This window comes from Solirubrobacter ginsenosidimutans (assembly GCF_027587205.1).
In genome coordinates this window covers 1-57,671 of the sequence record NZ_JAPDOD010000007.1, presented here as the reverse complement: position 1 = coordinate 57,671, position 57,671 = coordinate 1, and the positions used below count along the sequence as shown (strand labels likewise).

General features: G+C 71.0%; 42 protein-coding genes and 1 tRNA gene (1 of these 43 running past the window's edge). 30 read left to right on the top strand and 13 right to left on the bottom strand.

Translation table 11 applies throughout. The features are described from left to right. Positions 1–646 carry the 5' portion of an MFS transporter gene (locus OM076_RS10855; protein ID WP_270039821.1) on the bottom strand. The gene continues 515 nt to the left of window position 1, outside the view, so only the first 646 of its 1,161 coding nucleotides appear in the window; its start codon is at positions 644–646; its stop codon lies off the left edge, out of view. Between the two features lie 55 nt (positions 647–701). Beyond that, on the bottom strand, positions 702–2,084 hold the full coding sequence (locus OM076_RS10850; protein ID WP_270039820.1) for a sigma-70 family RNA polymerase sigma factor: 1,383 nt from the start codon (positions 2,082–2,084) through the stop codon (positions 702–704). Positions 2,085–2,323: 239 nt separating this feature from the next. Here OM076_RS10850 and OM076_RS10845 point away from each other — a divergent pair, with 239 nt between their 5' ends. Continuing rightward, positions 2,324–2,806 carry a hypothetical protein gene (locus tag OM076_RS10845; protein ID WP_270039819.1) on the top strand — a complete coding sequence of 161 codons (483 nt, stop codon included), beginning with the start codon at positions 2,324–2,326 and terminating at the stop codon, positions 2,804–2,806. Positions 2,807–2,853: 47 nt separating this feature from the next. On the opposite strand, the gene OM076_RS10840 is transcribed toward OM076_RS10845, so the two are convergent. Beyond that, entirely contained in the window at positions 2,854–3,279 is a 426-nt protein-coding gene (locus OM076_RS10840) for a PPOX class F420-dependent oxidoreductase (protein WP_372518025.1), read from the bottom strand. A gap of 4 nt (positions 3,280–3,283) precedes the next feature. Next, positions 3,284–4,051, bottom strand: a complete 768-nt coding sequence (locus OM076_RS10835; RefSeq protein ID WP_270039817.1) for a hypothetical protein — start codon at positions 4,049–4,051, stop codon at positions 3,284–3,286. 191 nt (positions 4,052–4,242) lie between these two features. Between OM076_RS10835 and OM076_RS10830 the strand changes: the two genes are divergently transcribed. After that, entirely contained in the window at positions 4,243–5,868 is a 1,626-nt protein-coding gene (locus tag OM076_RS10830) for a ferritin-like domain-containing protein (RefSeq protein WP_270039814.1), read from the top strand. Between the two features lie 10 nt (positions 5,869–5,878). On the opposite strand, the gene OM076_RS10825 is transcribed toward OM076_RS10830, so the two are convergent. Further along, positions 5,879–6,475, bottom strand: coding sequence for a TetR/AcrR family transcriptional regulator (locus OM076_RS10825; protein WP_270039812.1), 597 nt, complete (start codon positions 6,473–6,475; stop codon positions 5,879–5,881). A 223-nt stretch (positions 6,476–6,698) separates the two neighbouring features. Here OM076_RS10825 and OM076_RS10820 point away from each other — a divergent pair, with 223 nt between their 5' ends. After that, positions 6,699–7,220 carry a hypothetical protein gene (locus tag OM076_RS10820; protein WP_270039810.1) on the top strand — a complete coding sequence of 174 codons (522 nt, stop codon included), beginning with the start codon at positions 6,699–6,701 and terminating at the stop codon, positions 7,218–7,220. Between the two features lie 102 nt (positions 7,221–7,322). Here OM076_RS10820 and OM076_RS10815 read toward each other — a convergent pair whose 3' ends face one another. After that, positions 7,323–8,051 carry an alpha/beta fold hydrolase gene (locus OM076_RS10815; protein WP_270039808.1) on the bottom strand — a complete coding sequence of 243 codons (729 nt, stop codon included), beginning with the start codon at positions 8,049–8,051 and terminating at the stop codon, positions 7,323–7,325. Between the two features lie 77 nt (positions 8,052–8,128). On the opposite strand from OM076_RS10815, the gene OM076_RS10810 reads away from it, so the two are divergent. Next, on the top strand, positions 8,129–8,944 hold the full coding sequence (locus OM076_RS10810) for an AraC family transcriptional regulator (RefSeq protein WP_270039807.1): 816 nt from the start codon (positions 8,129–8,131) through the stop codon (positions 8,942–8,944). 130 nt (positions 8,945–9,074) lie between these two features. On the opposite strand, the gene OM076_RS10805 is transcribed toward OM076_RS10810, so the two are convergent. After that, a complete protein-coding gene (locus tag OM076_RS10805; protein ID WP_308214338.1) occupies positions 9,075–10,613 on the bottom strand; it encodes an MFS transporter in 1,539 nt (512 codons plus the stop codon). Between the two features lie 169 nt (positions 10,614–10,782). Between OM076_RS10805 and OM076_RS10800 the strand changes: the two genes are divergently transcribed. The 3 genes from OM076_RS10800 (at position 10,783) to OM076_RS10790 (ending at position 15,831) form a co-directional block, all read left to right on the top strand. After that, positions 10,783–13,542, top strand: coding sequence for a helix-turn-helix transcriptional regulator (locus tag OM076_RS10800; protein WP_270039803.1), 2,760 nt, complete (start codon positions 10,783–10,785; stop codon positions 13,540–13,542). A gap of 141 nt (positions 13,543–13,683) precedes the next feature. Beyond that, on the top strand, positions 13,684–14,625 hold the full coding sequence (locus OM076_RS10795) for an HAD family hydrolase (RefSeq protein WP_270039800.1): 942 nt from the start codon (positions 13,684–13,686) through the stop codon (positions 14,623–14,625). A gap of 69 nt (positions 14,626–14,694) precedes the next feature. After that, positions 14,695–15,831, top strand: a complete 1,137-nt coding sequence (locus tag OM076_RS10790) for a response regulator (protein ID WP_270039798.1) — start codon at positions 14,695–14,697, stop codon at positions 15,829–15,831. On the opposite strand, the gene OM076_RS10785 is transcribed toward OM076_RS10790, so the two are convergent. Beyond that, a complete protein-coding gene (locus tag OM076_RS10785; RefSeq protein WP_270039796.1) occupies positions 15,828–17,735 on the bottom strand; it encodes an alpha/beta fold hydrolase in 1,908 nt (635 codons plus the stop codon). The genes OM076_RS10790 and OM076_RS10785 overlap by 4 nt on opposite strands. Before the next feature lie 88 nt (positions 17,736–17,823). Beyond that, the gene (locus OM076_RS10780; protein ID WP_270039794.1) at positions 17,824–19,485 is read right to left on the bottom strand and encodes a histidine kinase; all 1,662 of its coding nucleotides are present in this window, start codon (positions 19,483–19,485) and stop codon (positions 17,824–17,826) included. A 124-nt stretch (positions 19,486–19,609) separates the two neighbouring features. Between OM076_RS10780 and OM076_RS10775 the strand changes: the two genes are divergently transcribed. From OM076_RS10775 to OM076_RS10715, 14 genes are all read left to right on the top strand, one after another. Continuing rightward, the gene (locus tag OM076_RS10775) at positions 19,610–21,061 is read left to right on the top strand and encodes a TRAP transporter substrate-binding protein (RefSeq protein WP_270039791.1); all 1,452 of its coding nucleotides are present in this window, start codon (positions 19,610–19,612) and stop codon (positions 21,059–21,061) included. Further along, positions 21,043–22,614, top strand: coding sequence for a sensor histidine kinase (locus tag OM076_RS10770; RefSeq protein ID WP_270039788.1), 1,572 nt, complete (start codon positions 21,043–21,045; stop codon positions 22,612–22,614). The genes OM076_RS10775 and OM076_RS10770 overlap by 19 nt, the downstream gene beginning before the upstream one ends. 63 nt (positions 22,615–22,677) lie before the next feature. Next, on the top strand, positions 22,678–24,156 hold the full coding sequence (locus tag OM076_RS10765; RefSeq protein WP_270039785.1) for an AfsR/SARP family transcriptional regulator: 1,479 nt from the start codon (positions 22,678–22,680) through the stop codon (positions 24,154–24,156). Next, positions 24,129–27,161 carry a protein kinase domain-containing protein gene (locus OM076_RS45980; RefSeq protein ID WP_270039783.1) on the top strand — a complete coding sequence of 1,011 codons (3,033 nt, stop codon included), beginning with the start codon at positions 24,129–24,131 and terminating at the stop codon, positions 27,159–27,161. The genes OM076_RS10765 and OM076_RS45980 overlap by 28 nt, the downstream gene beginning before the upstream one ends. Positions 27,162–27,256: 95 nt before the next feature. Further along, entirely contained in the window at positions 27,257–28,216 is a 960-nt protein-coding gene (locus tag OM076_RS10755; RefSeq protein ID WP_270039780.1) for a TolB family protein, read from the top strand. 124 nt (positions 28,217–28,340) lie between these two features. Continuing rightward, a complete protein-coding gene (locus OM076_RS10750) occupies positions 28,341–28,808 on the top strand; it encodes a DUF1269 domain-containing protein (RefSeq protein ID WP_270039777.1) in 468 nt (155 codons plus the stop codon). 43 nt (positions 28,809–28,851) lie between these two features. Further along, positions 28,852–29,097 carry a hypothetical protein gene (locus OM076_RS46825; protein WP_372518024.1) on the top strand — a complete coding sequence of 82 codons (246 nt, stop codon included), beginning with the start codon at positions 28,852–28,854 and terminating at the stop codon, positions 29,095–29,097. After that, on the top strand, positions 29,081–29,353 hold the full coding sequence (locus OM076_RS46820) for a histidine kinase (protein ID WP_372518023.1): 273 nt from the start codon (positions 29,081–29,083) through the stop codon (positions 29,351–29,353). The genes OM076_RS46825 and OM076_RS46820 overlap by 17 nt, the downstream gene beginning before the upstream one ends. Positions 29,354–29,768: 415 nt before the next feature. Then, positions 29,769–31,994, top strand: coding sequence for a helix-turn-helix transcriptional regulator (locus tag OM076_RS10740; protein WP_270039773.1), 2,226 nt, complete (start codon positions 29,769–29,771; stop codon positions 31,992–31,994). A gap of 144 nt (positions 31,995–32,138) precedes the next feature. After that, a complete protein-coding gene (locus tag OM076_RS10735) occupies positions 32,139–34,514 on the top strand; it encodes an arylsulfatase (protein WP_270039771.1) in 2,376 nt (791 codons plus the stop codon). A gap of 90 nt (positions 34,515–34,604) precedes the next feature. Next, positions 34,605–34,967 (top strand): hypothetical protein, encoded by a 363-nt coding sequence (locus tag OM076_RS10730; protein ID WP_270039768.1) that lies wholly within the window; start codon positions 34,605–34,607, stop codon positions 34,965–34,967. Positions 34,968–35,227: 260 nt separating this feature from the next. Further along, positions 35,228–35,770 carry a hypothetical protein gene (locus OM076_RS10725; protein ID WP_270039766.1) on the top strand — a complete coding sequence of 181 codons (543 nt, stop codon included), beginning with the start codon at positions 35,228–35,230 and terminating at the stop codon, positions 35,768–35,770. Between the two features lie 416 nt (positions 35,771–36,186). Next, positions 36,187–37,017, top strand: coding sequence for a bestrophin-like domain (locus OM076_RS10720; protein ID WP_270039763.1), 831 nt, complete (start codon positions 36,187–36,189; stop codon positions 37,015–37,017). Then, positions 37,017–37,658: a hypothetical protein gene (locus tag OM076_RS10715; RefSeq protein ID WP_270039762.1), complete on the top strand. Its 642-nt coding sequence runs from the start codon at positions 37,017–37,019 to the stop codon at positions 37,656–37,658. The genes OM076_RS10720 and OM076_RS10715 overlap by 1 nt, the downstream gene beginning before the upstream one ends. Positions 37,659–37,683: 25 nt before the next feature. Here OM076_RS10715 and OM076_RS10710 read toward each other — a convergent pair whose 3' ends face one another. Next, a complete protein-coding gene (locus tag OM076_RS10710) occupies positions 37,684–38,412 on the bottom strand; it encodes a hypothetical protein (RefSeq protein ID WP_270039761.1) in 729 nt (242 codons plus the stop codon). Between the two features lie 216 nt (positions 38,413–38,628). Between OM076_RS10710 and OM076_RS10705 the strand changes: the two genes are divergently transcribed. Next, positions 38,629–40,689, top strand: a complete 2,061-nt coding sequence (locus OM076_RS10705) for an Ig-like domain-containing protein (RefSeq protein WP_270039759.1) — start codon at positions 38,629–38,631, stop codon at positions 40,687–40,689. A gap of 11 nt (positions 40,690–40,700) precedes the next feature. Beyond that, positions 40,701–43,718: a M14 family zinc carboxypeptidase gene (locus tag OM076_RS10700; RefSeq protein WP_270039757.1), complete on the top strand. Its 3,018-nt coding sequence runs from the start codon at positions 40,701–40,703 to the stop codon at positions 43,716–43,718. 249 nt (positions 43,719–43,967) lie between these two features. Here OM076_RS10700 and OM076_RS10695 read toward each other — a convergent pair whose 3' ends face one another. Both OM076_RS10695 and OM076_RS10690 read right to left on the bottom strand, forming a co-directional pair. Next, complete coding sequence (locus OM076_RS10695; RefSeq protein ID WP_270039756.1) at positions 43,968–44,612, bottom strand: hypothetical protein; 645 nt, start codon at positions 44,610–44,612, stop codon at positions 43,968–43,970. Next, on the bottom strand, positions 44,609–44,794 hold the full coding sequence (locus OM076_RS10690; RefSeq protein WP_270039755.1) for a hypothetical protein: 186 nt from the start codon (positions 44,792–44,794) through the stop codon (positions 44,609–44,611). The genes OM076_RS10695 and OM076_RS10690 overlap by 4 nt, the downstream gene beginning before the upstream one ends. A gap of 189 nt (positions 44,795–44,983) precedes the next feature. On the opposite strand from OM076_RS10690, the gene OM076_RS10685 reads away from it, so the two are divergent. The 5 genes from OM076_RS10685 to OM076_RS10665 all read left to right on the top strand — a co-directional run bounded on the left by OM076_RS10685 (position 44,984) and on the right by OM076_RS10665 (position 54,694). Next, entirely contained in the window at positions 44,984–47,776 is a 2,793-nt protein-coding gene (locus OM076_RS10685) for a helix-turn-helix transcriptional regulator (protein WP_270039754.1), read from the top strand. Between the two features lie 270 nt (positions 47,777–48,046). Next, complete coding sequence (locus OM076_RS10680; protein WP_270039751.1) at positions 48,047–48,328, top strand: hypothetical protein; 282 nt, start codon at positions 48,047–48,049, stop codon at positions 48,326–48,328. A gap of 38 nt (positions 48,329–48,366) precedes the next feature. Then, complete coding sequence (locus OM076_RS10675) at positions 48,367–48,852, top strand: hypothetical protein (RefSeq protein ID WP_270039748.1); 486 nt, start codon at positions 48,367–48,369, stop codon at positions 48,850–48,852. An 84-nt stretch (positions 48,853–48,936) separates the two neighbouring features. Beyond that, positions 48,937–49,245 carry a hypothetical protein gene (locus tag OM076_RS10670; protein ID WP_270039747.1) on the top strand — a complete coding sequence of 103 codons (309 nt, stop codon included), beginning with the start codon at positions 48,937–48,939 and terminating at the stop codon, positions 49,243–49,245. Positions 49,246–49,762: 517 nt separating this feature from the next. Continuing rightward, a complete protein-coding gene (locus tag OM076_RS10665; protein WP_270039745.1) occupies positions 49,763–54,694 on the top strand; it encodes an nSTAND1 domain-containing NTPase in 4,932 nt (1,643 codons plus the stop codon). 149 nt (positions 54,695–54,843) lie between these two features. Here OM076_RS10665 and OM076_RS10660 read toward each other — a convergent pair. Then, a tRNA-Tyr gene (locus OM076_RS10660) sits at positions 54,844–54,925 on the bottom strand. Positions 54,926–55,008: 83 nt separating this feature from the next. On the opposite strand from OM076_RS10660, the gene OM076_RS10655 reads away from it, so the two are divergent. Together OM076_RS10655 and OM076_RS10650 are read left to right on the top strand one after the other, a co-directional pair. Further along, a complete protein-coding gene (locus tag OM076_RS10655) occupies positions 55,009–56,670 on the top strand; it encodes an NAD-binding protein (RefSeq protein ID WP_270039743.1) in 1,662 nt (553 codons plus the stop codon). A 63-nt stretch (positions 56,671–56,733) separates the two neighbouring features. Further along, on the top strand, positions 56,734–57,612 hold the full coding sequence (locus tag OM076_RS10650; protein WP_270039741.1) for a glycoside hydrolase family 6 protein: 879 nt from the start codon (positions 56,734–56,736) through the stop codon (positions 57,610–57,612). Positions 57,613–57,671: the final 59 nt, after the last annotated feature.

Below are 57,671 nucleotides of genomic sequence, written 5' to 3'. Positions count from 1 at the left end.
CCACGGACAGCGCCGCGGTGGCCGCGGCGAGCGCGGCGGTCGGGACGAGGAAGGACCGGTGCGACAGCCGGTGGGCGAGGTCAAGCAGCGTCTGGCGCCTGCGCGGCAGCGGCGGAACCGCCGGCACGACCAACGCCGCCGACACGGCGACCGCGGCGGCGCAGATGGCCATCACCGTGAACAGCAGGCGGAAGCCGCCCGCCCACACGAACACGCCGCCCAGCAGCGGACCGAGCGTGTAGCCGATCGACTTGTAGAAGCCGTAGCTGCCGAATGCTCGCCCGCGACCGGCGGCCGGATTGAGACGAGCGACCATCGAAGAGGCCGACGGCGAGAAAGCGGATGCCGCCGCGCCCTGGCCGAGCCGGGCCGCCCACAACCAGCCTGGGCGGTCCGCCACCGCGTACAGCGCCGACGCACCGGCGAACGCGATCAGTCCTCCGAGGAGAACCGGCTTCGCGCCGACGCGGTCGGCGAGGGTGCCGAAAACGGGCTTGAGGACCACTTCGGCCCCGTCATAGAGCGCGAGCAGCCCGCCGAGGACGAGCAGTGAGGTGACCGTGTCCTCGGAAAGGCCGCCGAGGTTGGCGGCGATCCCGTGCGCGCCGAACGCGGTGGTGAACCCGGCCGCGTACAACGGCCACATCGGCCTCCGCAAACTGTCACCCCGCACGCCGCACGCCGCCATCCGGCGGCAGAGCCTAATCGGCGTCTTCGGCCTCGCCATGTTCAGCGTCCGAATCGGCGGACTTCTTCTGCTGGCCGGGCGGGACCTTGGCTTTCTCCTCCTGCCCGGGGGAAGCGTTGGCCCTGTCCTGCTGCCCGGGCGGAGCCTTCGTCGCTTCGGATTCGTCGTGCTGCTCGGACGCCTTGCGCTCTTCCTTCGCGGCGTCCTTCTGGTCGTCGTCACGGTCAGCTTGGACGTGATTCTCGGGGGCCGGCGTCACCTGTTCGTCATCGTCGCGTGGCTCGAGGGGCTGGGTCTCGGGCTTCGTCGGCGCCGGCGCCGGCGTTTGAACCGCGACCTGCCGTGGCCTGGATCGGCGCGGCGTGCGTGTCGTCGACCGCGCGCTGGCCGGCGTTGCCTTGGCCTTCGCCGGTTTCGCGTCGGGCCCGCGGGTCGCCGTCGGCGTTGCGTTCGCCGGCTGTGGGGTGCTCGCCACGACCGGGAGGACCGCAGTCGGCCGGTGGGGCGGCTTGGCCTTCGCCGGCGCGAGCGTCTCGGCGGTCGGCGTCCGCACGGGTTCGCGCGCGTGCTGCATCTCGACGGCGAGCGTCGTTCCGCTGCCCGCGATCGCGATGCACGCGAGGAGCTTGGCCGCCGTGGCGCCGCCGCCGAGGATCTGGGCGAGCAGCGCCGCGGCGCCGCCGACCGGCAGCGGCGGAGCGAGCGCGCGCAGCGCCTTCGGGCGCGTCTCGACGTCGGCCTTGAAGCGCCGGCAGTCCGTGCATTCGCGCAAGTGACCGCGGACGCCGCGCCCGCGCAGGACGCGGCCATCGCCGTCGGAGAGCATGCTGCGGATGTCGTGGCAGGCCATCTCGCGCCCCTCGCGGAAGCTGAAGAGCGCGGAGCGCGCTTCGAAGATCGCTTGCTTGACCGCGCCGGGCGAGAGCTCGAGCACGACGCCGATCTCGGCGTGGCTGAGGCCATTGAGCTCGCGCAGTATCAGTGCCGCGCGCTGGCGCTCGGGTAGGTCGGCGAGGTCGAGCTGCAGCAGCCGCAGCTCCTCGCGGTCCGCTACACGGTCCTCCAGGTCGCCGGGCGCCGGCTGCTCGTCGAGCTCGTCGGTCTCGCGCCGCCTGCGCAGGATCGTGATCGCCTCGTTGTGGGCGATCCGGAATAGCCACGGGCGCAGCTCGAAGTCCCTCTGCTCGTCCTGAAGCGCCGCGAACGCGCGCATCATGGTGCTCTGCAGCGCGTCCTGGGCGTCCTCGTCGTGGCGCAGGATCGAGCGGCAGTAGCGATACAACGCCTGGTGATGGCGCGCGTAGATCGCGGCGAAAGCGGGCCCGTCCCCACGCGCCGCGCGCAAGCGCAGAGTGCCCTCGCGTCTGATCCGGAGCGTGGCCGGGACCGCAGTCATCTCACACCGCTACGCAACGCGCGACCTCTCACAAGGTGGGTAGTACCCCACGTTCGCTGCTTACGAGCACACAGCCGCTCGCTCGACTCGTCGACCCGTAAGGTCTCGGCGCCGTCGCGTGGGTATCTGCGTCCGTAGAAGAGGGACAGGATTCCCGATCCGCGCGCTCATCCGGGTGGGCAGACTCTCGTGTCGACGTGATTGGTGCGAGTGTTCAGCGACGACGAGCAGGCAGTGTGGTGATCGTCGACCTGCCGCGTGGAGGCAGCGTCCTGCAGCGAGTAACCCTCGGGGCGCGGGTCAGCGCGCGTCTGCGCGTCGCCGCGCTCGACCGGGCGCTGGCCGGGGGCGCCGTCCCGGAGTCCGATGTCGCGCTGACGCTGCACGCGCGCCGGCTCATCTCGCCGACCGCGCGCCGGCAGCTCGCGCGCACGCTGCGGGGCATCGTCGAAAGCGCACGACGGCCGTCCCAGCCGCCGGCCCGATGGCCAGGCGCCCAGGTCGCGCGGGCCGGCGCAGAGCTCCTTGCGCTGGCGGAGCGCCTCGAGCGGCCCGAAGCGGTGGACGCTCGCGGCGTCGCGCGCGTGCGTGTGCTGCTCGGCGACGGCGGCGGGCCGCTGCACGTCAACCGTGACGCACATGGTCTGGTTCGGGCCGCGCGCGAGGTCGTCGCCGCGCTCGAGCCCGAGGCGGGCCAGGGCGATTCACGCCACGGCCCTTGACGCGCGCCCGGCGCACACGAGCACCAGCGGCGACGCAGCAGCTCGCCCTACTCGGTCAGATCAGCCTCGGCCAACACGTGTGTCGGCCGAAGCCGGACCAGCAACTCACCCTCGGCGGCGTTGCGCGCCCCGAACTCCTCGGCTCGCTCGTGTCCCATGTAGCGCCTGCCTATCCGGGTCGCGACGCGGCGCAGTTCCTCAAGGTCGGAGCTCAACTCGACCGGACCCTCGACCATGACGAAGCTGAATGGGGGCGTCTGGTCATCGACGCACAAGCATGCGTACCGATCACGATGGAGCGTTGCGCCCTTGACCGAGGTCGCGGCGGTGGTGAACACGACGTCCTCGCCGTCGAGCACGAACCACACCGGCACAACATGCGGCCTGCCGTCCTTGCGCGTGGTGGCGACCTTGGCCGTACGCGTGCCGTCCATGACGAACGCGCGCCATTCCTGCTCGGTCATCTTGCGCATCGTGTCAGGGGACAGTGTCGAACAGCGTCAGCGCGAAGCCGCGATCTTCGGGTTGACCGGCGACATTCGCGGTGAACACTCGGACGGCACCGTTCTGGGTATCGGCGCGCACGACGCCGAACTGGTCACCGATGATCGTGACCTGCGGCAGCGCGTCCCCGGAGGCGGTGAAGCCCGGGAAGGTAACGGTGTACTGGCCCGTACCCGTCCTGCTCACGGTCGGTGTGCTGCCGCGGCGGTTGATCGCGGCCGTGAGGCGCCCGTCGGCCTCGACGTGGACTCCGCCGACCGAGACGCCGCCCGCGATGTCCGAGGCGCTCTTGCCGTCCACCTGGTCGGCGTTCAGGCCGGTCGCCACGCCTGTCGCGTTGGTTGTGAACGGCTTCGCCTTCGAGTTGGCCGTCTTGCCATCGCCGACCAAGATCTGCCCGACCACGTCGCCTGCGCCGACGAACTCGAACGCGAAGCCCTCGGCCAGGTTCGACGCGCGCAGGCAGGGCGCCGAGCCAGACGCCGTGCCGCCCGCCGCGCCTCGGCAGCCGTAGATCGCGCCGCCGCCGGCCTTGGAGCCGGTTTGCGTGTTGGACTGGCGCGTCACGTAGCCGCCCTTGCTGCCCGTCGTCGCGTTGAACGCGCCGATGATCTCGGTCTCTTTGCCCGTCGTGCCGTTGCGCACTTCGGCGCGGATCGGATCGCCCGCCGCCACTGCCGCGGCGTTGGCGCTCACCCGGTCATTCGGCTTTGCGCCCGCCAGCGGGACCGCCGCCAGCACTAGCAGCGTCGTACCCGCCGCGATCAGCCTTGCTCTTGCCATGGTGCCTCCTCAGGACGACGCGTACTAGTACGTCAAGGCTTCGCAAGTCCCTCCGGGCGGGAGGATTTTGGTGCCCAACTGAGGATTGGCGAGGATGAGCGGTGTCACAGACCAGCGTGTCGCCCGGTCTTTGCGTTGTGTGGTCCTCAATGACTGACCCGAGCGTCAACGCCGGGCGCGGTCGCCTCGCCGAGCTGCTGGCGACGCGTGGCGGGCGGGCGGAGCCCGAGGCGCCGTTCGTGATCGAGCATCGCGAGGCGCTCGTCTACATGCTCTGCCAGGCCGCCGAGCTCGAGCACGGGATCATGTGCCAATACCTGTTCGCGGCGTTCTCGCTCAAGCAGCGCGCGGACGAAGGGCTCACGCCGGAGGAGCTGGAAGCGGTCATCCGCTGGCGGCGCACGATCGCGCACGTCGCCGCCGAGGAGATGCTGCACCTCGCGCTCGTGCAGAACGTCCTCGCCGCGATCGGTGCCGCGCCGCATCTCACGCGGCCGAACCTGCCCGCGCCCGCGCGCCACTATCCCGCCGGCGTGAACCTCGCGCTGGTGCCGTTCGGCGAGCCGGCGCTCCAGCACTTCATGTTCCTCGAGCGACCCGAGGGCATGGCGCTCGAAGGCGCCCAAGGCATCGACGCGCCCCTGCGCGAAGCCGTGCCGCTACCGGCCGAAGGCGACATCGTCCCCCAGCTGCAGGACTTCGCGACCGTCGGGCACCTGTATCGCTCGATCGAGCACGGGCTGGCCCGCCTCGCGGAGAAGTTCGGCGAGCGCCACCTGTTCGTCGGACCGCCACGCGCGCAGGCGACGAGCGCGGACTTCCAGTGGCCCGAGCTCGTCGCCGTGACCGACCTCGCGTCGGCCCAGCAAGCGCTCGACACGATCCTCGAGCAGGGCGAGGGGGCGCGCGGGCATTGGGAAGCCGCGCACTTCGGCGAGTTCGTCCGGATCCTCGAGGAGTACCGCGCGATGCTCGAGGCCAATCCCGCGTTCGACCCGGTCCGGCCGGTGCAGTTCGCGACCGTGCGCCGCAGCGAACACGACGACTCGATCCCGCTCATCGGCGATCGCACGACGGCGCGCTGCACGGATCTGTTCAACGTCAGTTACGAGATCCTCCTGCAGATCCTGGAGCGTTACTTCGCCCACACGGAAGAGACCGACGCGCAACTCGGGACGCTGGCCAACGCGGCGGTGACCCTGATGGCCGGCGTGCTCAAACCGCTCGGCGACCTGATCACCACGCTGCCGGTCGGACCGGAGCACCCGGGCCGCACCGCCGGGCCGAGCTTCGAGCTCTTCTACGAGGACGACGACCTCCTGCCGCACCGCGAGTCCGCCTGGGTGCTGCTCGAAGAACGCGTGCGCGAGGCCGCGAGCTTCTGCAGCGCCGTCGCGGACGGCGCGCCGGCCGACGTCGCGAACGCACTCGGACCGGCCGAGCGCGCGCTGACCGCCGTGGCGGACTCACTCTCCAGGCACTTCGCCGACTGGGGCGCGACGAGCCGCTTCGCCACCGACGGCGACGGGACGGCCGCAATCACGACAAAGGACAAGCCGATGCTGTTCGAGGAAGACATCAAGCCACTGTTTCGAGAGCGCGACCGCAACGCGATGCGCTACGCCTTCGACCTCTGGTCGCCCGACGACGTCTCGGCCCATGCCGACGCCATCCTCGCCCGGCTCGACGCCGGGACGATGCCGTGCGACGGCGCCTGGCCCGCCGAGCACGTCGCCGCCTTCCGACGCTGGATCGACGCCGGCAAACCCACGTGATGCCGCTGCGCTAAACGGCGGGCTCGTCGATGAAGCGCAACAGTTCGGCGACGCTGCAGTCGAAGGTCTCGCGAGCTTGCGAGGGGTCGCCGAGATGTCCGGCTGTCGTCGCCCCGTCGCGGAGCATCACGTAGCGACCGGCCGCGAGGTCCGGGTGTGGGTGCCCGGCGGAGGCGAACGCGTTGCGGACGAGGTCATGAAACCACGCGCGGTGGGTGAGGACGGCGCGCATGATCGGCCCTTCCGGATCCTCGAACTCCGAGGCTGCGTTGATGAACGCACAGCCACGAAAGCCGGGTTCGAGGAGCTGCGCGGTGATGTTGTTCCCGATCAACCTGAGCATGTCGCCGGGATCTTTGGCGGCCTCTCGCGCGGCTGCGGCGCGGGCGCTGAAGTCGTCGTGGACGCGTTGGAGATAGGCGAGAACCAGGTCCTGCTTGCTGGGGAAATGGCGGTAGAAGGTGGCCAAGGTCACGCCCGCCTCCTCGATGATCCGGGCGACGCCGACGGTGTTGATGCCCTCGGCGTAGAAGATCCGCGCGGCCGCCTCCAGCAGGCGCTCGCGGGCCGCTGAGTCCTTCGCTGGTGGGAGGTCGGCGATCCGCATCGTCGTCTGACTATAGACGAAGAGAGAGAACGCTCGCTCTTGACGGTTTCTGAGAGTTGTGCTTCGCTTGGAGAGAACGAGCGCTCTCTCTTCTCAAGGCGCCGTCACAACCCAACTTCACCCACGACCAAGAAGGACCGTGGCCATGTCTGCTTTCCCTGCCGCTGACCCGGTAGCGCCCGACGCCTCGCGATCGCGGGATTCCCCGCGGCGGATCGCGATCGTGCGTGCCCTGCTCGCTCTCGTGTGGGCGGCAGCGCTCGTGATCGCTGTCGGCGACGAGGTGCCGACCACCAGCTCCGATGTGCCGACCGGGGCCGCCGTCCTGCTGGCCTCCTACCCCGCGATCGATGTCGTCGCCTCGATCGCCGGCGCGCTCCGCACCGACGCGTCCGCACGCGTGCTTCGCATCAACGCCGCGATCAGCGCGCTCGCGGTCGCCGCGATCGGCGCAGCGGCCTTCGGCTCCGACGCCGGCGCGACGCTGGCAGCCTTCGGCGCCTGGGCGGCCGTGTCCGGCGCGATCCAGCTCGGCGTCGCCGTCCACCTCCGTCGCACGGAGGGCCGCCAGCTCCCGATGATCGTGAGCGGCGGGCTGTCAACGATCGCCGGCCTCAGCTTCATCGCGTCCTCGGGTTCGCACGACGCCCACCTCGCCGGCGTCGCCGGCTACATGGCGCTCGGCGCCGTGCTGTTCCTGCTCTGGGCCTACCGCAGCCGGACGGCGCCGCAAGCCGCCCGGTAGCCGCCAAGCCGACGGTCGTGCTCGCGCGCGGCGCGTTCGCAGACTTCCAGCGGTGATCCCGGCATGGATGATCGGGGCCGGACGAACTGGGCTTGTGCGGCCCTAACGGCGGGCCTGTCGTCTGTGTGTCGAAGCATCCGCGATGGCTTCGTCGAGCAGCAGTGCGGCCACTGCTTCCGGGGCCTCCCGCATCGCGTTGTGAGCGGTGGGGAGGTCGTGGACCTGCCAGCCGGGATCAGCTTGGAGTCGGGTGCGGAGCTCAGCGAAGGGCGTGCCCTCCTCCCATCCGGAGCAGTAGATGAAGTCGCGCCGAGGAACCTGCGCCACGGCGCCGGTGAGCCGGATCGTCTGCAGCAACGAGGCGAGGGGATGGGGACGGCGGCGAGGATCGCCGCCGCCCGGCCGGCCTGGGCGGAACGGCGGGTCGACGGAGTAGCCGGTGGCGGCGGCACCAGCGCGGAACACCTCCCGGTACTCGTCGCTCGTCGAGGACCAGCACGAGTCGCCGTCGCGCGGTACGTAGGCGTCAAGATGCACCAGTCGCGAGACCCGGCCGTCAGCGCGATCGGCGGCAGCCGCGATCACCATCCCGGCGTAGCTGTGGCCGACCAGCGTCGCGTCGGTGATGTGAGCGCGATCGAAGAGCGCCAATACGTCGTCGGCGTGGGTGTCGAGGTTGGCGGTCGCGACCGTCGTGGTGTCGTCGTCTGGTCGCAGACCGGTCAGGGTCAGGGCGTGAACGGTGTGGCCGGCACGCTCCAGCAGCGGAACCACCGCCTCGAAGCACCAGGAGCCGTGCCATCCGCCGGGCACGAGAACGAACGTCGTCATGCGTTTCTCTTCCTTTCTCAGAGTGCGGAAATCTCACCGGATCAGGGTGTGGCTGACTACCGATACGTTGCCATCTGATGCCCGTTCGCCGCCAATCTCGCCCGATCGGCGCTGTGACGTCACATGTCTGGCCGTCTGGCGGGCGTCACCTCTGGCCATCCGGCGAAGCAAGCGACGTGCAGTCGCATGCACGGGGACACCTGGTCTATGCAGCCAGCGGCGTCCTGGCAGTTCACACCGAGCGGGGCACCTCGATCGTGCCCGCCAACCGGGTCGCCTGGACCCCCGCCGGGTTCACGCACTACCACCGCGCCCACGGCGACACCGATATGCGGATCGTCTTTCTCGCGCCGTCGCTCGCCCGGCTCATACCGGACCATCCCGCCGTGTTCCTGGCCTCCGACCTCGCCCGCGAGGTCCTGCTCGCGCTGACCGGGGCCCGCAACTACGACGACGCCGCGCCCGGCTACGACCGCGCCGCGCGCTCTCGTCTCGTTCGAGTCCTCGTCGATGAACTCCGCGAAGCACACGAACAGCCGCTGCACCTACCGGACCCACGCGACGACCGACTGCAAGCCATTACCCGGATGCTGTACGAGACGCCGGCGGACAACGCCACGCTGGCCGAACTCGGCAAGACGATCGGCGCCAGCACCCGCACCCTCAGCCGGCTGTTCCGCAACGAACTCGGCATGACCTTCTACGAGTGGCGCACGCAGCTACGCATCTACCACGCGCTCGTGCTGCTCGGCGAAGGACACGACACCACCCGAACCGCCTACGCCTGCGGATGGGCCAACCCCAGCAGCTTCATCGCAGCGTTCACCAACCTCATCGGGACCACCCCGGGCCGCTACCGAACCAGTCTCCAGACCACTTCACCACCGACGTGAACTGATCGGCCGCTCGATCGTGATCGGAGCATCCGCCGGGATCTCGACCGGCGCCGGCCTCGTCTCACTCGCGATCGCCGTCTTCGCAATCCTGGTCAGCCTCGTCCACGACCGCACGACCCAGCCGGCATCAGGCTCTCAACGGCCACGGCCGGCGGGCGCCTGATGCGACGCGGGTCGCCCGGGCGCTGATCCCCACAGCCACGAAGGCCACGATTCCGGTCACGAAGACGATCGCGGCGGCGATCGCCATCGCGGCGTCGAGCCCGGCGGTGAATGCCAGCAGGTCGCCCTTGGTGATCGCCTGAGCGGTGCTCGCCGAAAGGCCTCTTGGGATCGGGACGATGCCTTGGGCGATGCTGCGGCCGGTTCCTTGGAGCTGGTCGACCAGCTGGCTGGGAACACCCGCCCGTGTCAGCTTGTCGGGCAAGGTCGAGGTGACGCGGCTGACGATGACCGAGCCGAGCACGGAGAGCCCGAGCATCCCGCCGACCTGGACCGCAGTGCTCGTCATGCCGCCGGCGATCCCTGCTTGACCGGGGGGTGCTCCACCGACGATCGCTCGCGCGAATGCGGTCTGGGCGGGACCGAAGCCGAGTCCGACGAGCGCCAGGAATGGCCAGATCGAGCTGAATGAGGTGTGTGGGCCCAGGCGGGAGAGGCCGAGAAGTCCCGCAGCGCTCAGCAGAGCGCCGACGAGCAGCGGGACGCGAGGTCCGATCTTGGCCACTGCGCGGCTCCCCGCGATAGCGCTGATCCCCATCACCCCGGTCAGCGCCAACAGCCGGACTCCGGTCTGGCTGGCGGTATAGCCGTGCACCCGCTGGAAGTAGAGGGTGACGAAGAACAGCACGGAGTAGTAGCCCATGAGCACGGCCAGCGCCATCACGACGCCGGCGGAGAACTGCGCGGAGCGGAACAGGCTGAGGGGGATGTGCGGCTGGCGGATGCGCTCCTCGCGGATCTCCCAGACGACGAACAGAACCAGCAGCAATGCCGCGGAGATCAGCCACGCGATCGGGGTGAAGTGACCCCATCCGCGCTTCTCGGCGTCGATCAGCCCCCAAAGGAGGGTGAACAGCGTGCCGGTGAGCAAGGCGATCCCGGGCAGGTCAAACCGCCGGCCCTCTGCTTGATCGCGGGATTCGCGGATCACCCAGGTCCCGACAAGCATCGACACGACGGCGACGGGAACGTTGACGAGGAAGATCCAGCGCCAGCTGGCGTGGCTGATCAACACCCCCCCGACGATCGGCCCCGACGCGATCCCGATCGTCGAGCTCATTGTCCACAGCCCGATTGCCACGGCAAGCTTTTCGATCGGGAAGGTCGCGCGGAGGATCGCAAGCGTCTGGGGCACCATCATCGCGCCGAACAAACCCTGCGCAGCACGAAACGCGATCAGCTCGCCAAGTGAAGTGGACAGGCCGCAAGCCAAAGACGCGAGCGCAAACCCGGCCGTTCCGATCAGGAAGATGCGTTTGCGTCCGAGCTGATCGCCGAGCTTGCCGCCGCTGATCAGGGTGACCGCCAGCGCCAGCAGGTACGCGTTTGTGACCCACTGCAAGTCCGCCAGGCTCGCGTGGAAGTGATGCCCGATGGTCGGGTTGGCGACCGCCACGATCGTGCCGTCAAGGCCAATCATGAACAGGCCGAAGGCAGCTGCCACCAGCGTCAGCCACGGGTGGCCGTAACCGCGACGAAACGGGGCTCTGCTGCGTGTCATATCGCTCCTTCGCTTGGGAGCCTCGACCGTCGCAGTGACGACCGGCTATCGAATCACGCGACGCGTAGTCCTCCCTCGTAGTGCGGGTCAGGCCCGGTATCGTCGGCCTTGCATGGTCAGCGAGGGGCCGGCGGAGGTGTTGCACGGCCGGCGCGTCGAGCGCGAGGCGCTGGAGCGGCTGCTCGAAGCGGTGCGTCGCGGGCAGAGCCGGGTGTTGGTAGTCAGCGGCGAGCCAGGGGTTGGCAAGACGGCGCTGTTGGAGTCTGCGATCGGGTCGGCCTCGGGGTTTCGGGTTGCGCGGGCGGTTGGTGTGGAGTCGGAGATGGAGCTCGCGTTCGCGGCCTTGCAGCAGTTGTGCGCGCCGCTGCTGGACCGGCTGGACCGGCTTCCTGCGCCTCAGCGGGATGCGCTGCAGGTTGCGTTCGGGTCGCGGGCGGGGGACGCTCCGGATCGGTTTCTCGTGGGGTTGGCGGTGCTGAGCCTCCTGGCGGAGGTGGCCGAGGAGCAGCCCTTTCTGTGCGTGATTGACGATGCTCAGTGGCTTGATCGGGCCTCGGCGCAGGCGCTCGTGTTCGTTGCGCGGCGGCTCTTGGCGGAGTCGGTCGCGCTGGTGTTGGTGACGCGCGAGCCGGGCGATGAGCTCCAGGGATTTCAGGAGCTGGCGGTCAAGGGGCTGCCGGATGGTGACGCGCGGGCGCTGTTGAGCTCGGCGGTCCGGGTTCCGTTGGATGCGGGGGTGAGGGACCGGCTCGTCGCCGAGACGCGCGGCAATCCGCTGGCGTTGTTGGAGTTGCCGCGGGGGTTGACCCCGGCTGAGCTGGCGGGCGGGTTCGGTTTGCTGGACGCGCCAGGGCTGTCGGGGCGGATCGAGGACAGCTTCCGCCGCAGGCTCGCGGGGCTCCCGGCGGATACTCAGCGGCTGTTGTTGGTGGCGGCGGCAGAGCCGGTCGGCGACCCGGTGCTCGTGTGGCGGGCGGCCGACCGGCTCGGGATCGCCGTCACGGCAGCATCGGAGACCGATGGGTTGCTCGCGATCGACGCCCGGGTGACCTTTCGTCACCCGTTGGTCCGCTCCGCGGTGTATCGCGCGGCGTCGCCGGATCAACGACGGGCCGCGCATCGCGCGTTGGCCGACGCCACCGATCCCGAGGTCGATCCCGATCGCCGCGCCTGGCATCTTGCCCAAGCGACGCCGCGGTTCGACGAGGACGTCGCGTCTGAGCTTGAGCGCTCAGCCGGCCGTGCTCAGGCGCGCGGAGGATTGGCGGCAGCAGCCGCGTTTCTAGAACGAGCGGCCGTCCTGACACCCGAGCCCTCGCACCGCGCGGCACGCGCGCTCGCGGCAGCACAGGCAAAACACCAAGCCGGCGCGTTTGACTCCGCACTGCGACTCGTCAACATCGCCGAATCCGGACCGCTCAACGAGCTCCAGCGCGCCCGAGTCGACCTACTGCGCGGTCAGATCGCATTCTCGCTGGGCCGCGGTGGCGATGCTCAACCGCTGTTGCTGAAGGCCGCCAAGCGGCTCGAACCACTCGATCAGCGGCTCGCTCGTGACACCTATCTTGAAGCGCTTACCGCCGTGTTCTTCCCCGGCATCCTCGCCAGTGACGAGAGTGTGTTGGAGACTGCGCGGGCAGCCAGATCGGCGCCGAGATCGTCGCAGCCTCCGCAAGCGTCTGACCTGTTGCTGGATGGCCTGGGGCTGCTGATCACCGAGGGATACGCCGCGGGAACACCGACGTTGCGGATGGCGGTCAATGCCTTCCGAGACGAGGACGTCTCCCGAGGCGACGGGCGTCGGTGGCTGTCGCTCGCTTCCCGTGTGGCGGCACTCTTGTGGGACGACGAGACGTGGGATGTGCTGTCGGCGCGCTTCGTCCAGCTGGCGCGTGACGCCGGCGCGCTGAGCGGGTTCCCCTTGGCACTGGCGACACGCTCGGCGATGCATCTGTTCGCAGGGGAGTTCGCCCTGGCCAGTTCGCTGCTCGAGGAAGTGGCAGCGGTCAACGAGGTGACGGGCGCGAGCCTCGCGCCGTACGTCGGGCTGGCGCATGTCGCCTTCCACGGCCGCGAAGCCGAGGCCGCCCAGCTGATCGAGGCCACGACAAGGGAGGTCGTGCGTCGCGGCGAGGGACAGGGAGGGCTGACATTCATTCACTGGGTGACCGCCGTGCTCGACAACGGCCTGGGCCGCTACGAGGAGGCGCTCGCCGCGGCGCAGCAGGCCGCCGAGGACACACACGCCTCGTGGTGGCGTCACTGGGGATCGGTCGAGCTGATCGAGGCGGCCGCCCGAAGCGGGAAGGCCGAGCTCGCGGTCGACGCCCTCGCCCAGCTTTCCAAGACCACCGGCGCCAGTGGCACCGACTGGGCGCTCGGCGTCGAAGCCCGCTCGCGAGCGCTGCTGACCGAGGGCGATGCCGCCGAGTCGCTCTACCGCGAGGCGATCCAGCGGCTCGAGCGGACCCGCGTCCGCGTGGAGCTCGCCCGCGCCCACCTCGTCTACGGCGAATGGCTGCGCCGCAAGCGCCGCCGACTCGATGCTCGTGAGCAGCTCCGCACCGCCCACGAGCGGTTCACGGAGTTCGGCATGGAAGCGTTCGCCGCGCGCGCCCGGGTCGAGCTCGAGGCGACCGGCGAGCACGCGCGGAAACGGTCCGTCGAGACGCGCGACGATCTGACCCCCCAGGAAGCACAGATCGCCCGGCTCGCAGCAGGGGGCGCCACGAACCAGGAAATCGCGGCGCAGCTGTTCATCAGCCCCAGCACCGTCGACTACCACCTCCGCAAAACGTTCCGCAAGCTCGGAATCAAATCCCGCCACCAACTCAAACAGCACTCGCTTCAGCCAGGCGCACACACCGACTAGCGAGGCTGCGGTGGCTGGTCCTCGGCAACGCCGGCACGCACGACCGACTCGTCCGGGAGGTCGGCACCGGCGCATACCACGCCCGCGGCGTCATCCGGTTGGGATGACGAAGCCGCGTCGGCACGACTGTACGGTCCGGCCATGTCCACCCTTGAATCGTCGACCGCCCTGGCGAGCTGGCACGATGGGCTGGCGCGGAACGCAGTCCTCGAGTTCGTCGCCGCAGTCACTGGGACCGACGGCTCGGAACCGGTGCCGGTGCCGGAGCGCATCGCGGTGTTCGACAACGACGGCACCCTCTGGTGCGAGCAGCCGATGCCGATCCAGCTCGACTTCATTCTGCGCCGGCTCGTGGAGATGGCGGAGGCCGATGAGTCCCTGCGCGCCCGCCAGCCCTGGAAGGCCGCCTACGAACGCGACTACCACTGGCTCGGCGCCCTGATGGCCGAGCACTACGCAGGCGACGACACGAACGTGCGCGTCCTCGCGGGCGGGATCCTCGCTGCGTACGCCGGTATCAGCGTCGAGGACTTCGAGGCGAGCGCGGGCGCGTTCCTGCACAGCGCGCAGCATCCGACGCTCGGCAGGGGCTACCTGGAGTGCGCCTACGCCCCGATGGTCGAGTTGCTGGCCTATCTGGAGGCCAACGAGTTCACCAACTACATCGTCTCGGGAGGCGGGCGCGACTTCATGCGGCCGATCAGCGACGAGGTGTACGGCATCCCCCGCGAGCGCGTGATCGGCAGCACCGCGGTGCTGCACTACACGGGCAACGAGTCGGGCGGCACGATCACGCACGCGCCAGAACCCGACTACCTCGACGACGGCCCGGAGAAGCCGATCCGCATCTGGAGCCGGGTCGGTCGCCGGCCGCTGCTGGCCGCCGGCAACTCCAACGGCGACATCCCGATGCTGCAGTTCAGCCAGCATCCCGACAAGCCGTTTCTGCGTCTGCTCGTCCTGCACGACGACGCCGCGCGCGAATTCGCCTACACCACCGGCGCCGAGCAGGCGCTCGAGCAGGCGACCGCGGATCGCTGGACGGTGGTCAGCGTCAAGGACGACTGGGCCACGGTCTTCTAAGACTGGGAGCGCAGCATCGCGTTGGCATTCTCCGGACGACTCGTGTCCACCGGATAGGCTCGCGTTGAGATGCCGCGCGGCGCGTTTCAGGACGGCACGTACACCGTGCTGGTGGCCGAGCGCAAGCGCTCGGGCTGGAGCGGGGATGCGACGGTTCGCGCATGGTCCGGGACGGTGCAGCGCCACGGCGGCTTCCGGGTGGGCGAGACCGCGAGTGGTACGGCGGTCGCGTTCCGGAGCGCGGCCGAGGCGGTTCGCTGCGCGGTGGCGGTTCAGGAGGCGCAGGAGACGGCGGCAGGGCTGGCGCTCGGGGTGCATGCCGGGGAGGTCCGCGGCGCCGATGGCACGGACGCCGCGGCGGTCCAGCAGGCCGCACGACTGGCGCGCCTCGCAGGCCCGGGACAGATATTGGCGTCCGCGCTCGTCCGGCAACTGATCGCCGACGACGCGGCTCTGCGGTTCGGGGAGGATCGCGAAGTGAGCCTGCCGGGCCTCGCCGGCCGCATGGTGATCAACGAGGTGCGCTGGGGCGATCACCACAGGCGCGTGCTGCGAGTCGTGATCGCCGACGACGCGGCGCTCGTGCGGGACGGGGTGTCGGCGCTGCTGCGCGCTCACGGCATCGAGGTCGCCGGGACGGCCAGCGACTCGGAGGGATTGCACGAGGAGGTCGAACGCCACCTGCCGGACGTCGCACTGGTCGACATCCGCATGCCGCCGACGTTCACCGACGAGGGGCTCGTCGCCGCCGAGCGGATCCGCGCGCGCTTTCCAGAGGTCGGGGTGCTGGTCCTGTCTCAGCACCTCGATGCTCGCTACGCGCTGCGCGTGGCGCACGCCAACCCGGCCCGGACGGGGTATCTGCTCAAAGACCGCGTGACCGACTCGCGTGTGCTGTTCGACGCGCTCGATCGGATCGCCGACGGTGGGTGCGTGATCGACGCGGCCGTCGCCGAGGGTTTGGTCGCGCGCGCCTCGGCGCTCGCGCGGATCGACGAGTTGACCGATCGCGAACGACAGGTACTCGCGCTCGTGGCCGAGGGGCGCTCGAACCGGGCGATCTCCGAGTTGCTCGTGGTGACGCAGAAGACGGTCGAGACCCACATCGGCCAGATCTTCCTCAAGCTCGGCCTGCGTGAGACCGAGGGCGAGGACCGCCGGGTCGCGGCGGTCCTCGCCTACCTGCAGGCCGCTCGACCGGGCTAGTTGGAGGGAACGCTCGCGACGACGCGCCGGCCGGTCAGCGTTCCGGTGATCGCGATCGAGCGTGGGGCGCCGTGGATCAGGAAGCCACCGGCCAAGTGCAGCGTGCCGTCGTTGCGGCCTGGGCCGTCGACCCGCAGGTCGGCCTCGAACGGGCCGCCGTCGAACGACCAGCGCAGCGTCCCGCTGACCGCGACGTCGTCGGTCCAGCGGATGCCGTCCAAGGTCGCGGTCCAGTGCTCGTCACCGTCGGCGTGGACGCTGCCGCCGCGCAGGCCGGGAGCCGTGCCGTCGCCGCCGCTGAACCGATTGAGGATGCCGCGTTTGAACGCGTCGATGGTGGCGTCGGCCGCGACGCGCGCGAGCCGCAGATCGCCGCGGTTGCCAGGGCCGGCCGTCGCGGCCGGAGACTCGGAGGCGCGGCGCGGGAACGCGGTGACCGCCGGGTTGTCGAACGTGGCGGAGTCCGCGCACGTCGCGTCGCCGATGGTCAGCGTCCGCAGGAACCGGTCCCGCAGGTCGCGCGCGCACTGAGACCATCCTCCGGGGGTGTGGTTGAGTCCTTCGAAGTGCACGAGCGTCGCGTTCGGGAAGCGCGCCGCGACGACCTCGGCGCGACCGACGTTCGCGTCGAACTCGCCGTCGAGGATCAGCGTCGGGGCCTTGGTGAAGCGAGCCCCCGGCTCGACGGCGAGTTGCGTCCCTGTCCCAGGCCACGGCAGGCAGAAGTCCGACATGCCGTAGAGGCTGAACATGACCTCCTCGGCGCGGAACGGGGCGAACGGCGCGTCCGGAGTCGCCGCCACCGCCGCCGCCCACTGCAGCTTGCGCAACGCGAGCGGGGCGCTCGCCGCCCATGGCCATGGATTGTCGAGACAGTAGGTCGCCGAGTTCGCCGCCTGCGAATAGAAATTGACGTCGCCGCTGTCGCCCGGGATCGGGAAGTCGCCCTCGGCGGCGAGCCGCAGCAGCGGCTTGGCGTCGCCGCGCTCGAGCGCGTCCGCGGCGGCAGGGAACTCCCCCTGCGTGAGCCCGAACCCCTCGACGTTGTCGACGACGTGCACCAGCAGATCGCCGGGTGCGAGGTCGAGCTCGTGCGACCCGCCATGAGCGTCGAGTGCGGTGCCCCGCAGCGGCGCGCGCCTCAGCCGGTCGAGAACGCGGCCGACTGCGCCGGCGGCCTCGCGCGGCGACCGGCCGCAGTTGCGCGAACGGGCACAGATCGCCCGCAGTCGATCGAGCATCTTCTGGACGCCGACGTACCCGCGGGCGAAGGGATCCATCGCAGGCTCGACGCCGCCGTCGAGCACGACCGAGCGCAGATGCCGCCCGAAGCGCGACGCGTACGCGTTGGCGTTCACGCCGCCGTAGGAGGTGCCCGCGAAGTCGACCAACTCGTACCCCAGCGCCGCGCGCACGGCGTCGTAGTCCTTCGCGATGTCGGCGGACGAGTAGCGGACGGCGGAGGCGCCGAGCTGCCTCGCACACGTCGCGCCCAGCGCGATCAGGCTCGGGCCGTTGCCGGATTGGTAGTCGGGACAGTTGACCAGGCCGGAGCGCCCGGTGCCGCGGCTATCGATCAACAGCAGGTCGAACCGGTCGCGCACCTCCCGCCAACCGCGTGCCAAGTCGCGCAGCGCGATGGTGGAGACGCCGGGCCCGCCGAAGTTGATGATGATCGCGCTCTCGGCCGCTCCCGGATCGGTGTGCAGGTACTGCTCGAACGCGATCGCGATCGTCCCGGCGCTCGGGTCGGCGCGGTCGAACGGTACGTCCACGTGCCCGCAGCGCGCGCCTTCGGCCTCGGGCGGGCAGGTGTCGAACACGGCGGTGGGTGCAGCAGCGGCCGGCGCGGCGAGGGCGCAGGAGAGCGCGGTCGCGGCGAGCGCTGAACGTGAAAGCAACATGGCGTCGACGATCGACGGCAGCGGCGGACGGCGCATCGGGGCATGCCCATGGATCCGCGCCTCGCCCTCGGGGTGGACCCCGATTGCGTCACGCGTCCGGAACGCTCGCGCGCACGGCGGCACCCTCCGCGACGGCCGCGACGGCGAGCGACCCGCCGACCGCGAACACCCGCGCCCCTGCGTGGGCCACGGCCTCCGAGAGCGCGGCGGAGGTGACGCCGGACACGCGGATCGCGGCGTCGAGCTCGCTCGGGCGGGCCTCGATCGCGATCCGCACGCCCACCGCGCCCTCGAGCGCGAGGCTGGCCGCGACCAGCCGGTACACGGCCGCCTCGGCGGCGGCCGGGAAGCGCCGCTCGGGCAGCGCGTCCACCGCCACACCACCACCGGCCGCCTGGACGAGCGCGAGCACCGCCTCGGCGAGCCCGCCTTCGGCGAGCGTGACGGAGTGAATGCCATGGGCGAGCTCACGGAGCTGTTCGCGGATCGCCGCGACGCGCACCTCGGCCAGCCAGAGGGCCTCGGCCGCGGCGCGACCCGTGGTCGACCGCGCCCGCGCCAGTCCGAGGCCGAGCGCCAGCAGCCGTTGCTGGGCGCCGTCGTGCAGGTCGCGCTCCAACCGCCGGCGCTCGGCCTCGCCGGCGGTCACGAGCCGCAGGCTCGACTCACGCAATTGGCGCGCCTGGAGGCGCTGGGCGGTGCGCAGCGACTCGCGCTCGAGCGTCAGGCCGGCCGCGGCGACCGTGCGCGCGAGCGAGTCCGGTGTGGCGCGATGCTCGACCCAGGCGACGATCTCTCCCCGGCGCTCGACCGCGGTGCGCGCCCGTCCCGGCGGCGCGTGGGTCGCCGCCGGCGCGCCGTCGGGTGTGATCGGCGCGCGCGTCTCGGGATGCGGGACCAGCAGCGCGACCGCCGGGTCATCGAGCGCACGGCCGAGCGCGTCGACGACCTCACCCGCGCCCGCCGGGGCGGTGACAGCGATGCGGGTCAGGACCGCGCGGGCTCGCCGCGCCCGCAGCGGGCGCCAGGCAAACCCCGCCGCGAGCGCCGCCAGGGCCGCGCAAGCGGCGAGCCACAGCGGTGCGCCGCGGACATTGCCGATCGCCGCCAGCGCCAGCACGACGACGGCCGCGGCGGAGACCGGTGCCGCGAGTACGCGCGCGGCCGCGGGACGATGCAACCACCGCACGGCGACGAGCGTGGCGAGCGCGACCTCCGTCGCCGCCGCCACACGCGGCGTCCAGCGCTCCAGCCAGGCACTCGCGTCCGGGTCGGCGAACACGAGCAGCAGGTTGTCCGGGCAGTCGAAGCAGCCGGCCTGCGGCGGATCGAAGACCAGCGCCCGGAGCAGCCCGGCCGTCAGGATGTAGCCCGACCCGATGGCGACGCGGTCAAGCGCCCCCGCCGGGCGCCCGCCCGGATACAGCAGCGCGGCGTGCGCAGCGGCGGCCGCCGGGAGGCCCACGCCGACGAGCGCCAGCGTGAACAGCACGGCGCTCTCCGGCGGCTCGGGCAGCACCCCGAGCGCCAGCCCGGCCACCGCGATGAGCAGCGCTGTCGCCACGGCGGGCTCGTTGCGGCGAGCGGCGTGCACGGCGGCGGCGACCAGCGCCAGGCCGGCCGCGAGCTGGAGCCCGAGCGCCGCCCGCGACCCACCGCCCGGTGCGAGGTCGGGATGCCGCGCGGCCGCGGCGACGGCCAGCACCACGAGCCCCGCTGCGAGCAGCGCCACAACGCGCCGGCGATCCATCTCGCGATCCTCGCACCCGCACTTGCGCTGCACCAGCGCGACCGGCGAAGATCGGTGCACGCCCCGAGACCGACGGGTGTGCGCACCGATGCGCAACCAACGCAGTCCGGTGGACGATCGGTCCATGACCAGAGCTCCCCTTCTCGCCATGCTCGTGGCCGCAGGCTGCGGCGGCACCGCGGGCCAGCCACCGAACAAGTCAGGCGCGAAGGCGGCGATCCAGCCGACCGCGATCCAGCTCGAGTCGCCCAACGGGGAGACGCCCTATGCCGAGCACTTCGCGAAGCGCGTCGGGGAGCTGTCGGGCGGCACTCTGACGGTCTACATCAGCCAGCGGTATCCGTCAGGAGAGGCGGGCAACGAGGCACGCGTCGCTCGGATGGTGCGCGCAGGCGAGCTGGACTTCGCGGTTCTGCCCGGCCGCACCTGGTCGTCCGCCGGCGCGCCGGCGTTCGCCGCGCTGCAGGCGCCGTTCGTGCTCACGACCTTCGATGCCGCCAGGCGCGCACTGGCCGGCCCGGCCGATGCATTGCTCAAGGCCGATCTCGAGCACGCCGGCGTCGTCCCGCTCTACCTGGCGCCGTCCGACCCCCGGCGCTTCCTCACCCTCAAGCCGCTCGCCGGACCCGAGGCGTTCCGCGGGCTGCGCATCCGTCTCTACGACGAGGCCACGACCGCCGCGAGCGTGCAGGCACTGGGGGCGCGGCCCGTCCAGGGCATCTCGACCGGCGAGGTGTACAAGCGCCTGGAGGAGGGGCGGCTCGACGGGCTCGAGACGGCGGCGGGGACCGTCATCTCCTACGACTACTGGCGCGCGGCGCACAACCTCACGGCCTACGCGATGTTCACGGGCATCGAGACGCTGGTCGCATCGTCGGCGGCGTGGAAGCGCCTGTCGCCGAGCCAGCGCGAGGTGATCCAGGCGGCGGCGGAGGACACCGCGCGCGCGGACACGCGAAGGCCGGCCGCCGACGCCGAGGCGGTCGAGTCGGTGTGCTCCACCGGCATGCGCCTGAAGGAGGCGAGCGTGGCGCAACTGCGCGGGTTCGCCGGCGCGACCGAGTCCGTCCGCGCCGCCCTGCGTCAGGCACCCGCGACCGCCGCGGTCATGCGAGCCTTCGAGGCGACCGACGGCGCGGGTCCCCGCAGGCTCGCGTTCCCCGCCGCATGCGCTCCGCGCCCGGCGCGGGCACCCGCGCCACGAGACGACGCGGCGCTCCCGGAGGGCACCTACGTGACCAGGCTCATGCCCCGGGACTACGACGCAGGCGGCGTCGGCTACCTCGGGCCGCGCGAAGGGTTGAAGTGGACCGTGCGTCTGCAGGACGGCAAGTGGACCCGAACCGTCGATCCAGTGCTGCCCGGCACGGTCGGCGACTACGACGGCGCCGGGACCTACGAGGTGCGCGGCAACGAGGTGACGTTCCGCTACACCCATCCACGGGTCGACGCCTCGGCGCCCGAGGTTCTGCGCTGGAGCTACTACGGCGGGCGGCTGAGCATCAAGGAGGTCCGGGTCATCGATGGCGGCATGAGCGTCGTCTACACGGCTCACCCGTGGCGCAGAGTGCGCTGATCCGTGTCGGCGCTGGGGCGGTGGTGCTCGCCGCGGTCGTCGCCGAGCTCGCGGCGCCCGCCGGAGCGCCGGCTCTCGCGGTGCTGGACGCGCTCGTGGCCGTCGCATTCGCGCTCGGCGGGGCACTGGCGGTGCGCAGCTCGCGACTCGTGGGATGGCTCGCGCTCGCGGTCGCTGCAACCTGGGTGGCGGGCACACTGGCCGGCCTCGGGGACCTTCCCGCGTACGCCGCGGCCGTCGCGGTCCTTTCCCACCGTGCGCCGCTCGCGCTGCTGCTCCTCGCCTACCCAGGTCGCCGGCTGTCCCCCGTCCTCGCCGTCGCCGCCCTGCTCGCCCCCCTCGCCACCGGCGTTCGCGGGCCGTCCGCCGCGGTCGCGTGTCTCATCGCAGCCGCGATGCTGGCCCGCACCGCACGTACCGCCCCGGCGTTGCGGGCACCGGTCGCCGCCGCCGCGCTAGCCGCCGTCGCAATCGCGGTCACCGCGGTGCTCGCGGCCGCCCAGGTGGGATCTCCGACCGAGTCGCTGATCGCCTACGACATCGTGCTGCTCGCGACGGCCCTCACGCTGCTCGTGCCGCTCCGCGCCGGGCGCTGGCAGGCTGCTGCCGCCTCGGGTCTGGTGGTCGAGCTCGGCACCTTGCCCGCCGGCGCGCCCATCACTGCCAGGCTGTCCCGCGCGCTGCACGACCCCGGCCTCGAGCTGCGGCTGCGCCTTCCCGGCGGCCGCTGGACGGACGAGGGCGGGCGCGCGGCGCCCGACCCGCTGCCTGGCCCGTCCCGCGCGATCACCGGCCGCGTCCTCGACGACGGGACCGAGGTCGCGCTGATCCACGATCCCGCGGCCATGCCGGACCGGGCGCTGGCCGAGTCGGCCGTCGCGGTGGCGGCCACCGCGATCGACAACGCCCGCCGCGATCGCGATATCCGCGCTCGCATCGAGGAGCTCCACCGCCTGCGTCGCGGGCTGCTCGAAGCCGCCTACGAGGAGCGCCGTCAGCTCGAAGCCGAGCTCCGCTCCGGCCCGCTGCGTGACGTCGAAGACCTGGAACGGCTTCTGCGCGAGCTGCCGCCCGATCAGGTCCTCGAGCCCCTGCGCGGCGAACTCGTCCTCGCGCACCAGGAGCTCGTCGACATCGCGCGTGGTCTCTACCCGCAGGCGTTGATCGCACGCGGCCTGGCCGGCGCTCTCGCTGACCTCGCGGCCCGCGCTCCGGTCCCCGTGACCGTCGATTTGACTCTCACCGACGCGACGCTGCCGCCGCCGGTCGCGTTGACGGCGTACTACGTCGCGAGCGAGGCGCTCGCCAACATCACGAAGCACGCGCACGCCACGCGCGCCGGGCTTCACCTCTCGGCGAGCGGCGACGAACTGCTCCTCCGCGTCGCCGATGACGGCATCGGCGGCGCCGACCCGGCCGAGACCGGGCTCAGCGGCCTGCGCGACCGCGTCCAAGCCCTCGACGGCGAACTGCACGTACACAGCCCGCATGACGCCGGCACGACCGTCGAAGCGCGCTTGCCGATTGACACCGCACGCTCGATGCCGTTGTAGGTCCGTCACGGTGAGGCTGGCGGCGTGCCCCGGGGAACGGTACTGTCGGCCGGAGCCCCCCCAATGGACTTCCGCATCCTCGGCCCCCTTGAGGTCAGCGACGGCGGGCGCGCGGTCGCGCTCGGCGGGATCAAGCAACGCTCGCTGTTGGCGATCCTGCTCCAGAACCCGAACGGGATCGTCTCGAAGGACCACCTGCTGGCGGAGCTGTGGGGCGACGCGCCGCCGGCCACCGCGGAGAACAGCATCCAGGTCTACGTCTCGCGGCTGCGCAAGGAGCTCGGGCCGGACCGGCTGACCACGCGCCCGCCCGGCTACGCCCTCCGGGTCGACGCGTCAGAGCTCGACCTGGGCAAGTTCAAGCGGCTGCGCGCCGAGGGCCGTCCGCACGAGGCGCTCGCGCTGTGGCGCGGGCCGGCATACGAGGACCTCGCCTACGAGCCGTGCGTGCAAGCTGAGCGCGCCCGGCTGGACGAGTTGCGGCTCGTCACGCTGGAGGAGCGCATCGACGACGACCTCGCCAACGGCGGCCACGCGGATCTGGTCGGCGAGCTCGAGGCCGTGATCGCGGAACACCCGTTGCGCGAGCGGCTACGCGGCCAGCTGATGCTCGCGCTCTACCGCTCGGCGCGCCAGGCCGAGGCGCTGCAGGCCTACCGGATGGCGCGGCGCGAGTTGGCGAGCGAGCTCGGGCTCGAGCCGGGCGGGGAGCTGCGAAGGCTCGAGACCGCGATCCTGCAGCAGGACCCGGCGCTCGATCCACCGGCCGAGGTGCCGACGGCGGGCTCGCTGCTGGTCGTCCCGTCCTCGATCGAACGCCTCGACGATCTGCTGGCGCTGGCCACGTCGCTGGCGGCGCCGCTGGTGCTCGCGTGCGTCGTGCCGGCGAACGAGGTGAGCGCAGCGACGAGCGCACTCGCGGCCCGTGCGCGCGAGCTTCCCGAAGCGCGCGCAGCGGCGTTCTCGTCGCCGGAGCCCGGTCCCGACCTCGCACGGCTCGCCGAGCGCGAGGGGTGCGAGCTGATCCTGCTGCAGGGCGCGCCGCTGGAAGGCGCCGCCCGCGTGGTGGTCGAAACCGCGCGCTGCGATGTCGGCGTGCTGACCAGCGCGCCGCGTGACGGGCCGGTGCTCGTCCCCTTCGGGGCCGGACGCCACGACTGGGCGGCGCTCGAGCTGGCCGCGCGCGTAGCGCGCGCGACCGGAGCTCCGCTGCGCCTGATCGGCGCCGTCACCGGCCGACGCGGACGTGACGCCAGCCGGTTACTGGCCGACGCCTCGCTGATCGTCCAACGCCGCAGCGGCGTGGTCGCGGAGCCGGTGCTCGCCCGCCCCGGGCGGCGCGCCGTTTTCGAGCACGCGCGGGGCGCCGGCCTCCTGGTGGTTGGGTTCCCAGATCGCTGGCGCGAGGAAGGGCTCGGCCGCGTGCGCGACGCGCTCGTCGCCGACCCGCCCGCGCCGACCGTGTTCGTGCGGCGCGGAGCGGCGGCGGACGCGCCGGCGATGACGCGCTTCACGTGGTCGCTGACCGGGTCGGCGCCGTGATCGGCTACGAGCTCGAGGAGCTGATCGGCCACGGCGGCATGGGCGTCGTCTACCGCGCGACGGACGTGAAGCTGCAGCGCCCGGTGGCACTCAAGCTGATCGTGCCCGAGCTGGCCGAGGACCCGCGCTTCCGCAAACGTTTCCTCGACGAGTCGCGACTCGCGGCCTCGCTCGACCACGCGAGCGTCGTCCCGATCTACGAGGCGGGTGAGCTGGACGGCCAGCTCTTCCTGGCCATGCGTTACGTCGAGGGCAGCGATCTCAGGACGCTGCTCCGGCGCGACGGCCCGTTGGCGCTCGAGCGGACACTGGCGCTGCTCGGGCAGATCGCGAGCGCGCTCGACGCGGCGCACCGGAGCCGGCTCGTGCACCGCGACGTCAAGCCGGCCAACATCTTGGTCGACGACGACGACCACGCCTATCTGACCGACTTCGGCGTCAGCAAGCAGCTCGGAGGCGTCACGACCGACACCGGCCGGCTCGTGGGCTCGCTCGACTACCTCGCCCCCGAGCAGATCGCCGGTGGGCGCGTCGACGCCCGCAGCGACCAGTACGCGCTGGCCTGCGTGCTCTATGAGTGCCTGACCGGCACGCCGGCGTTCCGGCGCGAGAGCGAGGCCGAGACGCTGTGGGCGCACATGCAGGGGCACTACGCGCCGGTTGAAGGGTTTGAGCACGTGTTCAAGCGGGCCTTTGCGCGCGACCCGAAGGATCGCTACGGAAGCTGTGGCGAGCTGACCGCGGCGGCGCGCGTGCGCACGCCGGAGCGGCACCGCGCGCGCTGGATCGGTGCGGCGCTGGCGGCGCTCGCGGCGGCGGCCGCCGCGGCGCTGTACCTCTCCGACAGCGACGTCGAGGCCCTGCCGCCCGGCAGCTTCGTCGTCGCGCTCGACGCGGACGGCGGCATCGGGTCCTTCACGGAGGCCGCCACGGCGCCGAGCAACATCGCGGTGGGCGAGGGCGCGGTCTGGGTGCTGGACAGCGAAGCGGAAACCGTCGCCCGGCTCGATCTCACGACGCAGGCCGCGAGGCGGTTCTCGGCCGGCCCGCGGCCGACCGATCTCGCGGTCGGCGGCGGAGCCGTCTGGGTTGGCAACGGGGCCGGCAGCGAGCGCTTCGGCGTGAGGACCACGACCAGCGTCTCGCGCGTCGATCCGGTCAGCCTGAAGGTCACAGGCACCGTCGAGCTGTCGCGTCAGCCGAGCGCGTACGGAGCGACGCCAAGTGACGGGTTCCCGCGGATGGCGGTCGGCGCCGGGTCGGTGTGGGCGGTCGGCGTCGACAACCGCATCTATCGCATCGATCCGCGGAGCGCGCGGATCGTGGCGAAGATTCCCATCCAGACGCGGGTGAGCACGCTCGCCGCGGGCGCCGAGGGCGTCTGGTTTCTCAACTGGACGGATCACAACCTGACGCGGATCGACCCGGCCACGAACCGCGTCGCCGAGGGGATCCCGATCAAGACCAGCGGCCTGTCCGGCATCGCCGTCGGAGGCGGCGCGGTCTGGGTCACGTCGCCCGATGACGGCCTGCTCTGGCGCATCGAGCCCGGACCGCCGCCCCGCGTCCGGCCGATCGACGTCGGCGGCCCGCTCTCCTTCGTCAGCTACGGCGACGGGGCGGCGTGGACGGCCGACTACGAGGACGGCGTGGTCACTCGCGTCGACGGCCGCACGAACGCCGTCACCAAGCAGGTCCGCATCGAAGCTGTCCAGTCCCTGGCCGTGGGCGCCGGCTCGGCCTGGATCAGTGTCGCGGGCGGGACCCGCGACGGCAGGCTCCCGGCGGCGGCATGCACCGCCGTCGAGTCCGGCGGCGCGACACCGGACGTGCTGATGGCGTCCGATTTCCCGCTTCAGGGCAGCGACGGCGACGTCGCGCGCGGGCTCGCGGACGCAATCCGCTGGGTCCTCAAGGACCATGGTTTCCGCGCGGGCCGGCACGTGGTCGGCTACCAGTCCTGCGACGAGTCGACGGCGCAGACCGGCGGCTACGAGAGGCGGCGCTGCGCCGCGAACGCCAACGCGTTCGCCCGCGCCGAGCAGGTCGTGGCGGTGATCGGCCCGTTCTCCTCCTACTGCGCCCAGCTCCAGATCCCGATCCTCAACCGCGCTCCGGGCGGCCCGCTCGCGCTGGTCAGCCCGTCGAACACCGACCCGAGCCTCACGCGTGGACCACCGATCGTGCCCGGGCGCCCGGTCGCGCTGGACCGCTACTACCCCACGGGCACGCCCAACTACGCTCGCGTCATTGGCCGCGCCGACGTCGAGGGCGTTGCACTGGCGCTGCTCGCGCAGCGGCTGCGGCTCGCGCGCGTCTACCTGCTCGACCCCGACGACGACGACCTGCGGGGCGTGCTCGGTGATCCGTTCCGCCGCGCTGCCGCGCGGCTCGGCGTCGGCGTCGCCGGGTCGGACGACTTCGGCGTCGACACCGGCGAGTACGCCGCCGTCGCCGACCGGGTTGCCCGCGCCCGAGTCGACGGCGTCGTGATCGGCGGCGCCGACTGGGTGGGCGGCGCGCTGGTCAAGGCGCTTCGTGCGCGGCTGGGTCCGCGCGTCGCGATCATGGTCGGCGACCAGTTCGACGTCGGCGGCCTGCTCCACAGCGCAGGACGCGCCGCCCACGGCGTCCACCTGGCGACGACGGAAGCGTTGCCCGACGCCGGCTCGCTGACGCCGGCCGCCGCGCGCTTCGCCGCGCGCTTCGGCCCGGCGGCGCGCCGGGGCTTTGCGATGAACGCCGCCGCGGCGGCGGAGGTCGTCCTGCACGCGATCGCGCGCTCCGACGGGACGCGCGCGTCGGTCCTGCGGTCGCTGCGCGCGCTCCACGTCACCGATGGCATCCTCGGCAGCTTCACGTTCGACCGCGGCGACATCGCTCCCGCGCGCGTGACCGTCCTGCGTGTCACCGACGCCACGCCGAAGAGCGTGCGGCTCCCGATCTCGCTCGAGGGTGCGGCCATCGAGCGCGTCATCGAGGTGCCGGCGAGCCTCTCGGGTTAAGCGCCGTTCAGTCCGCGTTCAGCGGCGCGCAACCGCCGCGCTCGATCGTGGACCGGATCGACCGCATTGGGCGGTCGACGAGCAGGAGAGTCCAAATGCTCACAAGAGCCTTGCTGTGCGCCGCATGCGCGCTCGCTGTGACGGCGACGCCGGCGCACGCGACGTTCCCGGGCCACAACGGGAAGATCGTGTTCACCCACTTCGACGACGCCGACGACGAAAGCACAGCCGACATCTACACCATCAGTCCGAACGGGCGCAATCTGCTCAACCTGACGCCCGACTCGCCCGCCGCCGACGATTTCGCCAGCTGGAGCGCGGACGGGAGCATGATCGCCTTTTGGAGCACCCGGACGGGTCCGGACAACCCCATCGATCCCGCCCTGGGTCGGGCCGACCAAGAGATCTTCGTGATGAACGCCAACGGATCCGGGCTACGGCAGGTCACGAAAAACAAGGTCGACGACGGTGGCCCGGCCTGGTCGCCCGACGGTGACCGGCTCGTGTTCCACCGCTGGCTCGACGGCGACTCCCAGGCCGACCTGATAACCGTGCGGGTCAACGGAACGGGCGAGCGCAACCTGACACGCAGCCCGGGCATCGTCGATCGCTATCCGGTCTGGTCGCCGGACGGGGGCGAGATCGTGTTCATGCGCGACGACAGCGGGTTCGAGAACGACATCGCCACGATCCGCCCGGACGGCTCCCACCTGCGGGCACTGACCGCCACGGATACCGACGAGGAGGGCCTGGACTGGTCCCCTGATGGAAAGCGGATCGCCTTCCACTGGAATGTCGCGACGCCCGACGAGCAGTGGGATGTCTACGTGATGCGCCGCGATGGCGGCTCCCCGCCGACCCGGCTCACGACGGCCGGGGGCTACAACCCTGCCTGGTCGCCCGACGGGCGCAAGATCGTCTTCAACACCGGCGAGCTCTTCACGATGCGCGCGGACGGCAGCCGCCAGAAGCCGGTGCGGCCGGGGTTCGACGGCCATCATCCTGACTGGCAGCCGGTCCCCAGGGACGCGCGCGCCGAGGACGACGACGACTAGCCCGGTGCCCGATCCTCCCGGAGGCGCGTCACCTGGTGCGGGTGACGCGCGAGCGCTCTCCGTGGCCGATGATCGGCATTCGCTTCGAGGGCGCCGGCGACGGCGCGAGGAAAGGACGGGCACCATGGCCGAGCGGCGACTGGTCATCTCCATCTTCGACGCCGAGACGGACGCCGACGAGGCCGCTGCGGCTCTGCAGGAGGCCGGCGCGGTCATCGACGACGCGATCGGCGTCCTCGTGCTCGACGAGCACGGCAAGCTCAAGACCCACAAGGTCGGCGCGACGAGCGGCGGCAAGGGCCTGGCGGCCGGGGCCGTCCTCGGCGTGCTCGGGCCGATCGGCTTCGGCGTCGGGGCCGCCGGTGGCGCGCTGCTGGGCAAGCTGCACCACAAGAACCTGGGCCTCGACGACGCCGATCGGGAGCGTCTCGGTGCGGCACTGCGTGGCGGCAGGGCCGCCGTCGGTGTGCTCGCGGATCCCGACGAACTCGTCGCCGTCGAGTCCATCCTCGTCGGCCGTGGCGGTGAAACGGAGGCACACGAGCTCGACGAGGCGGCTCTCCGCGAGGCGTCCGACAGCGCGGGCGTTTGACCGCGACTCGCGCCGTTCTCGGGCTGAGGCGAGAGCGGCCAGAATGGCGCAGGCGGTCAACGGGCATCGCGGCGCGGTCACTCGGATGCGAACCGAGAGATCGTCCAATCGGGGCGATGCGCTGCGCACCAACGTGATCCAGGGTTGTCACAGCGACCGCGTACCCAAGCGGCCCGCAGCTTGTCCACAACAACTGAAGGAAGCGCAGATGTTGCTCTGGATCGTCGGCGCGTTCATGCAACAGACGGCGAAGGCCGTCGCCGCCAACGCCAGTGCTGCGCAGTACTGACCTGGAGAGAGGCCCGATCGCGCTCGATCGTCGCGCCAAAGCGACTCGGCTTCGCGCTGAGCGGCGGCGGATCGAACGTGACCTGCACGACGGCACGCAGCAGCGGCTGGTGGCGCTGCGGATCCACCTCACGCTGGCGGGTGAGCGGCTCGGTCGATCCGAGGAGCGGACAATGCTCGAGCGTCTCGGCATCGAGGTCGACGAAGCCATCGAGGAGCTGCGCGCTGTCGCGCACGGTGTCTACCCGCGAAGCTGATGGACACGTCTGCTTCAACGTCGAGGACGACGGGGCGGGATTCGATCCCGGCGATGTCGCGCTCGGAGCCGGCCTGATCAACCTCACGGACCGCCTGGCGGCCGTCGGAGGCGCCCTCCAGATCGATGCTGGGCTCGGACGCGGAGTCCGGATCACCGGCGAGATCCCCGTTCAACGCCAGTCAAGACGTCTCTCGCCGCGCCGACGCTGAGCCGCCCGACTCGTGAGCTTCATCATCCGAATGGGGTGATGCGTCCTCAGGCCACCGTCACAAAGCTGGTGCGATGCGACTCGAACCGGGCGTCGAGCTCCATGCTCGGTGCGACGACTACCACTGAGGCCCCTCAATCGATCCGGGATGATGTCGCGCGAGACAACTGCCCATGCAGCAGTCGGTCGGCGGCCCGGCGTCGACATGCCGTTCGAACTGCTCGAGTCCAAGCTGCGGCCTCCGCGGCTCAGCCGGCACAGCGTTCCGCGCGAAGCGCTCGTCGCGCAGCTGGAACAGTCGGAGGATGCCTCGATCGTGGTGTTGTGTGCCGGCGCCGGCTACGGGAAGACGACGACGCTGGCGCAGTGGGCCGAAGACTCCGCTCACCCTTTCGCATGGGTCTCCGTCGACGAGCACGACAACGACCCGGTGGTGCTCCTCACCTACATCACGGCGGCACTCGACGCCGTCACGGCGGTCGATCCCGGCGTGTTCGAGGCTCTGGCCTCGCCCGGTGCATCGGTCGAGACGAAGCTTGTACCTCGCCTTGGGGCTGCGATCGCACACGTGAGCGAACCGGTAGTGCTCGTGCTCGACGACGTCCACGCCATCACGAGCCGGGAGTGCCTGGATGCGATCGTGGCATTGGCCGGACACATCGCTCAGGGCTCGCATCTGGTCCTTTCGACGCGCGACCCCGTCGGGCTTCCCCTCGGTCGGTGGCGGACGCGTGAGCTGAGCGTGGAGGTCGGCAGGGACGCGCTGCGGATGGACGTCGCGGAGGCGGAGGCGCTGTTGCAGAGCGCGGCCGCGCGGTTGTCCTCGGACGAGGTGACGACACTCGTCGACCGGACCGAAGGCTGGCCGGCGGGCCTGTACCTAGCCGGGCTCGCGGCCGCCGCGACCAACCCGGGGACGCGCACGCACACCACCTTCACCGGGAACGATCCGCTTGTCTACGACTTCCTGCGGTCTGAGCTGATCGCGAGCCTGCCGGACGACGAGTTGCGCTTCCTCACCCGCACCAGCGTGCTCGACCGGCTGTCTGGTCCGCTTTGCGACGCGGCGCTCGGATCCCTCGGATCGGCCGAGATGCTCGAAAGGCTGGAGCGCTCGAACCACTTCGTGATCAGCCTCGACCGCGACCGCACCTGGTACCGCTGCCATCACCTGCTGCGCGAGCTGCTGATCCCCGAGCTGCCGCGCCAGGAACCTGAGCTGGTCTCGCCGATTCTCGGACGTGCGTCTGACTGGTGCCTGGCCGCCGGCGACGATGTTGCGGCCATCGCGTACGCGCAAGCCGATCATGACCTTGATCGGGTGACGAGCGCCGTGACGCGTCTGGCTCAGCCGGTCTTCCATAGCGGGCGGGTCGCCACCGTCAACCAGTGGCTGGGGTGGCTGCGCGAACAGGACGGGATCGAGCGCTACCCGGCGGTCGCCGTGATCGCTGCCATCTTCTGCTGCGTCAATGGCCAGCCGGCGCAATCCGATCACTGGACCGAGCTGGCCGAATCCGGTCACCACGACGGACTCCTTCCGGACGGGACCGCGGCGATCGGCTCCTGGCAGGCACTGCTGCGCGCATTCCGGTGCCGGCAGGGCATCGAGACCATGCGCGAAGACGCCGGCTTCGCTGTCGCCACGATGGCTTCGACCAGTTCGTGGCGCCCGCCCGCCATGGCTCTGCTCGGAATGTCCAAGCTCCTGTTGGGCGAGGACGACGAGGCCGATGATCTGTTCGTCGACGCCGCCGCCGAGGCGCGTGCCTTTGCGACCACCCGGGCGACGCCTGTCGTGGTTCCCGTCTCCCAGGCCGAACGTGCCCTCGTCGCCATCGCGAGCGAGCTGTGGGCGAAGGCTGACACCCACGCCGAACAGGCGATCTGGACGACTCAGCGCTCGCGAAACCAGGAGGCGCCGCTCCATGCGCTCGTTTACGCCGTCGCCGCGCGCACCGCACTGCACGGGGACCGAGCCGACACCGCGGTGAAGTTCCTCGTCGAAGCGCAGCGCCGTCTTGCGGGGTTGACCTACGCGTTCCCGGTCCCCGCGGTGCAGGCCCGGCTGGAGATGGCCCACGCCTATGTCGGCCTGGCAGACCACGCCGGCGCGCGGACCGTGCTGAGCGAGATCGACGCCATCGGGCGTCATGTCGCAGATCTCGGTGCCCTCGGCCAGCAAGCTGAACGGCTGCGCTCGATGCTTACTCCCTCGCCGGGCGGCGAGCTTGGCGCCTCGGCGCTGACTGCCGCCGAGTTGCGACTCCTACCGCTGATGACGACGCACCTCTCCTACCCGGAGATCGGCGAGCGCCTGTTCCTGTCCCGGCATACCGTGAAATCCCACGCCGTCTCGATCTACCGCAAGCTCGACGTCGCGTCGCGCACCGACGCGATCGAACGAGCACGCAAGGTTGGGCTGCTCTAGACGGTTGCTCGTCGCGCCCAGTTGGCGGCGGTGTTCATCCAATCGGGGCGATGCGTGGTGCGGCGTGGTCGTCGAGTCTCGGAATCGAAGATCGGTTCGGGGCAGCAAGCCCCGTACTTCGCGCCGACTGAAAGGGAGCGCGTGATGAGCGTGCCGTTCAAGGGCAAGATCAACGTGGACATCCGGGATTCGGTGCCGGATTGGTCGCCGTTCGTGCCGCCGAAGGCGCCCGAGGGGGCACCGAACGTGGTGTACGCCGTGCTGGACGACGTCGGCTTCTCGGCGATGTCGTGCTACGGCGGGCCGATCGAGACGCCGAACATCGACCGGATCGCCGGGTCCGGGGTGCGCTACACGCAGTGGCACACGACGGCGCTGTGCTCGCCGACGCGCTCGTGCCTGCTGACCGGGCGCAACCACACGCGCAACAGCATGGCGTGCATCACCGAGGCGGCGAGCGGGTTCCCGAACGCCAGCGGCGTGATTCCGCCCGAGAACGGTCAGATCCAGCAGATCCTGGGCGAGCGTGGCTGGAATACGTACATGGTCGGCAAGTGGCATCTGTGCCCGGAGGCCGAGATGAACCTGGCCTCGTCCCGGCGCAACTGGCCGAACGGGCGCGGGTTCGAGCGCTGGTACGGGTTCCTGGGAGCCGAGACCAGCATGTGGTATCCGGAGTTGATGTACGACAGCCACCCGGTCGATCCGCCGCGTTCGCCCGAGGAGGGCTACCACTTCGGCGAGGACATCACCGACAAGGCGCTGGAGTTCATCAAGGACGCGAAGGTGCTCGCGCCCGAGAAGCCGTTCTTCCTGTACTACGCACCCGGGGCGGCACACGCCCCGCACCACGCCCCCAAGGAATGGATCGAGAAGTTCAAGGGCCGCTTTGACATGGGCTATGAGGCGATCCGTGAGCAGACGCTCGCGCGCCAGAAGGAACTGGGGATCGTCCCGCCCGACACCGAACTGCCGCCGATCAACCCGATCGGCACCCCGGAGACGCGCACCGGGCCCAAGGGCGAGCCGTTCCCGGCGCTCGATTACACGCGCCCGTGGGACTCGCTGTCTGCCGAGGAGCAGCGGCTGTTCTGCCGGATGGCCGAGGTCTACGCCGGCTTCCTGGCGCACGCCGACGCGCAGATCGGGCGGCTGCTGGACTACCTCGAGGAGACCGGCCAGCGCGAGAACACGATGGTGATCCTGGTGTCCGACAACGGCGCCAGCGGCGAGGGCGGCCCCAACGGGTCGGTCAACGAGATGAAGTTCGCCAACGGGATCCCCGACGACATCGCCGAGAACCTCGCGATGCTCGACGAGCTCGGCGGGCCGAAGACCTACAACCACTACCCCAACGGCTGGGCGATGGCGTTCAACACGCCGTTCAAGATGTGGAAGCGCTACGAGTTCGCCGGCGGCACGTCTGACCCGTGCATCATCTCCTGGCCGGCCGGCATCGCGGCGAAGGGGGAGATCCGCGAGCAGTACCACCACGCGATCGACCTCGTGCCGACGATCCTCGACGCCCTCGGCATCGAGGCGCCCGAGACGATCGCCGGCCATGTGCAGAGCCACTTCGACGGCGTCAGCATGCGCTACAGCTTCGACGCCGCGGCGCTGCCGAGCGCGCGCGAGACGCAGTTCTACTCGATGCTCGGCTCGCGCAGCATCTGGCACAGCGGCTGGACCGCCGTCACCACCCACCCGACGATCAGCGGCTGGTCCGCCTTCGCCCAGGACACCTGGGAGCTCTACCACACCGACGTCGACCGCTCCGAGACCCACAACCTCGCCGAGCAGGAGCCCGAGCGCCTCCAGGAGATGATCACCCTCTGGTACGCCGAAGCGGGTGCCAACGGCGCGTTCCCGCTCGACGACCGCTCGGCGCTGGAGATCATCACCACGCCGCGGCCGATGCTCACGCCGCCGCGCAACCGCTACGTCTACTACCCCGGCCTCGCCGACGTCCCGGAGTCGCAGGCGGTCAACATCCGTAACCGCTCCTACGCGATCGGCGCGCTCGTCGACATCCCCGAACGCGGGTCCAACGGCGCAGCCGGCGTGAGCGGTGTGCTGTTCGCGCACGGCTCGCGCTTCGGCGGGCACGCCCTCTACATGAAGGACAACCGACTGCACTACGTCTACAGCTTCGTCGGCAGCCTCGAACAGAAGATCGTCGCCGACACCGAGCTGCCGACCGGCGAGAACGTGGTCCTCTCGGCCGCCTTCGAGAAGGACGGCGAGGACCCGCCCGGCGTGGCGACCGGGACGCTGTCGCTCTACCACGGCGACGTCAAAGTCGGGGAGGGACGCATCCGAACCCAGCCGGGCAAGTTCTCGCTCGCCGGCGACGGACTGTGCGTCGGACGCGACAGCAGCGACCCGGTCACCCAGGACTACCCCGGCACGGCGCCGTTCGCGTTCACCGGCGGCACGATCAAGCGGGTCGCGATCGACGTCAGCGGCGACCCCTACCTCGACCTGGAACGCGAAGCCGTCGCGATGATGGCCCGCGAATAGGAGCCCGGCTCATCACCACCCCCGCCGGCTGACTCCCCAATGAACCGAGTGAGAACCCAGGCGAGGGCCACGGCTCTCCTCAGCACTCCCGTGCGCGCCGGGGCCGTGTTCGAGATCGCGACCGGCGTCGCCCTCGTCGCGGCCCCATCGGTGGTCCTCGACGCATTGATCGGATCGTCCACCGCAGACGCGTCGGTCGTCGGCAGGGTGCTGGGCGGGGCATTGCTCGCGCTCGGCATCGGTGGCGGTCTGACCGACCCGCGCGCACCCGAGCGAGGGATCCGCGTCGCGTTCGTCGTCTACAACGCGTCGACAGCGGCGCTGCTGGCCTCGGCGGGGATCGCGGGCTCCGCCGATGGCGTCCTTCTCTGGCCGGCGTCAGCGCTGCACGCGCTCATCGCCGTCGGGATCGCGTCTTCGCACGGTGGCCTCCGCGAACGCCGTCCAGAGTGAGGGGTCGATCTGGGCGGCGCTTGAGGGAACACGCAGCCGGTGTTCCGCGGCGGGCGCGGCGAGTGTCTTGGCGCCGGCGTAGTAGAGGCTCCCGTCGCGCCGTTGTCGAAGGTCACGGTGCAGCCCAATCGGGACGAGATCAACCCTGCGGTCGACAGCTGACCCGCCATTCATCCAATGCGGGCGATGCGCGCGGGCGCTAGCCGCGGCAGGTTCAAAGGGGTGTCAATCGCCGTAACGGATACGGCAGAAGGAGCGTCATGGCCATCGGACCAGTTCAGCTGATCGTGCTCGGATTCGAGCACCCGAATTTCCACGGCGAGATCATCGCCGAGCTCGAACGCCTACGCAGCAGCGACACGGTACGGGTGATCGACGCGCTCGCCGTGCACAAGGACGCCGAGGGCGAGATCGAGGTCGCGCATCTCAGCAATCTCTCGAAGGACGAAGCGATCGAGCTCGGGACCGAGATCGGCGCGCTGATCGGCCTCGGGATCGAGGGCGAGACGGGCATGGCCACGGGCGCCGAGGCCGGCGCCCAGGCTGCCGCCGACGGAACGACCGTCTTCTCCGACGAGGACGCCTGGGACGTCATCGAGGAGATCCCGAACGACTCCGCCGCGGCGCTGGTGCTGATCGAGCACCACTGGGCGGTGCCGCTGCGCGACGCGGTCGCGCGCGCCGGCGGCTTCCGCATCAGCGACGGGTTCATCAGCCCGCTCGACCTGGTCGAGATCGGCCTGCACTCCCGGGAGGAGGCTGAGGAGCTCCACGCCCTAGCGACCAACCGCCAGCCCGCCTAACCCGAACGCAAATCCCACCGCAGAACGGAGATCCGCATGTTCGCATCGCGCAGAGTCGCCCGCCGTACTTCCCGGCGAGTCGCTCGCCGCCGCTGAGCCACAACCGACGCGGCGCTGGCGATCGTCGGGCTTTCCACGGCCTCCGACGAAAGGACGCGCCGCGTGGCCGCTGCCGACGCTCGACGTCGACGTGATCGTCGCGCCCGGCGTCGGGGCGTCCGCCGCACGCCGCGATCCCAGAGTCATGCACCCGGGCCGCAGGGTCGCGGGACGCATCACGTCGCGTCGAAACGGTTGCCATCGCCCTCCGCGGGATCAGCGACGCGCTCATCCGCTTTGGGTGAGGCGGGCGCCGTGCGTGTGTTCGATGCTGCCCGTGCGCGACGGCGCCGTCTACCCGCTCGACCCGTAGCTCCATGAGTCTTTTCTGGACATTCGTCGTTCTCATCGCCGCCAACGTGGTGTCGATCTCGGCGATCCTGCTGGTCCGACGACGGGCGCCGGACGGGAGCTACTTCAAGGACGGAGATCGCGCGTCGGGCGTGTTCGGCGTGCTGGCGGGTGGGTTCGCGATCTTCGCCGGCTTCATCATCTTTCTGGCCTTCTCGACCTACGACCAGTCGCGTAGCGGCGGGGAAGCCGAAGCGCTCACCGTCATTCAGCAGTTCGAGACCGCGCAGTTCTTCCCGGCCGCGCTTCAAGGCCGGATGGCCGGCGAGATCGTCTGCTACGGACGCTCGGTCGTGCATCAGGAGTGGCCGCAGATGGAAGACGGAAACGGCGGCGACGCGATCAATCCCTGGGCGATCGCGCTGTTCCGCAGCCTCAAGCTCGTGGACCCGAAGAGCGCGTCTGAACAAGCGGCGTACGGGAAGTGGCTCGATGAGACCTCGGACCGCGAGGAGGCTCGGCGCGACCGGCTGCACGGCGCGGAGGGCATCGTCCCGGCCTCGATCTGGCTCGTCCTGTTCCTGATCGCGGGCGTCGTCTTCGTCTTCATGCTCTTCTTCGCCGACAGCGGCGAACCCCGACGCTCGCAGGCCATGCTGATGGGCTCGGCGACGACGGTGATCGTGCTGACGCTGACGGCGATCAGCGCGCTCGGACATCCGTACCGCACCGGTGTGGGACAGATCAAACCGGTTGCGATGGAGCGTTCACTGCGGATGCTCGACAGCGCGCGCGCCGTCGTCACGCAGGCCGCTCCACTGCCGTGCGACGCCCGCGGCGTCCCGGTTCGATCCTGATGGCCGATCCAACCCCGGACCGCTTCGACCGGCGCTTCGAGCTCGCGGCGACCGTGCTGCTCGCGATCGCGGCCGTGGCCACCGCGTGGGCGGCCTACCAGTCGGCGACCTGGCGCGGCCAGCAGGCGAGCGCCGGCAGCAAATCGATCGCCGCACGCGTCGAGTCCACACGCGCAGCGAACCTGATGAACCGGCAGGCGCAGATCGATGTCGCGCTGTTCACACAATGGATCGACGCGTACGCGCGCGACGAGACCGAGCTCGCCAACTTCTATCGCAAGCGCTTCCGAACGGAGTTCCGGCCCGCGTTCGACGCCTGGGTGGCGACCCGGCCACGAACGAATCCACGTGCCCCGCTCTCGCCGTTCGCCATGCCGGAATACAAGCTCGCGGCCGGCGCGACAGCCGACCGCCTCGAGGCGACGGCCGCGGCGCTCTCCCAGCGCGCCGGCGACTTCATCCAACGAGCCGACAACTACGCGCTCGCCGGCGTGCTCTTCGCCGCGTCGCTGTTCTTCGCCGGCATCAGCACGCGGCTCCACGCACGTACGCCACGGACCATCGTGCTCGGACTCGGATACACCCTGTTCCTCGGCACCGTGATCTGGATCGCGACGTTCCCGGTCAACGTATCCGTGTAACGAGAGCCGCGTCCGAGGCGGACGTTCAGGCTGTTGGAGCGGGCAGCTCGCGACGTTCAGAGCGCGCCCGGATGAGGATCTCGACGCTCACCACCGCCACCCACGCCGGGAAGATGAACACGAACCCCTTGAAGTAGGAGACGCTGAAGAGCAGGACGAGAGCGATCGCGAAACCGAGGAAGACGAGCCAGCGCGGGAGCACCTTGGTGCGCAGACCGATCGTCGAGGTGACGATCATGAAGACCGCGGCCGCGCGCACGCCGTAGACATACAGAAAGGTGTAGGCGAGACCGCGCGCGAACACGAATACGTCGGGGCTGGGCGGCGGAGCTCCCTGGAACCTGACGGCGGCGAGCGAAGCCCCCGCGGCCGCAGCGGCGGCGTAGAGCATCGCGACGAACAGAATGCCGCTGCCAAGGAAGACCGTCGCGAAGAACCTGTCCTCGTACCCGCCGATGCGACTACGGATAGCTGCGATGAACCAGAGGAACGCGATACCGGCGAAGGGCAGCAGATAGAGGCCGACGATTCCGATCGTCTTCGTCCGTGTCTGGAGATACCAAACGGCGATCTGCGCCGCCGTACTGTCCCGTGGAGGCTCCCGGTAGAGCAGGGCGAGCGAGACGACGAAGAGGACCGCGAAGACCAGGCCGACGACGCCCGCGGCGGCCGGTGTGTGCAATTCGCGACCGACCGCCACCACCACCGCCGGCTCGCCCGGCCCGAGCTTTCCGCGTTCGTCCGCCGGATCCATGCCGCGACCCTAGTGTGCCGTCAGCCGCCGGCAATCATCCAGACGGGATGAATCGAGTCTCGTCCCAAGAGAGGCCGACGCGCAATGCCAAACGCAGCGCACTCCGCTCCCGCGTGCGCTGAGCAATGTCCACACCGCAGGACTGGCATTTACACACCACTTATGAGAGCTTCGCGAACTCATGAGGAGTGAGGGTCGAAGGGAGAGGGTTCCGAGGTGAAGAGCAGACGAGCATGCACCGCCACGCTGGCGGTGCTCGGGGTCTTTGGCGTCGCGCCTGTGGCGCAGGCCGCCCAATGGACGGTCGACGACGACCGCGGTGACTGCCCGGCCGCGCAGTTCACCGGTGTGCAGGCCGCGATCGACGCCGCAGCACCCGGCGACACGATCGCGATCTGTCCGGGGACGTATCGCGAAGGCACCGGCGATGTCGGCAGCAACGCGCTGACGATCACCAAGAGCGTGACGCTCAAGGGCGCGGGCGCCGACCTCGTGTCGATCCGCCCGAAGGTCAGCGGCGCGGGTCAGATCGCCGAGGCCAACCAGGACATCCGCAACGGCGTCGGGGACATCGTCTCCGTGCGCGGCGGCGCGGCCCTGCCGATCACGGTCGACATCTCCGGTGTAAGTGTCGACGGCGCGGGCGCGGTCGTCGAAGCCGGCGTCGTCTACCTCGACGCGCAGGGCACGATCTACCGCAGCCGGGTCACCAACGTCACCACGTCGGAGCTCGCCGCGGATTCCGGCAAGCCCGGCGGCTACCGCGGGCCGCAGTTCGGCTACGGCATCGCGCAGGTCACGGCGAACACCAGCAGCCCCCAAGGCGCGACGACGCGGACGCTGACGATCAGCCAGACCCGCGTGGAGCGCTACAACCGCGTCGGCGTCCTGATCGACGGCGCGACCAACGACCTGGCGCCGTATAGCGCGTCGGGCGTCGTCAACCGCGGCGTGCTGGCGAACAACGCGATCGTCGGCCGCCTGGTCTGCACGAACTTCACGACCGACGGCAACTGCTCGGCCAGCGGCTCGCCGGGCAACAACCTGACGACGACCGGGCCGCTCTTCGGCCAGGACGGCGTGCGGGTGACCGCGGGCGCGAGCGTCGCGCTGACCGGCAACACGATCAGCCAGAACCTCGTGCACGGCGTCGGCGCACCGACGCGCGGCGCGGCGACCAACAACGCCAACCTCCCGCTCGGCGCCGGCGTCCGCCTCGTCGGCGCCGCCGCGTCGACCGCCACGCGCAACAACATCCTCGACAACGCCTACGGCGCGATCAACGTCCAGCTCAACGGCACGACGCCCAACACGGCGGTGCCGTTCGTGGCGGAGAACAACTGGTGGGGCCTGCGCTCGACCGGCGTCACACCGCCGAACGCCGGCCCGGTGATCTCCCCGACGTCGAACCCGGCGTTCCCGGAGAACCCGGTCAACGGCGCCGGCACCCCCGACGGCACGGGCACGACGTCCAACACCGTCGACTTCTTCCCGTACCGCAACGGGGCGCAGGCCGACCCCGACGCGGGCCAGTTCACCATCCTCGACGCGCCGCGGCCCGTCGACGACGCCGTTCCGACCGCGTCGCTCGCCTCCGACCGCGCTCAGGCCTACCGCGGCGAGACCATCACGCTGACCGCCAACGCCGGCGACGACTTCGGCGTCAAGCGCGTCTCGTTCTACTCCGGCGCCGTGCTGATCGGCGTGGCGCAGGTGCCGCCGTTCCGGTCGCAGTTCACGATCCCCGCGGATGCCGCCTGCGACGCCCCGCGCACGTTCACGGCGGTCGTCGAGGACTCGGCAGGACAGACCGCCTCGGCGTCCGTCAACGTGACGGTCAAGTGCTACACCGGCACGGTCTCCGGCCAGGTCAACGCGACGCTGGCGCTCACGCTCGGCGCGCCGGCCTCGTTCGGGGCGTTCGTCCCGGGCGTCGCCGCCACCTACACCGCGGGCACGACCGCCAACGTGCTGTCGACCGCCGGCGACGCGGCGCTGTCGGTGGCCGATCCCAGCACGGTGGCACCCGGCCGCCTCGTCAACGGCAGCTTCTCGCTTCCGCAGGCGCTGCGCGCACGGGCGACCAACGCCTCCAACCCGACCACGCAATACGCGGCCATCTCGGGCAGCCCGCTGACGCTGCTGACCTACGCAGGCCCGATCTCCAATGACGGCCTGACGCTGCAGTTCCAGCAGCAGGTCGGGGCGACCGACGCGCTGCGCACGGGCCAGTACAGCAAGACGCTCACGTTCACCCTCTCCACGACGACGCCGTAATGGGAACCACGTTGCAATTCCTGAGTAACAACCGCCGCAAGCTGCGCGTCGGCCTCGGGCTGGCGCTCTCTGTCGCCTCGCTGTCTCTGACAGCGACCGCCAGCGCGGACGTCGATCCCGTGGGCTGCCCGCAGGACGTCACGTTCGATCCGGCGATCCGGACGTGGAGCCAGGTGTTCCCGAACAGTCCGCTCGCCGGCAACAACGCGACCGGCTCCGGTCAGCGTCACCTGACGGCTGACCTGTACACGTATGCGCAGGCGGTCATGGCCGACGCCGCGCTGACCAACCGCGTGCGCATCGTCGAGAAGGACATCGGCGCGACCGTCCTCGGCCGGCGCCTGAAGTACTACGCGATCGGCACGCCCGACAACATCGCCAACCTCGACGCGGGCCGCAACGACGGCGCGTTCTGGAGCGGCGTGGTCAGCGGCGAGGTGCCGGCGAGCGAGGGCCTCGCGGCCGTGCGCACCCGCCCGGCCTTCGCATGGATCACGGCCACCCCGCATGGCTCCGAGCCGGCCGCGGGCGAGGCCATCAGCAAGGAGCTCTACGAGCTGGCCGCGCGGACGGACTGCGCGAACCTGCAGCGCCTGAGCAACCTGACGCTGTTCCTCGATCCGGCACGCAACCCGGACGGGCGTGACGCGACGAGCCGCTATACGGCGTGGGGCTTTGACCCCAACCGCGACTTCGGCACGCGCAACCAGCCCGAGAACCGGAACTTCATGCCGGAGATCAACAAGTACCCCGGCCTGTTCTTCATCGACGCCCACCAGAACACGGGCAGCTACTTCTTCCCGCCCAACGAGGATCCCGTCCACCACGAGATCTCGCAGTTCGCGCTGGACTTCATCCAATACCGGATCGGGCCGGCGATCCAGTCGGCGATGAACGACCAGTCCATCTCCTACCGCAACTACAACACGTACGACCTCTTCACGCCGGAGTACGGCGACACGGTCCCGGCCCTGCTGATGGGCTCGGCCGGCATGACGTTCGAGCAGCCCTCGGGCGACGCCTACGGCAAGCAGATCTACAACCACTACCTCGCGATCGACACGACGGTCAACGTCACGTCGCGCGACAAGGTCAACCTGCTCACGGCCTGGGTCAAGCAGTGGCAGGAGGCCATCGATCAGGGCGCCCGCTGCGAGCTGCAGCCGAACAAGCTCGTGAGCCCGCTGCACACCCAGATCACCCAGCAGCCCTCGGGCAACGTCTGCGGCTACTACTACAAGCCGGGCCTGCACTCGGGCGATACCGCGAAGCTGATGCGCGACCTGATCAGCTCCGAGGTCAACGTCTACAAGCTCGACCAGCCCGTCACGGTGACCGACGGCGTGCACGAGTTCGGGCCCGCGGGCTCCAAGACCGACACGCTGCCGTCCGGGACGCTGTTCATCCCGATGGCGCAGCCCCAGAAGCACTGGATCCAGGCGATCCTGGGCGAGGACCCATTCATCCCGTTCCCGTACTTCTACGACGTGGTGACCTGGTCGTACTCGCTCAACCGCGGCATGACCGGCAACGGCTTCGTGACCAAGAACCTGCCCTCGGGCACGGCGATGACGAAGATCAGCGACCCGGTGCAGCCTGACGTGCCCGCCGCAGCGAGCCCGGTGTACGCGTTCAACACCGACTCGATGCAGGGCATCGGCCTGGCGATCGACCTGGCGAACGCGGGGGCGACGGTCTACCGCGCCACCGAGGCGTTCGACTTCGGCGGCCGCCACTACGACACGGGCGCCGGCCTCGTCGACGGGGCGACGATCTCGCTCGCCAACCTGGCGCCGAAGGCGCTCGCCCGCGACACGCCGGTCTACGGCCTGCCGCGGTTCGTCGCCCCGCGCAAGGCGATCGCGAAGCCGAAGATCGCGATGTGGACCGGCAGCGCCAACACCGTCGCCAACCCGGAGTACGGCACGCACTGCACGTCGGCCTCCGACTACTGCTGGGCGCGCTTCACGCTCGAGCAGAAGGACCGCATCCCGCGTGAGCAGCTCGTCGGCCTGACGACGACGCAGATCACCAGTGGGGAGCTGACGAAGCCCGAGAACGGCTTCAACGCGATCATCATCCCGCAGCAGTACTCGGTGGCGGCGAACAACGCGATCGCCCCGATCATCCAGCAGTTCGTCAACAACGGCGGGCGGTTCCTCAGCTACTACACAGGCGGCACGACGAGCGCCCGCAACATCGGGCTGACGGCGCTCAACACGCAGACGCTGAGCCCGTCGATCACGACGCCCGGCTCGACGTACGACGGCACGTTCGACACGACCAACCCGGTCGCGTGGGGCTTCGACAAGGGCGGGTTCGTGTACCGCGATGCCTCGGGCAACGCGGTCTACAACCCGGCCACGCTGGCCGGCGGCGGCGCGATTGGAGCCGCGTCGGCGCCTGTCCGCTACAAGGAGGGCGGCAAGTCCTACGGCTACGAGGTCAACTCGGTCGGACCCGGCCGGCTCGACGGCCGCCCGGCGGTCGTGGATCAGCCGTTCGGCGCGGGTCGCGCGTTCCTGTTCGCGTCCGACCCGTTCTTCCGGGCCTGGCACGAGTCCGTCGAGCGGCAGGCGCTCAACGCGCTGATCTACCCGCTCGGCCCGACGTTGCCCGCGGACTCGCTGAGCGAGGCGCGTGCGGCGCAGCCGACGGCGGCGGCGCGGGTCGAGGCGCAGACCGAGCATCTCCAGGCCCTCACCGAGGTCGCCGCACCGCTCGCCGAGAAGGCGCTGCCCGCGATCGAGAGCCGGCCGGTCGCGTCCACCGTCAAGACGGACAACGACATCCGGATCACGGTCTACCGCCACGACGCCCGCGCGCTGCGCAATGCGGTCGCCAAGGCGCGGCTTCCGCTCAAGCTGCGCAAGCGGATCGTGTACGTCACGACCAAGGACCGTTACACGCTGGTGATCCGTGGCGCTCGCCTTCTGGGCGACGACCATGACCAGAACAAGTGGATGGGTCCGCTGATGCGGCAGCTGAAGGTGACCTACAAGGTCAAGCCGCTGTTCGCGCAGCTCTAGTACTGAGGGACGGGAGGGCCGGCTCCGCCGGCCCTCCCCATCCCCTTGTGCCAAGCGCCGATGAAGACGATCCGGGCACCCAGCCCGCGGCCGGATCGCTCCCGCGTCTCCGACCCGGAAGTCTGATGGCAAGGACAGCCAGTGGCTCGACACTCGCCGGTGCGTCGCCGCGCCGCACTCAGATCACTGTGGTGCCGCCGTCGACAACGCCATGTCACCGGCCGGGGCGGGGAACTTCCAATGGTGGTGCTAGGGCGTCAGCGGCCACGCCTTGAGTTGCGCGCGGGCTGCGCCGCTGTTGCCGAGATGGTAGATCGCGACGCTGGCCGGGTGAACGGGAAAGGCGTCGAACGGTTCGGCCTCGATGCGCTCGAGGTCCTGGAGCGTCGCGAACCCAACGGTGATGTGAGCGATGTAGTTGTCCGCGCCGATCTGCGCCGGGACGAACCGGTCGACCCAGTCGATCGTGCTCTGGCTGATCTGCTCTCCGGGATCGGTCACGAACGCCGCGGCGGTGCCTCCCGAGTCGGTATACGGGGTCACGGCGGCCAGCAGCGCGGCCTGGAAGTCGAGCACCTGCGAGCTTGGCTGGATGACCATGACGGCGAGTCCCTGGCCGGGAACGCCCCAGTCGGCGTGTCGGAGTGCGACGGCGTGGTAGGAGAGCGCCGCGACGTCGGTGGCGGCCAGCGTCTGCTCGACGGCTGCATAGACGTTGTCGAGGTCCGCGGTGCGCACGAAGAGCTGCAGGGTGGTGATGTGGGGTTGGTGGGTGGCGTCGAGTGCGAACCCGGTCGGCACGCTTTCGCGCATTCGCGCGTTCCACTGTTGGGCGTGCCGGATCGTGTTGTCGTCGGGGTTGACGAGGATGTCGATGGCGGTTAGGTCGCTCATGCCGCGCCGTCGTTCTTGAACACGGTGGTCCAGTCGTTGTTGACGTTCACGACCGTCCAGCCCGGCCGTAGGGAACGTGGAGCGTGGGCTGCGTCGTTGTCAAACGACCGATCCCACTGGGCTGAGGTCACGAATTCGACGCTGGCGGGACCGTCGCTCCAACTGATCAACGCTGGGGTCATCTGTCACTCCTCGACGGTCGCTGATCCGGATCCTCACAGATCCCACGGAACCTACATCCGGTCGCGCCCGCGAACCGCCGCCGCGCGTCCCCTTGCATCGCTGTGCCTTTCAGCGTTGCTGAGCGCCGAACCCGGCGCATGTGCACGAACGACGGTGACCGCCGGCGCGCGAGCCGTTAGGCTCGCGCCATGGGCCGCGTGGCCCCAGATCGGATCATCGGACGTGGTCGCGAGTTGGCGGCGCTGGAGGGATTCGTTTCGTCGGTAGGTGCGGGCGCGACGATGCTTGTGCTCGCGGGTGAGGCCGGCGTCGGCAAGTCGATGCTGTGGAGCGCGGGTACGCGGGTGGCGGCCGAGCACGGTGTGCGGGTGCTCGAGACGCGACCGGTTCAGGCGGAGGCGCGATTCGCGTTTGCTGCGCTGGGCGACGTGCTCGGCGGCTCGCTCGACGACAGTCTGCTGGGCTTGCTGCCGGCACCGCAGGCGGACGCGCTGCGCGTCGCATTGTTGCTTGAGCGGCCGCGCGGGTCGCCGCCGGGTGAACGGGTGATCGCCGCTGCCGCGCTGAGTGCGTTGCGGGCAATGTCGGTCCAGCGGCCGACGGTCGTCGCGATCGACGACGTGCAGTGGCTGGACTCGCCGTCGGCGGCGGTACTGGGGTATGCGTGGCGACGCCTCCGCGACGAGCGGGTGGGCTGGCTGGTGACGTGCAGGACGGGTGAGCCGCTGCCTGCGCCGTTCGCCGATCTTGACGGCGCGGCGCGCCTGCAGGTCGAGCCGTTGGACCTGGCCACGATGCATCATCTGCTCGAAGAGCGGCTTGGGCTGCGGCTGTCGCGCCCGCTGCTGCGGCGGGTGCATGAGCTGGCGGCCGGCAACGCGTTCTTCGCGCTCGAACTGGGGCGTGTGCTGCAGCACCGCGACCTCCTGCGCGCTCCGCCTGGTGCGCTTCCCGTGCCGGGCGAGCTGCATGTGCTGCTGAGCGAGCGCCTGGCCGAGTTCCCCGCCGCCACGCGCGAGGCGCTCGCGACCGCTGCGGCGCTCGCGCGTCCCACCCTGGCGCTCGTCGCGGCCGACACATGCGGAGCCGCGACGCTCAGGCCGGCGTTTGAGGCGCGCATCGTGGAGCTCGAAGGCGACCGGCTGCGCTTCACGCACCCCTTGCTGGCGTCCGCGGCCTACTCGACCCTCGACACGCTTGCGCGGCGCGAGCTGCATGCGCGACTCGCCGTGACCGTCGAGAGCGAGGAGGAGCGCGCGCGCCATCTCGCGCTCGCGACCGCCGCGCCCGACGAGGACGTGGCGGCCGCGCTGGAGGCGGCGGCGGAGCATGCGCGCGTGCGCGGCGCGCACGCTGCTGTGGCAGAGCTGTGCGAGCACGCGCGGGCGCTGACGCCGCCCGACCGCCCAGACGCCGCGCACCGCCGACTCGTTGCGGCGGCCCGAGGATGGTTCATGGCGGGCGATCCCGAGCGGTACCGCGAGTTGCTCGAAGAGGCGCTGACCTTCGCGCGCTCCGACGCCGCTCGCGCGGAGGTGCTGACGTTCCTGGCCGACGTCGAGTTGAACTCGGGTGACCAGATCCGCGCCGTCGACTATGCCCGCGAGGCGGTCGCGGCCGCCGCCGGGTGCGAGGCGGGAGTGCAGGCGCTCGCGGCGCAAGAGCTGGCGGGCACGCTGATGTTCACTCGGCAGGACCTTCCCGAGGCAGTCGAGCGCTGCGCCACCGCAGCCAAGCTCGCGGGGCGGGCCGGCCTCCCAGGCCTTGTGCTGGCGTCACTGGGCGTGAAGGGCGCGGTGGAGTTGCTGCTCGGACGACGCGAAGCGGCCGCGACGTTCGCCGCCGTCCGCGAGCTGGACGCCGCGCCGTTCGACTGGCGTGTCATCTCGGCCCGGCGCTTCTATCTCGGGCACTACTTCCTGTTGACCGATCGGGTGACAGAGGCCTCGGCGCTTCTGCGTGATTGCCTCGCGGAAGCGGCCGAGACCGGCGATGAGACCTCACACGGACTGATTGCGGGATACCTCGCGCTGTCCGAGTTCCTGGCCGGACGCTGGCCGGAGGCCATCGAGGCGGCCACCAACGGACTCGAGGCGGGAGTTCAGGCCGGGCAGCTTCCGCACCAGGCGTTGTCGCTGGCGGTGCGAGCGCTGGTGCGCGCGTGTCGCGGCGAGGCGGCCGCGGCGAGTGCCGACGCCGCGCGGATGTTGGCGCTGGCAGGGGACCGCGGTCTGGAAGCCGCTCGGACGCACGCCCTGTGGGCGATCGGGCTGCTGGCGCTCGCCCAGGGCAAGCCGGAGGAAACGGTGCACGTGCTCGGGGCGCATCGCGAGCGCATGCTGCGCGCCGGGATCGGCGAGCCCGGCGCGATCCGCTCGATCCCCGACGAGATCGAAGCCCTCGTCGCCCTGGGCCGGATCGAGGAAGCGACGAGACTGCTCGACTGGCTCGAGACGCAGGGATACGCGCTTGACCGCACATCGGCACTCGCGACGGCGGGGCGATGCCGCGCGCTGCTGCAAGCGCGCACGGGAGACCTCGAAGGCGCGCTGCGGGCGCTCAGGACGGCCCTCGACGAGCACGTCCGACTCACCATGCCATTCGAGCGCGCGCGAACTTTGCTCGTACTCGGAACGGTCCAACGCCGCGCCAAACAACGGTCGGCGGCACGAGAGACGCTCGGCGAGGCGCAGTCGGGTTTTGTCGAGCTCGGGGCGGCACCATGGGCTGACCGCGCGCGAGCGGAACTCGCCCGCATCGGCGGCCGCCCTCGGACCCAGTCGGCGCTCACTCCGACCGAGCAGCGACTCGCGTCGCTCATCGCCGAAGGCCGCTCCAACAAGCAGGCCGCGGCCGCGCTGTTCGTGACGCCCAAGACGGTCGAGACGCAGCTCTCGCGCATCTACCGAAAGCTCGGCGTCCACTCGCGGCTCGAACTCGCCAACCACCTGCACAGCGACGCCGGCGCGACCGAACTGTAGGGATTCCCCGACTTTCATCGGCGGCCCGACCCGCTTAGCGTCTGCCTCTCATCCGGCACTTATACGCCGGCTCACCAGGAGGAACGTCGAGTTGGTTCCCACACTCGGCACCCTCGGCGTCGTCTGCCGCCGCGCCGGCGACTCGGACGCCGCAAGACGACACACCGAGCGCGCTCTGCGACTGCTCGAAACCCGCGGCCTGGACGTCCATCCACAGGCCACAACGCTCCGGATGAACTGTTGAACTGCGACCTGCCCGAGGAGGCTTCGATGACCGCGCCGTACACCAACCTGAGTGCAAACGATGGTGTGGCCTCGCGCCGCCGGCCGCTCCGAGCCGCTGCCGCCGCCATCGGCGCGACGGTCGTGATCGCCATCGGCGCCTACGCGACCAAGCAGTATTCCAGCGGCTCCCCTCCGGTGTCCCGATCCGCGCCGACGACGCGCGAGCACGTGTCGAGCGAACACGCGATGCGCGAGATGCGCATGACCATCCGCGCGCTCTACGGCCCACAACCGCGGCTCCAACGGTCGCGGCGACACGGCGTATGACCGTTCCCCGTCCGCCCACATCGCCTCAGGAGGTCTCGATGTCACCGCTCACTCCCACGAACATCACGCGCGCAACCCGCAGACTCGTAGCCGCGCTGGCGGGCACCGCGATGATCGCAGCCGCCCCTGCAGCGGCGTCGGCGCACGAGCCGATCCGCCTGCACTTCGAGAAGCAATGCCTAGGCACCAGCTGCACCGGCACGCTGCTCACGCCGTCAGGCAAGCCGATCCCCACCACGACGGTCTCCGCGTCGCTCTCGCCCATGTGGGTCGAAAGCGGCGTGATCGGCTTCTCCGCAACCGAGACGATCACGGCAAGAAACGGGTCGTTCACGATGAACCACCTCGGCATCAACGACTTGAAGGCCACACCTGACGAGATCAGCGTCCTCGGCGCCGTCGTCATCGGCTCGTGGCAAGGCGTTCCCCTGGCCGGCGCGACCGTATTCATCCGAGCGTACGGAGACCCGCTCCCGTCGGTCCGCGGCACCATCTGGATTCAGCCGCCTCGCAACGGCCACTGATCACGCACGATCGCCCACCGTCGAACGCTCGCCGGCGGCGTCCTCACGATCCTGTTCCTCGCCACCGCGGCGGGGCAGGTGATCGTGCGGCGCACGAGCCTCCCAGGGCTGATCGCCGCCTCGATCGTGATCGGAGCATCCGCCGGGATCTCCACCGGCGCCGGCCTCGTCTCACTCGCGATCGCCCTCCCCAAGGCCCAGCTCACGAAGATGACCGCCGCCTACTACATCGCCCTGTACGGCAGCATCACCGCGCCGGTCATCGGCGACAGGCTCATCGCACAGCGCACCGGCATCGCGACCGCCGGCCTGATCGTCTGCATCGCACTCGCCGTCGCCGTCTTCGCCATCCTGGTCAGCCTCGTCCACGACCGCACGACCCAACCGGCATGAGGCTCTCAACAGCCCTGGCCACAAGCCGACGATCAGCGCGAGCGCCGTTCGCGCGAGTACGCCGACGTACTTGACATCTCCGACCCCTACTGACCGCTTATTCCGGCGAAGCCCCAAATCGCGAGCCCGGCCAGTCCGGCAAAGATCGGCGTAGACACACACGTCGCTGGCGCTCAACAGCGCCTACCGAGGACCGGAGACCAATCCTGCGGTGAGCCAGGCCTCGACGAATTCGAGACTCTCCGGCGCCTCGACCACCTTGCCCAAAGCTGCCGCTTGGCGTGGTGGTCTCCTGGCCGGTCGTGCGGAACCGCCGGCACACTCGAGCGGCCCGCTCTACCCCGGCTCCATGTGTCTGGTCTCACGGCGCCGTGGACGGCCTCGTAGAGCGGTCGTAGAGCGGCCTTTGCCAGGCTGTGGACCCCTGGCCCGCTGACCCCCCGCCCGCTGACCCTTGCCCGGGGTTCGGGGATGTGGTTGGGTTGGCTGTGCACGAGCACCCGAACACGGGAGCCGCATGCGGCTCAGCATCCTTGGACCCGTCGAGGCCAGCGTTGACGGCCACCCCGTCGCGCTCGGCGACGCGAAGCAGTGCGCCGTTCTGGCGATGCTGGGGCTCGAGGCGAATCGTGCGGTGACGGCCGACCGGCTGATCGAGGGGCTGTGGGGTGCGCAGCCACCGCCGAGCGCCGCGAACATGGTCCACAACTACGTCTGGCGACTGCGCCGGTCACTGGCCGGGGTCGGCGGGGCGGAGATCGTCACGCGTGGGCGTGGGTATGAGTTGCGGATAGACCGCGAGCTCGTGGACGTTTGCCGTCTCGAACGGCTGGTCTCCGAGGCGGCTCGGGCGGCCGAGATCGGCGAGCCGGGGAGCGGGGCGGCGCGCGAGGCGTTGGCGCTGTTTCGCGGCGAACCGCTGGCGGACGTGGCGGACGAGCCGTTCGCGGTCGCGGAGATCCATCGGCTCGAGGAGCTGCGCCTGACCGCCGCGGAGCTGGCGATCGACGCGGATCTGGCTGCGGGCCGGCATGACGAGATCGTCGGGGAGATCGACGCGCTGCTGGCCGAGAACCCGCTGCGTGAGCGGCTGTACGCGCGGCAAATGCTCGCGCTCTACCGGTGCGGGCGTCAGGCCGACGCGCTAGAGGCCTATCGCCACGCCAGGCAGACGCTAGTTGAGGAGATCGGCGTCGAGCCGGCGCCGGAGCTCCGGCGCCTGCACGACGCGATCCTGCGCCAGGACCTGTGGCTTGACGTCGAGCCGGTGGCGGCGGAGCTTCCGCACGAGCTCGACGCGTCCGCGTCGCCGCCGCTGATCGGGCGCGACCGCGAGCTGCAGGAGCTGCGGACGCGCTGGAAGCGCGCTGCAGCCGGTGCGGGCGCGCTGGTGACCATTGCCGGCGCGTACGGGATGGGCAAGACGCGTCTGGCCGCGGAGATTGCGGGCGAGGCGCATCGCGAGGACGCGGCCGTCTTCTACGCGGCCGGGACCGGTCCCCCGGAGGCGGCGCTGGCGGCGATCGCCCGGGCGCGCGAGCCGCGGCGGCCGGCGCTGGTCGTGGTCGACGATGCCGACCGCGCGCCCGCCGTGGTGCGGGCGGCGCTGCGCGATCTCGCGCCAGCGCTCCATCGCCTGCCGGTGCTCGTGCTGGCCACGGGGCAGGAGACCGTCGCACTCGCACGACTGGAGTCGGACGAGGCGCTCGTGCTCGAGCCGCTCGGCGCGGGCAGCGTCCGCGCGATCGCCGCCTGTTACGCCCCGGTCGGCGCGGAGGCGGCGCCCGTCGAGACGTTGCTGGCCACGAGCCGCGGGATCGCACGCCAGGTTCACGAGGCCGCCGCGGAGTGGGCGCGAGGCGAGGCCACACGCGGCGTCGACGCGGTGGCCGGGCGCGCGGCGGCCGGCCGCGGCGAGGCCCGCGCGCTGGAGGAGGAGCTCGCCGGCAGGGTCGTCGAGCTGCTGTCGGCTCGCGAGCGCGCCGGCCTGGTCCGCGCCGGCGGCGACGTCGCCGTCGCGCCGGCGGTGTGCCCGTACAAGGGACTGGCGCCGTTCGACGCCGCGGACGCCGAGTACTTCTTCGGACGCGAGCGGCTGGTCGCCGAGCTGGTCGCGCGCGTGGCCGGCGCACCGCTGCTCGCGGTCGTCGGACCGTCGGGGAGCGGCAAGTCGTCCGTCCTCCGGGCCGGGCTGTTGCCCGCCCTCGCGGGCGGCGTCTTGCCGGGGAGCGACGGCTGGACTCAGGCGCTCATCACGCCAGGCGAGCAGCCGCTGCGCGAGCTTCGCCGCGCAACCCGCCGGCTCGCGCGCGAATGGCACCGAGTCCTCGTGGTCGACCAGTTCGAGGAGCTGTTCACCGCCTGCCCGGACGAGACCGAGCGGGCCGAGTTCGTCGCCGCCCTCGTGCGTGTCGCGCGCGATAAAGACAGCGTCGTGGTGGTGGCCGTGCGCGCCGACTTCTACGGCCGCTGCGCAGCGCACCCCGAGCTGTCGCGCCTGCTCGCCGCCAACCACGTGCTCGTCGGCGAGATGTCGCGCGACGAGCTCGCGCGCGCGATCGAGCGCCCCGCGGGACGGGCCGGCGTGAGCGTCGAACCGGAGCTGGTCGAAGCGCTGCTGGCGGACGTCGAAGGCCAGCCGGGCGCGCTGCCGCTGCTGTCCACGGCGCTGCTCGAGCTCTGGCGCCGGCGCGACGGGCGCCGCCTGCTGCTTGCCGCGTACGCGCGCAGCGGCGGCGTTCAGGGAGCCGTCGCGCGGCTGGCCGAGGACGCGTTCGTCGAGCTCGATCCCGGCCAGCAGGCAACGGCGCGCAGGCTGCTGCTGCGCCTCACCGATGAGGACCGGAGCGGCGCGATCGTGCGCCGCCGGATCGCGCTGGCCGAGCTCGAGGGCGAGCAGGTCGCCCAGGTCGTCGCCCGTCTCACCGATCGCCGTCTGCTGACGGTCGGCGACGGCGCCGTCGAGGTCGCGCACGAGGCGCTGCTGCGCGAATGGCCGCGGCTGCGCTCCTGGCTCGAGGAGGACGTGCAGGGACGCCGGCTGCATCGCCGGCTCGGCGCCGCGGCGCGCGCCTGGGACGCTGACGGTCGCGACCCGGGCGAGCTCTACCGCGGCGGGCGCCTCGCGTCCGCGCTCGAGTGGGCCGCCGGGCACCAGCCCGAGCTCAACGCGACCGAGCGCGCGTTCCTGGACGACAGCCGGCGCGCGAGCGGGCACGAGCAGCGTCGCCTGCGCCTGGTGCTCGCGGGGGTGGCCTCGCTGCTCGTCATCGCGGTGATCGCCGGTCTGGTCGCGCTCGACCAGCGCGGCAATGCGCGCGCCGAGGCGACCGTGGCCGCGGCGCAGCGACTCGGGGCGCAGGCGCTCGCGGAGGACGACCTCGACCGCGCCCTGCTCCTCGCGCGCCAGGGCGTGGCGCTGCACGACTCGCCGCAGACGCGCAGCAGCCTGCTGGCGGCGCTGCTCAAGAGCCCGGCGGCGGTCGGCGTGCTGCGGGGCGACGGCGACAGGCTGGCCGGCGTCGCACTCAGCCCCGACGACCGCACGCTCGCCGTCATCGACAACGACGGCACCCTCAGGCTCGTCGACACCGCAACCCGGCGTCCGGTGGCCCAGCCACTGACCGTTTCCGGCATGTGGCGCGACGGCGCCTGGGAGGGTCTGAGTTTCAGCGAGGACGGCTCACGATTCGCGGTCGGCGGCTCGCAGCCGGTCGTGCTGGACGCTCGCACGCACCGCGTCGTGGCTCGGCTACCCGCCATGGACGGTCGGTCCATCGAATCCCTGCGGCTGTCCGCGGATGGGCGCACGCTGTTCGCCGCGGTCTCTCTCCCACCGGATCGCACGGCGGTTCGGCGCTTCGACGCGACCACCGGCCGGCCGCTCGGCGCGCTGCGCTTCGTCGGTCGCGGCATCGCTCCCTCGGCGCTGAGATTCACGAGCGGTGGGCGCGTCGTGACGAGCCGCGCAGGTGGCCCGACGACGGTCCGTGACGCCCGGACCCTGGCCCGCATCAGCGAGCTCGAGCAGATGCCGCGCCCGCTCGTACAACTCCCCGCCGGCCAGGACCAGACGGCCCTGAGCCCGGACGATCGCACGCTGCTGCTCGGCGGCCGCGACGGCTCCGTGCGCTTTCTCGATCTGGCGACTGGCACGGTCCGCGCCGCCTCCGGACGGCACGACGGCGCGGTCGTGCGCGCCTCGATCAGCGCCGACGGACGCACCGCGGTCACGGCCGGCGAGGACCGGCGCGTGATCGTCTGGAACGTCGAGCGGGCCGTGGCACGCGAGACGCTCGAAGGTCACGCCGGGGAGATAACCGGACTCGCGATCAGCTCCGGCGCCGAGACGCTCTACAGCGCCGCCAAGGACGGCACGGTCCTGATCTGGGATCTCGCCGGAGACCGCCGCCTCGGCCGCCCGTTCGACGTGCGACCGCCCGGCGACGGCGACGCGCTGAGTCGCGAGCTGTACACCGGCCCTTGGAACTACGACCTCGCCTATGCCCTGCGCCCCGACAGCGAGGTCCTCGCCGTCGGGCAACGCGACGGGACCGTCTCGCTGATCGACGCCGAGACGCTGGAGGAGCGCTCGCGGTTCCGCGCGGTTCCGAACGCGCCGGTCCGTGGCATGGCGTACGTGCCGGGCGGACGGTCGCTCATCGTCGGCGGCGACGACGGTTTCCTCGCCATCTTCGACCCGGCCCGTGGCCGTCTTCTCACGCCGCTGCAGGGCCACAGCGGCCACCCGCTGCTGACGCCCGCTTTCAGCGCCGACGGACGGCTCATGGCGACTGCCGGCGCCGCCGATGCTGTGCTGCTGTGGACGCTGCGGTCCGAACGACCGGTGGGACGGCCTCGGCGCTACTCACCCTCGCTGGGTGCCTGGGGGCTGTCGCTCAGCCCCGACGGACGGACCCTGGCCGTCGCGACCGACGTGGGCATCGAGATCGTCGACGTCGCCTCGCTGCGCCGCCGCGCGATCCTCCCCGGGACCGAGACCGTCCGGCTGGCACGCTTCACGCCAGATGGCCGCTTCCTCGTCGGCGGCAGCTACAAGGGCTGGGCGAGACTGTGGTCCACCGACACCTGGCGGCCCGCCACCCGCAAGCTGGCCGGCCACACCGGAGAGGAGACCTCGGGGTCCGTCAGCCCCGATGGTCGCATGCTGGCGACCGGCAGCACCGACGGCACCACCCGCTTGTTCGACCTGGCCACCCAGCGGCCGGTCGGTGCGCCGCTGCCCGGCCCTCGCGACCGCCAGATCGCGCCGGTGTTCACGCCCGACGGTGCCTACCTCTTCGTCATCACCGACGCCCGGCGCGGCAATCGCTGGGACATCCGCCCGTCCTCGTGGGCGCGTCACGCCTGCAAGATCGCCGGCCGCCGGCTCACCCGGACCGAGTGGAACGACGTGCTGCCCGAGCGCGACTACGCTCCCGCCTGCTAGCGCGTGCAGGAACGGGTGATCTCGCCACCAGCCCATCCTCTCGCGTAGCGCGGTTGCGCAACCGCGCTAGGCCGCTCGATCGTGCCGCCCAAAGCCGCCGCTTAGCCCAGAAATACGAAATCCGGCGCCATAAGCACCGGATTTCAAAGTGGTGGGAGAAGGATTCGAACCTTCGAAGGCTGAGCCAACGGGTTTACAGCCCGTCCCCTTTGACCGCTCGGGAATCCCACCGGGCGGCGGCCAGTTTAGCGACGTTGCCCGTGGACCGCAGGTCGGATGCATCTGTCGCGGGAGACTGGGAGGATCGCGGCGCGATGGAGCGGCCAGTGCTCATCGCCGGAGACGACGGGGTGCCCGTGCGCGTGCGCGAGGAACTCGCCGGTGCCGGCATCCCGACGGTGTCGATCTGTTCGTCGAAGAACGTGCGGGCGGCGCGGGCGGCGGTGGCGGCCAATGCGAAGGTCGTGATCGGGGATGTGGCGACGGCCGCGACGTGGGAGCAGGCGGGGATCGAGCACGCGCGATCGATCGGGATCCTCGGCGAGGACGACCTGGCGAACCTGAGCGCGGCGCTGCAGGTGGCGGACGAGACGACGGACCTGCCGATCGTCGTGCGGTTGTTCGCCACCGACCTCGCGGACGGGGTCGAGCAGATGCTCGCGCCGCGCGGCACCGTGCTGAGTGAGATCGAGGTTTCCGCGCCGGCGCTCATCCAGGCCGCGCTCTCCGGCAACGAGGGCCAGCGGGTGACGGTGGGTGGGCGGATCCTCGAGGTCGCCGAGGTCGACAAGGACGACCCGGGTCTCGTGGTCGCGCTGTGCGACGTCGAGCACCCGACGGAGGTGCTGCCGACGCGCGAGCAGCTCGGGGAGAACCACGTGCTGGGCCTCGTCGATCGGGCGCAGGTCGTGCAGGGCGCTCGCGGGGCGCTGCCCGCGTCGGTCGCGCAGCGTCATCACCAGCGGGCGCCGCAGCGTCCGCACCGGCCCTCGAACACGGAGCGCGCACGGGCGGCGTTGTCGACCATCCCCGGCCGCGCCTACGTGCTGGTCGCGATCATCGCGATCGTCTTCACCATCGGCACGTCCGTCTTCGCGATTTCCAAGCACCTCGACGTCGTCGACTCGATGTACTTCACGGCGACGACGATGGCGACCGTCGGGTACGGGGACGTCAACCTGCTCGAAGCGCCCGACTGGCTGAAGCTGTTCGACATCGGGCTGATGGCGGTGTCGGCGGTCCTGCTGGCATCGGTGCTCGCCTTCGTGACCGATCAGCTGGTCTCCTCGCGGATCGACCGCGCCCTCGGCCGCTTTCCACGCCCGCGCAAGGATCATGTGATCGTGTGCGGGCTCGGGAAGGCGGGCGCGCGGGTCCTGCAGGGCCTGCACGACCTCGGGGTGCCGTGCATCGGCGTCGAGCGCAATCCGGAGGCGGTCGGCATCTCGCTCGCCCGCCGGCTGGAGATCCCGGTGGTCTTCGCCGACGGCCGCGCGCCCGGCACGCTCGCCAGCCTGCACATCGACCACGCCCGCGCGGTGATGGCGCTGACGAGCGACGACCTGGTGAACCTCGAATGCGCGCTGTCGGCGCGCAAGCACAACCCGACGGTGCGGATCGTGATGCGGATCTTCGACCCGCGCCTGGCGGAGCGGCTGGACCGGGGGATCGAGCTCGACGTCACCCGCTCGGTCTCCGCGCTCGCGGCGCCGAGCTTCAGCGCCGCGCTGCTGGGCCGCACACCCGCCCAACCGCTGTCGCTCTCCAACGTCCCGCTCCGGGTCCTCGAGACACGGATCCCGCAGAACTGGCCACACAACGGCGAACGGATCCGCGACCTCCACGAGCACAGCGAGCTGCGGGTGCTCGCGCTCGACGGCCGCTGGTTCCCCGCCGACGATCACCAACTGCAAGCGGGGCAGGCCGTGTCGGTCGTGGCGACCAAGGAGGCGTGCGACGCGCTCACCGCGCGGTGAGCGTCGAGTTTCTCGTGTACAGCGCGAGAAACTCGACGGTCGTGCGACGCTGTGGATGAAACGATGGTTCGCTCGATCGTCTTCGCCGCACTCGTGCTCGCCGTCGCGGCCGCCCCGCCCGCCCGCGCCGAGCGGGTCCTGACCCCGATGGCACACCTCTGGGTCGACCCCGACAGCAGCACAGCAGACGTCGGGACCGCGGACGCGAAGCGGCTCGCCGCGATCCCGAGCGCGACGTGGCTCACCGGCGGCGACCCCTACGGCGACGCTCGCCGCCTCACGCGCGCGGCGCCACCACAGGTGCCGGTGTTCGTCGCCTACAACGTCCCGGGCCGCGATTGCGGCGGGTACTCGAACGGGGGCGCCGGCTCGGCCACCGCCTACCGTCGCTGGATCAACCGCCTGGCGAGCGGCATCGGCACCCGCACCGCGGTCGTGATCGTCGAGCCCGATGCGCTCGCCTCAGGTTGCGTCAGGTCGAGCCTGATCAAGTACGCGGTCACCCGGCTGAGCAGGCTCAATCGCACCGGCGTCTACGTCGACGCCGGCCACTCGCATTGGCAGCCGGCGACGACGATGGCGACGCGGCTCAAGAACGCCGGCATCGCCAAGGCCGACGGCTTCGCCCTCAACGTCTCCAACTACCGCACGAACCCCGAGCTGATCGCGTACGCGGAGCACCTCGGCCGCTGGCATTACGTGCTCGACACGAGCCGCAACGGGCAGGGGCCGTACAGCGGCGAGCAGGACTGGTGCAACCCGCCCGGCCGGGGCCTCGGCGAGCGCCCGACCACGGCCACGAACACCCCCAGGCTCGACGCATACCTCTGGATCAAGACCCCGGGCGAGTCCGACGGCGAGTGCCGCGGAGGCCCGCCCGCAGGTCGGTGGTTCCCGGCACAGGCCGCGGACCTGATCCGCAACGCGAACCCGCCGCTCTAGCTTTCCGGCGATGAGTCAAGATCGCGGTGAGCGCAGCGGCGCTTGCCGCGGTCGGTGAT

Excerpts from the sequence above, each read along its gene's own strand:
- OM076_RS10850 (WP_270039820.1), bottom strand. The coding sequence starts at position 2,084 with ATGACTGCGGTCCCGGCCACGCTCCGGATCAGACGCGAGGGCACTCTG.
- OM076_RS10840 (WP_372518025.1), bottom strand. The coding sequence starts at position 3,279 with ATGCGCAAGATGACCGAGCAGGAATGGCGCGCGTTCGTCATGGACGGC.
- OM076_RS10830 (WP_270039814.1), top strand. The coding sequence starts at position 4,243 with ATGACTGACCCGAGCGTCAACGCCGGGCGCGGTCGCCTCGCCGAGCTG.
- OM076_RS10825 (WP_270039812.1), bottom strand. The coding sequence starts at position 6,475 with ATGCGGATCGCCGACCTCCCACCAGCGAAGGACTCAGCGGCCCGCGAG.
- OM076_RS10815 (WP_270039808.1), bottom strand. The coding sequence starts at position 8,051 with ATGACGACGTTCGTTCTCGTGCCCGGCGGATGGCACGGCTCCTGGTGC.
- OM076_RS10810 (WP_270039807.1), top strand. The coding sequence starts at position 8,129 with ATGCCCGTTCGCCGCCAATCTCGCCCGATCGGCGCTGTGACGTCACAT.
- OM076_RS10800 (WP_270039803.1), top strand. The coding sequence starts at position 10,783 with ATGGTCAGCGAGGGGCCGGCGGAGGTGTTGCACGGCCGGCGCGTCGAG.
- OM076_RS10795 (WP_270039800.1), top strand. The coding sequence starts at position 13,684 with ATGTCCACCCTTGAATCGTCGACCGCCCTGGCGAGCTGGCACGATGGG.
- OM076_RS10790 (WP_270039798.1), top strand. The coding sequence starts at position 14,695 with ATGCCGCGCGGCGCGTTTCAGGACGGCACGTACACCGTGCTGGTGGCC.
- OM076_RS10785 (WP_270039796.1), bottom strand. The coding sequence starts at position 17,735 with ATGTTGCTTTCACGTTCAGCGCTCGCCGCGACCGCGCTCTCCTGCGCC.
- OM076_RS10780 (WP_270039794.1), bottom strand. The coding sequence starts at position 19,485 with ATGGATCGCCGGCGCGTTGTGGCGCTGCTCGCAGCGGGGCTCGTGGTG.
- OM076_RS10775 (WP_270039791.1), top strand. The coding sequence starts at position 19,610 with ATGACCAGAGCTCCCCTTCTCGCCATGCTCGTGGCCGCAGGCTGCGGC.
- OM076_RS10765 (WP_270039785.1), top strand. The coding sequence starts at position 22,678 with ATGGACTTCCGCATCCTCGGCCCCCTTGAGGTCAGCGACGGCGGGCGC.
- OM076_RS10755 (WP_270039780.1), top strand. The coding sequence starts at position 27,257 with ATGCTCACAAGAGCCTTGCTGTGCGCCGCATGCGCGCTCGCTGTGACG.
- OM076_RS10750 (WP_270039777.1), top strand. The coding sequence starts at position 28,341 with ATGGCCGAGCGGCGACTGGTCATCTCCATCTTCGACGCCGAGACGGAC.
- OM076_RS46825 (WP_372518024.1), top strand. The coding sequence starts at position 28,852 with ATGGCGCAGGCGGTCAACGGGCATCGCGGCGCGGTCACTCGGATGCGA.
- OM076_RS10740 (WP_270039773.1), top strand. The coding sequence starts at position 29,769 with ATGCCGTTCGAACTGCTCGAGTCCAAGCTGCGGCCTCCGCGGCTCAGC.
- OM076_RS10735 (WP_270039771.1), top strand. The coding sequence starts at position 32,139 with ATGAGCGTGCCGTTCAAGGGCAAGATCAACGTGGACATCCGGGATTCG.
- OM076_RS10725 (WP_270039766.1), top strand. The coding sequence starts at position 35,228 with ATGGCCATCGGACCAGTTCAGCTGATCGTGCTCGGATTCGAGCACCCG.
- OM076_RS10720 (WP_270039763.1), top strand. The coding sequence starts at position 36,187 with ATGAGTCTTTTCTGGACATTCGTCGTTCTCATCGCCGCCAACGTGGTG.
- OM076_RS10715 (WP_270039762.1), top strand. The coding sequence starts at position 37,017 with ATGGCCGATCCAACCCCGGACCGCTTCGACCGGCGCTTCGAGCTCGCG.
- OM076_RS10710 (WP_270039761.1), bottom strand. The coding sequence starts at position 38,412 with ATGGATCCGGCGGACGAACGCGGAAAGCTCGGGCCGGGCGAGCCGGCG.
- OM076_RS10695 (WP_270039756.1), bottom strand. The coding sequence starts at position 44,612 with ATGAGCGACCTAACCGCCATCGACATCCTCGTCAACCCCGACGACAAC.
- OM076_RS10690 (WP_270039755.1), bottom strand. The coding sequence starts at position 44,794 with ATGACCCCAGCGTTGATCAGTTGGAGCGACGGTCCCGCCAGCGTCGAA.
- OM076_RS10685 (WP_270039754.1), top strand. The coding sequence starts at position 44,984 with ATGGGCCGCGTGGCCCCAGATCGGATCATCGGACGTGGTCGCGAGTTG.
- OM076_RS10680 (WP_270039751.1), top strand. The coding sequence starts at position 48,047 with ATGACCGCGCCGTACACCAACCTGAGTGCAAACGATGGTGTGGCCTCG.
- OM076_RS10675 (WP_270039748.1), top strand. The coding sequence starts at position 48,367 with ATGTCACCGCTCACTCCCACGAACATCACGCGCGCAACCCGCAGACTC.
- OM076_RS10665 (WP_270039745.1), top strand. The coding sequence starts at position 49,763 with ATGCGGCTCAGCATCCTTGGACCCGTCGAGGCCAGCGTTGACGGCCAC.
- OM076_RS10655 (WP_270039743.1), top strand. The coding sequence starts at position 55,009 with ATGGAGCGGCCAGTGCTCATCGCCGGAGACGACGGGGTGCCCGTGCGC.
- OM076_RS10650 (WP_270039741.1), top strand. The coding sequence starts at position 56,734 with ATGGTTCGCTCGATCGTCTTCGCCGCACTCGTGCTCGCCGTCGCGGCC.